Source organism: Maribacter luteocoastalis (assembly GCF_048890225.1).
In the GTDB taxonomy this organism is placed as follows: Bacteria; Bacteroidota; Bacteroidia; order Flavobacteriales; family Flavobacteriaceae; genus Maribacter; species Maribacter luteocoastalis.
In genome coordinates this window covers 1-56,916 of sequence record NZ_JBMFZG010000007.1, presented here as the reverse complement: position 1 = coordinate 56,916, position 56,916 = coordinate 1, and the positions used below count along the sequence as shown (strand labels likewise).

The following is a 56,916-nucleotide window of genomic DNA, read 5'->3' as shown; positions in this document are numbered from 1 at the left end:
AGGTACGCATTACAGATTCAATATTCATATTGGCCAAAAGCTCAAATACCGTTCTTTTAATACCGGTAACAGAGGCATAAGTCTCCAAGCAACCTATTGATCCACAGTTACAATAACGTCCGTTTGGATCTACATTTACATGACCTAATTCCCCTGCCACCCCATGTTCACCAATTAGAAGTTTGCCATTGACTATAATACCACTACCCAGTCCAGTGCCTAGCGTAAGAACAACAAAATTTTTCATTCCTTTCCCGATTCCAAAAGTCATTTCACCTAAGGCTGCTGCATTGGCATCGTTGGCAATAGTTACCGGTAGTTTAAAAATGGCTTCAAAAGCCTTTACCAGAGGAATGCTTTTTCCCCACTTAAGGTTGGGCGGATTTTCCATATTTCCCGTGAGTGGATTGGCATTTGGTGCACCTACCCCTAGATGTAAAACCTTGGTATTGGGTTCCAATTTGGACCTTAACAAATCTACCTCCTTTTTTAACCTTTTTTTAAAGTTGGAAAACGGTAAATGGGACTCTGTGCGGATTATTTTTTTATAAAGTATTTTACCATCTCTGGTAACCGCCCCAATTTTAGTTAAACTGCCCCCAATATCTATTCCTATTACAATTTCTATTGACATATCATTAGTTTGAAACTCTTTTTACAAAGGAAAATAACTTTATTTTATTACTAACTGACCTTTATCATTTTAAAAGACCAGATCATCTTATACTTTACAAAAAAATAAAACGATGAAAAAACTTGCAACCCTTAAAAATGTTGAATCTATCAAAAACAAGAATATTATTATTCGTAACCTAAGTCGTATAATGGATATTCGTATTATGGATATTGATATGGATAATGGTATCATTTGTTTTATATATGAAAATCCCAAAACTTTTGAGCAAGTGAAAAAGGAATTATCAAGAATTGGACTTCCGATACAAAATTATACGATTAAGCACCTAAACCAATTGCATACCACAAAACGTGGCAACACTACTATTTCCTTTGTTAAATCAAGGTCCAGTCAACCTTATGTGCACATTAATCAATTAAGGGAAAAATAAGAAACGGTACCTCTGTATAAAAGGCCAATCGTTTAATAACATTTTCCTTCGTTAATTTCTCAAAAAAGCTATGCCAGTAATTTATCATAGCTATCAATTCAATATTTTCATTTTTGGATGTATAGGTCATTATAGCTTCAGAAATTCTTGATGCACCATTAACCTCCTCGAATCTATGTTTTAAACCGTAAAGTCTATTATCTAGTAATTTTCTGCAATTTTCTTGTTCAGTGCTTAAGCCAGTTCCCCGATCTACATGGGCAATGATAATTTCAGAATTCCATAGCTGGGCAATTGTAATTAGTGGAATAAGTTCTACAGCTGTATACGTATGTTCAAAATTAGTGGCAAAAACCATTTTCCTTGGTATTTTTAAGTTGTAGGAAGCCGGTACGGCAATGATAGGGCAATAATTGAAATACTTGATGACCTTAATGGTACTACTGCCCATAAACACTTCTTTAACAGCAGAAGAACCCTTAGTTCCCATAAACACATAATCTATGTTATTTTTAATGGCAAAACGACCAATGCCGTTCACCAAAGAATCTGCAATGCTATGCCCTTGTATGAGGTGGAGAGGGTTGTTGGATTTGGATTTAAGATCTTTGACTATGCCGGTTACCTTTCGTTCAGATTCCTCTTTTACAGCTAGGAAAAGTCGTGTTTCCTTAACTTTTCCCATAGTACTGCTTAAAGCCGATGCACCTACTTCATAGGCATTTAAGACATGAAATTCACAGGCTATATCTTTCAATAAAAAAAAGGCATATTCAATGGCATTGCGTGCATTAGCCGAAAAATCTGTAGGCAGTAAAATTTGTTTTTTTTTCATATTCCTGTTTTTTCCATGTAACTTTGGAAGTCTATATCTCAGTTTTCAGGCAACATAAGTATTGGTACGGTAGTATGGAATGCCATTTTTTTTATAACAGGTTCTCCAATAATTTTATCCCAAAAGGTATGATGATATCTTATCAAGCCCATTAAGTCCGCTTCATTGTCTTTTAGATAATTTTGGACACTTTTAGAAATATTACTGGTAAAAGGTACATTATGATGTGAATATTCTAGGCCTGTTAGGCGTTCTTCGAGTATTTTTTTATTCGTTTTTTGGGTTTCGTTTAAAACGTATTCTACGGACACGTGCAATATATTAATCTTAGATTTCCAAAGTGTGGCCAATTCTATCAGGGGCAATAATTCGAATTTTTCATAGAATTTTGTAAAATCGGTGGGAAACACCATAGTTTTGAGTTGTTGAAAATTAAATTCCATTGGTACTACAAGAATAGGCTTGGCCTTTGTTTTTTTAAGAACTTTTACAGTGTTACTACCCAAAAAAACTTCTTTTGCACCAGTAGCTCCTTGTGTACCCATTATCACCAAATCTATATCTTGTGAGGTAATTATATCATTGACCGCTTCCTCCAGGGTTTCCGCTTTTGAAACTGTCTCGAATATGTGTTTTGGATTAGAATGATGTTCCTTTAAATAAGCTTCCACCTTATCCAATTCCTGCGCAGAATATTGCGATAAGGAATCATAAATGACGCCTAATCTATGTTGGCTTTTTCTACCGAGTAGATTTAATGAATTTGGTTCATAGGCATGTAGAAGATAAAAATGACAATCTACATCTTTATAAAGTTTAACTGCTGTAAATATCGCATTCCAGGCATTGTCTGAAAAATCTGTTGGTAATACTATTTTTTTCATCTTTATAGGTTATCATTATTATCTATGTAGATTTTGTAGTACTAAAAAAGGCACTTTAATTTTTAAACCAATTTGGTCTACAGTGGAGCGGTATAGCATATCCTCTAAAAAAGAATGTCTGGAATTTACCATGACCAAAAAATCAATATTCTTCATGATAATATATTCCATTATCGCCTCAGCTTTATTTTTAACGGGTGTTCTTTCAAAAAAGAGTTCTGCATGGGGGAGTAATTCTTTAATAAAACCTTGATTGTCTATTTGTCTTTGGCATAAATCCTCAAAATCAGAGATATAAAGAAGATGTACTTCTGAAGTAAACATTGAGGCAAGGGAGTCTAAAAGTTTTAATTCCCTTTTTTTATAAGGAAGCAAATAATCTGTAGGGAAAACTATTTTTTTTGGCTTCTTAAATTGAAAGCTTTCTGGAACAGCAAGTACCGGACATTTTACATATTTAAATACTTGAACGGTATGGCTACCAAATGTGATGTTTTTATCTTTGGTCTTGCCCTGTGTCCCCATAATTACGAGATCAACATTTTTTTCGTTCACAAGATCATTTACGGCATCAACCAAAGAGTCAAAAACAGATAATGTGTTAAAGCTGTGTTTGGGATTGCTAGTGTTTTCCTTTAATGTGTGTATCAGTTCTTGTAATAAATTATCAGAACTGGTTTTAACCTTTTCTTTTAGTTGTTCAATAGAGTAACCTTTTTGATTAATGCTAGGACCATAGACTTCATCCGCATAGGCATGTAGAAAATAAAAACTGATTTTTTCACTGTCGAACAGCTTCAACGCATAATTTATAGCATGTACTGCATTGGCCGAAAAATCTGTAGGGATCAATACGGTTCTCATATAGCTTCATTTTGGTGTCTACCAAATGTATCTTACCACCATTTGAAAAACTATGATAAATATCATTACCAAAAATGGAAAATGCCCTGATTTATAAATTATCCTTGAATGGATAGTAGGGGTATTTCGGTATCAAAACTTACTTCTTCAACAGTGGTATCAAACAACTGTTTATGCAGAAACCCATAGTTTTTAGAAACCATGACAATTAGTTCTGCATTAATACTTTCCGAATAATTTAGTACCGTTTGCTCTACATTAGTATTTACCAAAGAATGAAAACTAATTGGGTTAGGAAAGGTGTTTTTAAGTAACTGAAGTATTTCACTTTTAATAGATAACTCATTCTTTGATAATTCTGTGTTTACTTTAGAAACATGAAGTACTCTAATCTGTGCTGTATCTGACTGGATAAGATTCCTCAAATCCATTAAGACATCATTTGAATATACAAAAGAAAGGTCTGTTGGGAACACAATTTGTTTAAATTCTTGAAAGACAGCATTAGATGGAACCACTAAAACATTACAGTCTATTTTGGTTATGACATTGCCGGTATTACTGCCCATAAAAAACTCTTTTATTTCAGATGCTCCTTTAGTGCCCATAATAATAAGTTCTAAATGTTTTTCTTGAATTAGTTTTCTAATGGATTCCAAAAAGTACCCTATGGTATGAATAGCGGTAAACGTGTGAGATTTTTTGCTAAAGGACTCTGAGAAATGTTTCCACTCTTTTAACTTTTTTTCAATGGATATCGGTTCCTTTTCAACCAAAATATTGGTCCCTAGTTGAGGTATTGTTTTTTGAACATGATCAAAGCCTTCAACATTAACATAGACCAAATAGAAATTACAAGGTACCTTTTGAAATAAGCCAATGGCATAACGTATTGCATTTTTGGAAATATCCGAAAAATCTATTGGTATTAAAATATTTTTCATTTTATGGCCATTTGCAAGTATTATTAAAAATACAAGTGTATGGAGTATTTAGCTATGATAATTATCAGTAGAGTGCTGTAAACTTATCTAGGTTTATTATTCATGAAGTACTAAAATAGGTACTGTTGTATGGAAGCTAAGTTTTTCTATTGTTGTGTCAAACAGAAGGTATTGTAAAAAATTGAGGTTCTTGGCTACCATCACTAGCATATCTATATCTTCACATTTTACAAACTTTTCAATTGCAGTTTTTACATTTTTATTTTTCAAAGATTGAAAACTGTGTGATGTAGGGAAAAGTTCTTTGAGGTATTCTTGCAAATAGCTTTTATTTTTTTGCTGAACTATATTGTCTTTTGTTTTCAAGTTCACAATATTGATTACTCCGAAATTTGCACTGGTTATCTGTAATATTTCCGTAATTGCCTCAAGAATTTCATGTGAATAGAATATGTTGTAATCTGTGGGAAAGGCAATTTTTTCAGGTAAATAAAAAGTAGCATTTTCAGGTATTATCATTAGGTTACAAGGCACTTTTGTAATTACATCCCCCGTATTACTGCCAAGGACGGTTTCCTTTAACCCATTGGCACCCTTGGTTCCCATTACTATCAGATCTATTTTTTTGTCATCAACGAAATTTCTTATAACATTGGTCATGTTACCATATTCTTGTACGGCAATAAATTGATGACCATTGTTAGGTGTTATTTTTTCTATTTTGGCAAATAGCTTTAAGAATTTTTCTTGAATTGATATATCCAAATTCTTGTTGTGAAAGTTAAATGGGGAATTTTGTACTACGGAATCCGCTAAATCTCCAACATGAAGTACGTAAAAATTACAAGAAATATTTTTGAATATCTTGACAGCATAGGATAGCGCGTTCCAAGAGTTCTTAGAAAAATCTGTAGGGATAAGGATTGTTTTCATTAAAATTTGCTGCTTATTAAAAATAGCAGCACATAATATGCCAAAATATGATAATTATCATAAAACAAGGTTGTGTAAAAGTATTTGATAGCCTTGATTTAATTGATAAACTGTAGTGCTTTTAGCTCTTTAATTCTAATGTTTCTACCTTCAATGTCTATTAACCCTTCTTTTTTAAATCCTGAGAGCGTTCGAATCAAACTTTCAGTAGCAATACCCGCCACGCTGGCCAGGTCGTTTCTAGATATTTTAATGGGCTCATCCGTTCTTTTGTTCATTATTTCTGCAAACTGTATTAAAGTTTGGGCTGTCTTTTTACGAACAGAACTATAGGCCATTTGTAGTAATTGTGCCTTAATTTCAGAAATATCATTAGTTAGGAGCTCCATGAGTTCTAATGAGATCGTATGGTTTTTTTCTAAAATTTGTTTTAGATTATTTTTGGAAATTCCGGCTAAGGTGACATTTTCCATTGCCGTTGCCGATTCTTGATAAGGAATATTGTTCATGAAAGAAGTAAAGCCCAAAAAGTCATCTGCACGGTAAAGTGAGGTTATAAGTTCTTTGCCATCCTCATCCATAATATGGCATTTTACCACACCTTTTAAAATGAGATAAATAGTATTGGAACGCGAGCCTTCATGATAAATGGTTTTCCCTTGTTCAAAACTGTAAAATTCACCATTGTCATCAAAAAAATTCTTGAGCTCGTTCAAGGTTCGCATTTCCTTACCTGATATATGCTGCCCAGAATCGCCTTTATTCATCATACGCCCTAAAAGTTGTGCCTTGGCCAAACGGCTTTCAATAGCACTCATTAGGTCATCCTCTTCAAAAGGTTTGGTGAGATAATCATCGGCCCCCATATCCATACCTCTTCGTATTTCTTTGTGCTCTGTTTTTGCGGATAGGAAAATGAAAGGAATATGTTTGGTGGACTCATCTGATGAGAGGTCTTCCAATACACCATACCCATCTACCTCAGGCATCATAATGTCACAAATAACAAGGTCGGGTAAGCTTTCTTTAGCAAGCTTTATTCCTATTTTGCCATTAGGTGCAGAAATAACGGAGTAGCCGGAAAGTTCCAATAACTCCTCGGTGTTTTCTCGCAATGCACGATCATCTTCAATTAACAAAATGTTTTTCATTCACTGTCCATTTTATGTTCCTTAGGGATAAATACACTAAATGTGGAGCCATTATTTTCTTCACTTTTAAATGCTAGTTTGCCTCCTAGATTTTCTAGATGTTGTTTGGCAATGTTAAGCCCAATACCAGTACCTTGGGTCAATAAAGCGTTCTTGGCCCTAAAATAACGGTCAAAAATATGTCTCTGATCACTATCGGGTATACCTATTCCTTTGTCAACGACTTGAATTTCAATAGTTTCGTTATAATTTTTCACCAAAAGATCTATAATACAGTCTTCGGGGGAATATTTAATGGCATTATGCACCAAATTTGACAATACCAATTCAAAGGTTTTTTCATCAAATTGAACACAAATGTCATCGGCATTGGATGGATAGTTTATTCTTTGACCTGATTTTAATAAGAAATTTGAATCATAAATGACTTTATTAATGAGCTTGCTTAACGGAAACTCCTCAATCTTGTAATTCACTTTCCCAGACTCCAATTTTTCGACCGATAAAAAATCATTTAGAATAGTATCTAGATATTTTACTTTGTTTCGTATGGTGTTTACATGTTTTTCCCGTTTATCTTGTTGTGCTGTTTCGGTATATTTACCCAGTAAGGTTACAGAGGTTAAAATACTGCTTAAAGGAGTTTTGAATTCGTGGGATACCAATGACAAAAACCTCGTTTTAAGCTCATTAAGTTCTTTTTCCTTTGCTAATGCCTCCATGAGTTGCTTGGTACGTTCTTGTACTGTTTTTTCTAAGTTTTGGGTATATTCCTTTCGTTCGGTTATATCAAGAATGAAAGCAACAAAAACTGTGTTAGCACCCATTTTGGATATTTGTAAGTGTACCTCCGAGGGATATAGTGTGCCATCTCGTCTAGCATGTGTGGTCTCAAATTCTATTTTGGATTCACCGCCATCTACCAATGGCTTGACCAACTTTCTAAATTTAGGTAAATCATAATCAGGTTTTATGTCCAAAGGACTCATTTTTTTGAGTTCTTCCAATGAATACCCTAGATTGCGTTGTGCTTCCTTATTTACATTTAAGAAAAGCAAGGTAGTAGTATCAAAAACGTAGATTTCATTTAACGATTCGTCAAAAATCCGCGCCCAATGACTAAGCTCTTTTTCTTTGATCTTTCTTTCGGTGATATCTATGGTAAGAGCCATTACATACGTATTTCCATATAGTTCAAAAGGATTTAATCCCGCCTCTAAAGGAAATTCCTCACCGTTTTTTTTAATGCCGAACAACTCTAGACCTTGACCCATTGTTCGCTTCTCACTTTTATTAATAAACTCCTGTACATGATGATCATGCTTGTTATGAAATCTATTAGGTATTAGTTGTTCTAAAGATTGCCCAATAAGTTCATCTTTTTCATATCCAAACATTTCTTCGGCAGACGAATTGGTGGCCACAATGGTCTGATCAATGTTCACAACAATAATTCCTTCGGAGATGCCTTCTGATAGAAGATTAAAAATATTACTGTTTTTTTGGAAGACGTGCATAAACCAAAGTTAAAGCTTTAAACTGATTATTATCATATGTTGCTAATAAGCTTAGCATTAGTTTTATTTTGATAATTACTAAATGTACAAAAATGTTGAATTCACAAAAAGTGGGTATTGAGCTCTATGAAAATATTGGGAGACTATTTTTTGCCGTGGCCATGGCCGATGGCAAAGTGCATCCTAAAGAATTGAAAAAACTAAGGCAAATAGTTAGGGAAAGGTGGCTTAATGTTGATGATATTGAGGATATGTACCACGCTGATGCAGCTTACCAAATAGAAACTGTATTTGAGTGGCTAATGGAAACGGACAATGATGTGGATGAGGTTTTTAATGAATTTAAGCAGTTTTATAAGGAGCATACAGCTTTATTTTCCCATAAAATAAATGGGTTAATGGTAGACACGGCAAATGATATTGCCAATGTTTTTTCAGGTAAAAATAAATCTGAATTAATTATTATAGGTAAATTGTGCTTATTGCTAAACAAGTAGTTCACAGCTTAAAAGTAATCACAGGTAAATTAGCATGGTTGGCTACATCTTCGCCAATACTTCCAAGGAAAAAATGTGATAGTCCTTTTCTACCATGGGTAGGAATGGCCAAAACATCTATTTCTTCTTTTTTACTATAATTGAACAGTCCAAGTTCAACACTATAATCATTATAGATGTATACGTCTTTATTGGGTTCACCAGCCTTGAACATAAATTTGGATATGCGCTCATCTATCTCTTTTGTGCTCATGAAATCATTATAAGGTGTATTTATATAGATGGGTAGCAGTTTTGCTGAAAACTTATGGGCAAAATCCAATGCCTTTTTAAACGCTAAAATGGAATCATCTTTAAAGCTGCAGGCAAATACAATTTTTTTTATTTTAAAAGTTGGGTTTTGTTCCTTAATTACCAATACGGGAACATCTGATGTACGAACCACTTTTTCTGTATTGGACCCCACAAAAAGCTCGCTTACGCCCTTGGTGCCATGGGAACCCATAACAATTAAATCAATATTATGTTCATGGCATACATTGTTTAGCTCACTAAAAATTTTATAGTTCTGTACAATTTGTTTTATAGCTAGACCTTTTAAATATGGTTGGTCAAGAAAACTAGTAAAACGTTTTTTGGCAAGTTCCATGTAATACTTTGCCTCGTGGTATTCCTGAGTTTCGTCTTTTGTAAATATAGCTTCGGATAACCCCAGCATGTGAAGAACGGTAATATGCGCATTTTGCTCTTTGGCTATTTTTGCTGCAACTTCTAACGCATAGGAAGATGTTTCAGAAAAATCTATTGGTACTAGAATATTGTCCATAATTAATGGGCTTTTTTATTTTTACTGAACTTTTCCTTACGTTTTCTAAGTTGTCTGTCTAAATCGTTAATCGTATTTACTACAGCTTTCTCAAAATTCTCTTCGCTAGACTTAGCAAAAATTCTTGGGCCTGGAACGCTTAACTCTATCTCACACACCTTGCCATTGCCTGTTTGGTCGTTTTCCATTTTAACAGTAACATCGGCCCTAATTATAAATGGAAACTTGTTGTAAAGTTTAGTAAGGTCCCCATCTATAAAATCATTTAGCGATTTACTGGTTGGTATATGAATATACTGAATGTTTATGGTCATCTTTTGTAGTATTAATTTTCTATGTCAAAGCTAAATTCAACTTAGTACTTAGAAAATGATATATATCATTTCCCTTTATCCTGAAAAGTTTAAAATTTAACCCATAAACAAAAACCCAAATAGTATGTCACTTAATTTTAATAAATACGCTTCGGAAGGAAATGCCTTTATAAAAGATTATGCCAAGCAAATGAATCTAGGAGAGGATACCGCAAAGGCCGGTAGAATATTTACTGCAATAATGCATTCACTCAGGGATATAATTCCACCAGCAGAATCCTTACAGTTTATTTCGCAATTACCAATGTTTTTAAAAGCGGTCTATGTAAACGGATGGAATATTAAAAAAGAAAAACCAAAGGTGAAGAATATGGCTGAATTTTTGGATTTGGTCCGCGAACATGATTATCCAGCAGCAGTGAATGACTTTGAATATAGTGATGATATTGCGGAACAATATGTAGACACTACGTTTATTTATTTAAGAAAATATATCTCGTTGGGAGAAATGGAAGATATACGGGACTCACTACCAAAAGACCTTAAAAGTATGATTTATACCAATTTGATGTTTTAAGGCTAGTTGGTATATACTGAATTAATAGGTAAATAGTATTCTGGCTGTTTCGAGTGGTTTTTAAAGGTTATATTTTTTTGGGCATGGAACTTTTAATCATGGTAAACATTCTATTTCCCAACTGATTAACATCATTTTATACAGATGTGCGAACACAACTTTAATATACATAATAATCGAGGACAAATGAAAAATATAGTTATAGTTATTGCAGCATTTATGGTATTACCGGTATTGGCCCTATCACAAACACTGAGCAGTATCAATACCCCAATTATAGAGGGTCTAAATCAATATACCCCTTTTCATGAGGGTCTTGCTGCAGTTAGAAAGGGAAACCAGTGGGGTTTTATTAATGAAGAGGGTACTATGGTAATTGATTTTAGGGATGATGTTGCTTGGAACGCAGAAAAAAAAATAGGTTATAACGGTATTGGCGCTCTTAATTATCCTCAATTTACAGAAGGTTTTTGTATGGTAATGGAAATGACAGAAGAGGGAATTCCGCTGTATGGATTTATGGATAAGACAGGTAAAATAGTTATAAAACCAGAGTATGTAAACCTTACGCCATTTAAGGATGGCCATGCCATAGGTATTTTTACCAAAAAAACGTTTAGGGGAGAAAATGAATTTCAACTGAAAATTTATGATTACGCTTTTACAGAAGTCCTGATAGATACCCAAGGGGAAATAGTCTGGCCTGTTGCGGAAAGAGACCATATCATTATGTCCAAAAGGAGATTTGAACTGCCAAATTTATGGACTGAATTACTTGGTAATAATCTTATTGCAGTTAAAATGGCCAGTCAAGAATATGAGATTAGGAAAATAAACCTTTGATTAAAAAAATAGAACATGGGTCGATTAACAGGTAAAGTAGCTATTATTACAGGTGGTGGTGGAGGTATTGGATTTGCCACGGCAAAACTATTTTTACAAGAAGGTGCTAAAGTGGTTATCGTGGACCTAAACAGGGAAGTATTGGAAAATGCGAGCCAGAAATTGGACCATGAAAATCTTTCATATAGTATAGCAGATGTCTCAAAGGCAAAAGACACTAGGGAGTTTGTAAAACACACTTTGGATGTTTATGGTAAAATTGATATTTTTTTCGCCAATGCTGGAATTGAAGGCTCCTCAGAACCTATTAGAGACTATAAAGAAGATACTTTTGACAAGGTTATTAATGTGAATCTAAAAGGGGTGTGGTTAGGCTGTAAATGCGTTATTCCCAAAATGAAAGATTCTGGCAGTGTAATTATAACCTCATCGGTAGCTGGCTTAAAAGGGTTTGCTGGTCTAGGCGCCTATGTTGCCAGTAAACATGCGGTTATTGGCCTTATGAAAGTTGCTGCAATAGAAAATGCTGAACGTAAAATAAGGGTAAATACAATTCATCCCGGCCCTGTGAACAATGAAATGATGCGACGGATTGAAAAGGATATAGACCCCAAAAACCCAACAGCGGTGATAAAGGAATTTGAATCTTCCACACTTTTTGGCAGGTATGCAGAAAGTATGGAAATAGCTCAAATGGCCTTGTTTTTGGCTTCAGATGACAGTATGTATATCACTGGTTGTACACACGTGGTTGACGGCGGAATGTTGGCCAAATAAATTAATATATATGAAACTAACTAAAGTTCTTTACATAGTTATAATTTTTCTACTTTTTAATTGTAAGGAGAAACCAGCATCGGTTAAACCTAAACCAGCGGTAGAGGAAATACAGGAAAAGATAGCAGCAATTAAATTTCCCGAGGAACTTCTATCCTTGGCTGCCTTTGCTGAACCTAACCAAACAGATACTATTTCTATTGAACAAAAAATCACGTACAAGGAAATAAACGATAGTGGTTTGGTTAAGACAATATCTAGGGAAAAGGCATTAGCACTATATAAATCATTAAAGAAACCCAAAGCTATTGTTTCTTATCCCATTTTTGAAATCAATAATACGGAGACCGCCATTTTACCAATAAAAGGAATAGGGTTTGGTGGGGCTATTTGGGCAAATGTTTTGGTAGACAGACATAGTCTTGAAATAAAAAAAATAGAATTTGACCATGCTGCAGAATCTTCTGATTATGGAGCTCCTTTTACCCAAAACAGCTTTGAAAATCAGTTTGTTGGAAAGAGAATTAATTTTTCTGATAATATGTTCTTCTTAAGAAAACAAATAGAAATTATTGAAGATGATGGTCATGTAATAGATGGGTTGGCAGCTGCAACAATGACTAGTTCTGCTGCCGTTAAAATGGTAAATGAAGGGTTGCAAAGGTATCGCAACTATTTAGAAACGAAATGAATTTTACCAAATACCCATAATTTTTTATATTAACTTTTAAATTATTGAACTTTGAGTAACAAAAAAGAAGATAGGAGTGTTTGGGCTATTGGTGGGATGACTATGGTAGGTGTTGGGGTGGGTATCATATTTGTTAAGGTATCCGCATTAATAATGGTGGGCTCTATTATAATTGGAATAGGTTTGGGATTGGTAATAACAGCTGTTATTTCTAGAAAAAATAATTAAGGTTATAAAAGCCAAATCAAAAACCATTTAAATTAAACGGTGATAGTATTCTTTTTTCCCTTGTTCATAGTTTGATTATTTTTTCTTGGAGGTATGTTTTTCTCTATTTTTTCTTCTAATGAAATGCCATGGTCTACAAATATTCCGTTTACATAGCAGTTATGGCAATAATCCGTATTAATTGTTCCATCCTGGTTTGAACCAAAATCAATTAATTCATAAATGGGTTTGCCACATCTATGGCATATATTGTTTTCCATAATTTCATTTTTTAATACTTCGGTACAATTTAATATACTTTATAGGAGTGGACCATGATTAAAATCATTAACAACTTTTTTCACTTTTTTATAAATAATAATGTTTAAGTACATAAACCATACAATGAACATAAGAAAGGTGATTTTTTGAATTATGGGAAGCCCCACAATAAAAACACCACTTTCATAGATATAATAATTTAATAAGAACACTAAAAGGCATAGTATACCATAAAATAGTACGCTGAAATGGCCTACCCTAAATAATTCTATAAAGCAAGTAATAAAGGCAATTACGCCAAAAAAACCGGCAATTCTTACAATAATATCGTGGGTGCCAGCTGCTAGAAATAAAATTGTAAATAATGATAAATACCCAGATAGCAACATTATTTTTAAATTGATGCCTTTATGATCAAAAAGCTTAGGCAAATGGTACCAAAGTGTCATTAGACCAGCACATAGGACAGCTAGTGAAATCCGCGCAAAATATTTTGCCCGGTTGAGCTCTCCATTTATGGAAATATCGTCTAATAAGTCACACAAATAATTATTCCAAATACTAAAACCTTCGTAGGTTGGTGATAACCAAGAACCTCCTGGATATAGCATGGCGGCAATACTGTAAAATATTAAAAACAGGGCTATTCCCAATAACGGAAAGAAAATCATCTGCTGTCCCAATCTATCAACAAATGATTTTATGATGTTTTTTTTACCCTGTTTTTTCATCATTTATATTTATTTTTTAATTGGATGAAAAATCATACCTAAATAGATTCCTAATCCATCATAACTAGGATTGATCGGATGTTTATATCCTTGGCCATTGGAGAGGTGAAATCGGTTTGCCCCTATAAGTAATTGTAAAGATTTGTTGACGGTTATGGCTATACCAGCACCTGGGCGCGCTGTAAAGTTTAATTTAGTGCCGGTTGGCGGAAAGCTCTTTAAACTATATAAAAATCCTGCCGTGGCGTCTAAAAATATAGATATACGACCTAGGGTTAACACATACCATCGCAATTGCATAGCAGTGCCTATTCCAAAAGTGTCAGCATTAAAAATATTTTGTTTAGAATTTAATTGTATCATATAGTCACCTTTAAAAGTCACTAAATCTATCAATCCAATCAAGGTCAATTTTTTTAGAATATAGGCGCCATAACCAATTTTAATGGTGTAGACCGATACGTCTTTATCATTATCTAAGGTGGAAACATACTCCAGTTGTGAACTAAAAATTTCTGCTCCTTTATGGTTATGATCAGAAAATGATTTTGTCTGTGAACAACAATTGGTTGCGGCAAAACAATGGAGTAAAAAAAGAAAGCAAATGCGATAGAAATTTGTCTTAAAATTGGAATTTTGGTAAGGGAATAAATGATTACTCAATTTTATTAACATAATTATTTTTGCCATCTTTTTAATGTGGGTAGGATTGTAGTTGCCAAATTATGGGCCTTTCTTTCTGGCATTCCTCTTTTTATTGCTATTTGTATGTTTTTAGCAATTTTGTCTTCCAAAGAAATTCCAGCGTCTGTGAATTTTCCATCCTTAAAACAGAAATGACAATAATTACTGTTATAACTACCGTCTTCATAGGTTCCGAAATCAGTTACTTTTTTAATGGGCATGCCACAACTCTGACATATATCATGGTCCAGTGTTTTCATGGTAAATGGTTATTTATATAAAAAGAGCAATATAGAATCAATTAGATTTGGAGAAAATGATTAGTGTCAGTCTATCCCAAACCATTTAGATCTTCATTAATGTTCATGACCTATATCATTGCCAAATGAGGTGATTCATACTTTATTTATATAAAATTGAAATCGTGACTTGGATTATTCTAGGTAGTGTAATGCTCGTATTTATATGTGTTTTACTAATTCCAATTAATATCTATGTAAATACGGTTACAGAGGACTATGTTTTTCAATTAAAAGGTTTTATAAAGATAAATATAGCAGGTGACCAGGATGAATTGATATGTATAAGGATTCGCCTGTTCTTTATGAATTTCATGTTTTATCCATTGCAGTTTGTTGGTGTAAAACCAAAGGAAAGTCATATGAAGAAAAAGCCTGTAAAGCGTAAAAAAGGAATTGGCCTTAAGTATATTTTAAGAATGCTCAGGTCTTTTAAAGTCAAAGAGTTTTTACTTTTCCTAGATACGGGGAATTATATGTTGAATGCCCAACTTTATCCGATTTTCTTTGTATTGAATCAACATTATGGCGTATTCAATATCAATTTTGAAGGAAAAAATCAATTGGTACTTCAATTACATAATAGGCCAATATATATACTAAAATCACTTATTAATTTTTAAAAAAGATAGTTATGGAATTACATTTCGAAGAATTATTGGATAAGGTGACTGAATTTATTAAAACTGAAGCATCTACAGAAACTGTGATCGGCAATCAATTTGAACTAGGGGAATTCAAATGTGTACCTGTGATTAAGGTAGGCATGGGCTTTGGATCAGGAGGGGGAGAAGGTATGGAGCCTAAAAAGGGTAAAGGACAAGGTGGAGGTACGGCTGCCGGAGTAGGGATTGCCCCTATAGGTTTTCTGGTAACAAGAGGAGAGGAAATTTCTTTTTTGTCTGCTACTAAAGCTAACGGACTATCTGCAGTATTTGAAAAAGTTCCAGATTTGATAGAACGATTTGCCAAAGCTAAAGGCATGGAAAAGGTTTAATATTCTGTTTGTTAGTGGGTTTTAAATTACTTTCCTTTAAAAGCAATTATATAATGGCTAAGCAAATACTTGGGTTGATCGTTTACCTGGGCTATGAATTATTTACCCATTATTAAGTTGGGCAATTACATTTTTGAGTTTTTCCCTAACTGTTTCTGCGATCGTAATTAAGTCATCATTTTTAATAGCTTGCATAGATGCGGTAGGATCTACAGCTGCAACTTCTATGGTGCCCGGTTCCTTTTCCTGTACTATTACGTTGCAGGGTAACATGGTGCCAATCTTATCCTCAGCTTGTAATGCTTTATAGGCAAAAGAGGGATTGCATGCCCCTAATATTTTATAATTTTGAAAGTCAACATTAAGTTTATTTTTTAAAGTTGCTTTGATATCTATTTCAGTTAAAACACCAAATCCTTCTTTTTTTAAAGCTTCTGTTGTGCGTTCTATCGCATTTTCAAATGTGTGATTTTTGAGCGATGTTGAAAAGTAATACTCCATTTTGTTTTTTTAATTTGTGATGTTTGGCAAATCCATTTTAAACCATCTAATTCTCTTTAAAAAGTAAAATAATTTATCGCAAGGTAGAAACCATAGATATGGGATAAACTGATATTGGTCATAACGTTCAACATACCTGTATTTTAATTTTTAAAATAGGTGGTAATACCCACTTACGTTCAAGTAGTTTTTTTGCTATACATTTACTTCCCCGAATCGGTTTCATACAATATTATTTTCGATAATACTATTTTTCAACATGTGTTCCAAAGCTTTGATATCATCCAATAAATGACGTATAAATTTTGCCCTTAATTCTGCGTCAATTTTTTTAACGTCATGTGCTCCCATTCTTTATTTGTTCTGCTGGTTTTTATCGTTTATCACTAGGTCAAGGTATTGGATAAAATCCATTTATATAATTTGTCCACATCTTTCTTTTTACATAATTGGGTGCCTTCTGTCATGGTTGCTGCAGTCCCACAGGCAATACCAAACTGGGCCATTTCTGTAAATGATTTTTCTTGGGATAGTCCAAATACCATACCTGCCACCATACTATCCCCTGCACCAATAGTACTCTTTTGGTGTACTACGGGTGCGGGTATTTTGGCAAATATATCTTTGGTCACTAGCAAAGCCCCTTGGGCACCTAACGACACGATTAATATCTCACAAGAATTATTTTTTAAAAATTCTTTGGCATAGGTTTCCAATTCCAAATAAGTAATCGATGTAACATTACACAATGTAGCTAGTTCGTTTAGATTTGGTTTTAATAGATACACCTTTGCCTTTGCCCCTTCTATTAAGGCCTCACCAGAGGTGTCAAGTATAAGTTTTCCTTTTTTTTTAGCTACGACATGAGCAACCTTGGCGTAAAAATCTATTGGCATTCCTGGGCATAAGCTGCCACTGGCAACCACAAAGTCACCCGCTGACAATTCAGACTCTAAATCCCTTAACGTATTTTTCCATTCATTTTCGGTTATGGATGGTCCAGGCATCCCAAACCTGTATTGCTGGTTATTGGAAGTATCTGTAACGGCAAGATTTTCACGTACCCAGCCTTTTATAGGAATGATGTGTTGGGCAATCGCTGTACTATCAATTAATTCCTTAAGATGGATTCCTGTTGGTCCTCCTGCCATATACATGCAAAGAGAGCTACTACCTAATTCCTTTAATACTTTTGAAACATTTATCCCACCACCGCCAGCTTCATAGACAGGTGCTGTACAACGTAGTTTGCTATGAGGTTTAATACTGGCTACCGTAGTGCTCTTATCAATTGCCGGATTTACGGTAAGTGTAATTATTCGTTTCATTTTTAATGGCCCTATTAGCATGTATACCTCAAATATAATGGCTAACAACAATGATACATATGACAAATATCATGGGCTATAGATTTGGTTTTAGGCCTAGTTTCCAAATAATTTGGTTATGCTGATTTACATCATTTTAAGGACAGATATCGGGTTTTACATTTGGCTAAGTATAAATTTCAAAATTTGAAAAAGATGAAAAATGCATTTTTAATAAGCACATTTTTAATTATGGGCATAACTTTCTTAAATGCCCAAGACAAAGACCAAGATCAAATACGTGACAGAGATCAAGATCGCGTAATGATGGTGGATGGAGAGGTACTCCAAATACGTGATCGGGATCAAATACGATTACAAGATCCCATAACCTTAAATGATGGAACAGTGGTAAACCCCGATGGTTCCTACGTTACAAAGGATCAAGAGAGATTACGTTTAAGGGATGGAGAATGTTTAGATAACGACGGTATTAAATATCGTAACGAGTATCAATATCGGTATAAAATACAGCAAGAAAATAAAGGCTTAACCGAAGCCCAAGTTCAGGAACGTAACCAAAATAGGTTTCAAGTAATGTTAATAGATGGTGAAGCATTTCAAATTAGAAACCAAGAACAAAATAGACTTCAGCAACAGTTGGAATTTGGTGATGGTGTGGTGGTAAACCCTGATGGTAGTTACCAAACAGCGCAACGAAAGCAAATGCGATTAAAAAATGGTGAATGCATTAATATGGATGGTGCACTTATGAAAAATATGTACCAACAACGTAAAATGATGGTGCAACAGAATATGATGAAGAACAAGATGAATGTAAAATCAGGTGTTCAAAAAAAGAAAAAAGGCACTAACAAATAATACAACAAACTAACTGCTATGAAGACTACTATACTATCCTTCATAGCAGTTCACATTGTTTTGGAAAGAGATTTATTCTTGTATTTAGAATTCCACCTACAACCAAAGTTTAAACTACTTATTGATTCGTTTAAAAAGTTATGATAAAGCAAATAGATACCCATGAAAACAAAATACAAAATGGTTCTGCTAATATTCTTATTCTTTCAAGGGTATCTTTTTTCGCAGAACAGTAAAAGATCGGCAAAAGAAATTTCAACAAAGAACGAATCCTATTTTTTGACGGATATTAGCTATATCAATGATGCTGTGTTTATGGGTAGAAGGGATTCTGTTAAGGCCCCTTATATTTTACCTTCTGTTGGGTATTATGATAAATCAGGTTTTTTCTTGGATGCCTCAGCATCTTATTTAACCAGTTCAGAAGAAAATCGTGTTGATCTCTTTTTGCTAAGTGCAGGATATTTGTTCAATGACAGTTCATTAAGTGGTGGAATTTCAGGTACTGGTTATTTTTTTAATGGAGATAGCTATAATGTAAGATCGGAAACGGTTGGTGATATATCTGGATTTCTAACATTGGATTTAAAATCCATTGAGATTTCCCTTCTCGCAAGTACTTTTTTTAATGATGGTAGTTCCGCAGATATTTTTGCGGGATTAATGTTAGGCCATACCTTCTCAACTACCGACAATACGTTTTTTATAAGTCCAACAATAGCCGTTTACGCCGGCTCACAAAATTTTTATGAAGCGTATTACAATAGCAGTAGATTGGGCAATAGAAAAGGAAAGGGCCAAGGGCAAAACACTACGTCAGGTTCCACTGTTATAACGGAGGTTATCATTGAGGAAGCCTCTAAATTCAATATGCTTGACCTTGAGGTAAGTTTACCTTTACAGTACTATTATAATCACTTTATCTTTTCATTTTCCCCTGTTTTGGCAATGCCCCAATCTAGTGCCACAATTACAACAGAAGATGCGGTAATAGAGGAGGATTTAGATAGTGTATTTTATTTTTCGGCAGGTATTAGTTATTGGTTCAATCCTTAGCTAATTCCTTTCAATTCAATGTAGCTTTAACCTACTTGCTATTTGGTGCTTGAATCCCTCATGTAACACATGTTACTGTCCCACTCATTTTACCATCCTACTTTTGCTATATATTAATTATGTAATTAGTAAGATTTAGATGAAAAAAATAGTGATTATAGTAACCGCATTAATAGGTTTAAAAGCTTTTGCGCAGGAATACGTTTCCATTTCAAAGGATGAGATACTAACCAGGGTAAAAGATAGGAACCATACTATTAAGATGTCTCAACAAGATGTGTTAATGGCCAAAGGAGATCTAAATCAGGCCAATGCCGTACTATTGCCAAATATTGGAGTTTCCCATACAGGTATTGCAACGACTAATCCCTTAATGGCTTTTGGTTCTAAATTAAATCAAGGCATACTTGTTCAGCAAGACTTTAATCCGGACTTGTTGAACAATCCTTCACAAATTGAGGATTATGCAACGCGTATAGAAGTACAACAACCACTTTTAAATTTTGATGGTTTCTATCAAAGAAAGGCTGCAAAGGCTAAATGGAAAGCAACCGAATATCAATCTGAACGCACCCAAGATTATATGCTTTTAGAGGTAGATAGGGCCTATATGCAATTACAACTTTCATATAAAATGGTAGAGGTGCTGGAAAAGGCAAAAACTGCGGCACTGGAAAACAAACGGATTGCACAGAATAATTTTGAACAAGGATATCTGCAAAAATCAGATATTTTGGCAGTAGAAGTGCGGGTTACAGAAATTGCTAATCAGCTTCAATATGCTAAAAGCAATATTGATAATGCTTCCAATTACATTTCGGTTTTAATGGATGATTTAAAAAATGACATCTTAAGACCAACAGATTCACTAGGTATTAGGACAGAAACTGCCATACCAGATATTTTGCCAGAATTTAGGGCAGATATACAAGCAATGCTATTGGCGAACGATGCATATAAACAAATGTATAAAGCGGATCAAATGAGCTTTTTGCCAAGACTTAATGCCTTTGGCACCTACGAACTTCATGATGATGAAATATTCCAAGGGGATACTGATGGTTATTTATTTGGCGCTGAACTTAAATGGAATCTTTTTGAAGGGAACAGACGGTTTGGTAAAGCCATGAAAAGTAAGGCGGAATTTGAAAAATCCAAATTAGAACTTACCAAATACAAAAGTGAAAGTCAAATGGAGCTGAACAAGGCAATACGCATGTTAAATGACGCAAAGAATAATTTAGAACTTTCAACACTGGCTTTGCAACAATCAAAAGAATCATTACGTATTAGAACAAATAGGTTTAAGCAGGGTTTGGAAAAGACTTCGGATCTGTTGTTTGCGGAAACCCAGTATTCACAAAAACAATTGGAATATTATACCACCATTTTCAATCATAACTATGCCTTGGCATATGTTCAATTTTTAACCAAGGAATAATGAATAAGACCCATAAAATAAAAGCATCAAGCATGAAAAGAAAATACATACTAGTGTTAGCGCTATTGGCAATCTTTATTTCTAGTTGTGGAAGTAAGGAAAAACAGGAAATAGCAGATAATTCGTCTGCAATTAAGGTTAACGTAAATGACGTTAGAGAAATAAATAGCAAGCCAAGATTAAATATAAGTGGTAAGATCGAAGCGGTAAATAGCGCCAACATCAGTACACGTATCATGGGTTATATTGATAGGATTAATGTACAAGTAGGGGATAAGGTTCAAAAAGGACAACTACTGTTAAGTATTAATAATACCGATATCTCAGCAAAGTTGGGTCAAGTAAATGCGGGAATTACAGAGGCAACAGCCGCTTATTCTATTGCAGAGAAAGATTTTAACAGGTACAAGGCATTGTTTGAGGAAAATAGTGCGACCCAAAAGGAATTGGATGATATCACGGCGAACCATAATATGGCCAAGGCCAGGTTAGAATCTGCCAAACAAATGAGGAAGGAAGTAGACGCACAATTGTCATACGCTAACATTAGGGCACCCTTTTCTGGCGTAGTAACCAATACGTTTATAAAGGAAGGTGATATGGCTAACCCTGGTATGCCTTTGCTAGAGGTTGAGGCACCTGGAAATTTTCAGGTTATGGCAATGGTACCAGAATCAGAAATTCAGCAGATTAAAAACGATGTTGAAGTAGACGTTCATATTAATGCTATCAACTCGGTTATTAAAGGTAAAGTGTCCGAAGTAAGTACCTCTGCAAAAAATACTGGCGGGCAATATATGGTTAAGGTGGTCTTAGATAAGACTAATGAAAAGTTGCTTTCTGGCATGTATGCTACGGTGCAGTTCCCCTTGGATATGGATACGGAAAGAAGCATGGTCCTCCTTCCAAAAGAAGCCATTGTTAACAGGGGTGAGTTATCTGGGGTGTATACGGTAAGTCAAAATAATACAGCTCTTCTGAGGTGGTTAAGGTTGGGTCGTACATATGGGGATTCAGTAGAGGTTTTAGCAGGACTTTCTGCAGATGAAAAATACATTTTGAGTGCAGAAGGTAAATTGTACAATGGCGCAAAAATAGCAATTCAATAAGCCATAACCAGTCCTATAGCTTTGAACCTTACTATTTGTTTTCACTTTAATTAGATTGAGTACTAGGTGTATAGACCTAACTAAATACCAAAAAATATATAAATAATGAAAGAAGGATTAGCCGGTAAAATTGCCAAAGCATTTATAAGCTCCAAATTAACGGTGCTCTTAATGATTGTTTTTATGGTCATAGGTGTATATACCTCATTCTTGATTCCACGAGAGGAAGAACCACAGATTGATGTGCCCATGGCCGATATTTTTGTGGGCTATCCAGGGGCCAGTCCCACAGAGGTAGAAAGCCGGGTGGTAAAACCCTTGGAAAAATTAATTTCAAACATTAAAGGAGTGGAATATGTCTATGCCACTGCTATGGAAGAAAAGGCAATGGTTATAGTTCAGTTTTATGTAGGTGAGGATATAGAAAGATCATTCGTTAAACTGTATAATGAGATCAATAAGCATATGGATATTATGCCGCAAGGTGTTACATTTCCATTGGTTAAGACCCGTGCCATTGATGATGTGCCTATGTTGGGCCTAACCTTATGGAGCGATAGTTACGATGATTATCAATTAAAACAGATAGCCCAAGAACTTACCAATGAAATAGAAAAGGTTAACGATGTCTCTGCTACTAAACAAATAGGTGGGAGAAATAGGCAATTACGCGTGGTTCTTGACAAAGATAAAATGGCTGAGAGTGGATTGGATTTTCTGTCAGTAGCAGAAATGATACGAGCAAACAACCAGCAATTGAGTAGTGGTAGTTTTGATAAAAACGATACGGAATTTTTGGTTTCAACAGGTAATTTTCTGAAAACAACAGAAGATGTTGAGCAACTTGTGGTGGGAGTACAGAAAGAACGCCCTATTTATTTAAACCAAATTGCTGAAATCAAAAATGGACCGGAATTGCCCAAAAATTATGTTTCCTTAGGTTTTGGGAATGCAAGTGAAAAAGGGGCATCGTATACATCTGAATACCCCGCGGTTACCATTTCCATAGCCAAAAGAAAAGGTGCTGATGCCATGAAGATTTCCGATATAATTTTGGAGAAGATATCACATCTTCAAAAAACCCTGATACCAGATGATGTGCATGTTGAGGTAACCAGAAATTACGGGGAAACAGCTTCCCACAAGGTCTCTGAATTATTAATGCACCTTATTGGGGCTATTATTGCCGTAACCTTAGTGGTGATGTTGGCCATGGGCTGGCGTGGTGGTCTAGTGGTTTTTCTTTCTGTACCAATTACGTTTGCACTTACCCTGTTAAGTTATTATATGTTGGACTATACCCTTAACCGGATTACATTATTTGCCTTGGTGTTTGTTACGGGTATAGTTGTAGATGATTCAATAATCATTGCTGAGAATATGCATCGGCATTTTAAAATGAAACGCTTGCCCTTTAAACAGGCTGCCCTATATGCCATTAATGAAGTAGGCAACCCTACTATTTTGGCAACATTTACCGTAATAGCCTCAGTACTTCCCATGGCTTTTGTGTCTGGTCTAATGGGGCCTTATATGTCCCCTATGCCAATTGGGGCATCAATTGCCATGATCTTGTCTCTTTTTGTAGCCTTGACCATTACCCCATATTTAGGGTACATCTTTCTTCGGGAAAAAGATAAAAAAGGAACTCAAAAACAGGAAAAACCTTTAGAAGATACTTTTATCTATAAAGTTTATAAAAAGTATGAAAGCCCATTGATCGAGAATAAAAAGAAGCGTTGGGTATTTTTAGGAGTCACCTTTTTATTACTGTTGGGCTCAATGGGTCTCTTTTTTACAAAATCGGTTGCAGTGAAAATGTTGCCTTTTGATAATAAAAATGAATTTCAGGTAGTAATAGATATGCCAGAAGGTACTACGTTGGAACGTACTGGTGTAGTGGCCAAGGAAATAGCCCAGTATCTTTCTACCCGTCCAGAAGTAGTCAATTACCAGAGTTATGTGGGTACATCGGCCCCAATAACATTCAATGGACTGGTACGGCATTATGATATTAGGGGGGGCAGTAATATGGCAGATATCCAGGTGAACCTTATCGATAAAAAGGAACGTAGCGCCCAAAGTCATGGTATAGCCAGTTCAATGAGACAAGAAATTCAGGCAATTGGTGAAAAATTCAATGCCAATATTAAAATAGTAGAGGTGCCGCCAGGACCGCCCGTGCTTTCCACCATAGTGGGTGAAATATATGGTCCTGATTACGATACACAAATGTATGTTGCCAATGAAGTGCAAAATATCCTTAAGGAAACTAATGATGTGGTAGATGTAGACTGGATGGTTGAGGCCGATCAAACGGAGTATAAATTTGTGATAGATAAGAAAAAAGCAATGCTTTATGGTATTGCTCCACAACAGATTGTACATACTATGAATATGGCGCTTTCAGAAAGGGCGATAACTACATTATATGATGAGGATGCCTCTGAACAGGTTGGGTTGATCTTGTCACTTGATGAAAAGGCTAAATCTACCTTAACCGATATTTCACAGTTAAAGGTAAAATCCAATCAAGGAAATATGGTGACGATTGGTGATTTAACCGATGTTCAAAATACGACCAAAGCAAAGAGTATTTACAGGAAGAACCAAAAGCGTGTTGTCTATGTACTTGCCGATATGGCTGGGAAATTGGAGAGTCCCGTATACGCTATTTTAGGTATGACCGATAAACTAATGGAAATTAAGCTTCCAACAGGGTATCGTATGGATGAACTTTATATTAAACAGCCAGATTTTGAAGACAATTATACGGTTAAATGGGACGGGGAGTGGCAAATTACCTTAGAGGTTTTCCGTGACCTGGGGCTGGCATTTTTAGGCGTAATAATCATTATTTATATTCTCATAGTAGGATGGTTCCAAAATTTTAAGGCACCCATTGTCATGATGGTAGCGATACCATTATCGTTAATTGGGATTGTACTGGGACATTGGATGTTAGGGGCATTTTTTACGGCCACTTCATTTATTGGCATGATCGCTTTGGCTGGTATAATGGTCCGAAATTCGGTATTGCTCATTGATTTTATCAATTTGAGACTGGCAGAAGGCATACCTTTAAAATTGGCCGTAATAGAAGCGGGAGCGGTGCGTACCACACCAATTTTATTAACCGCAGGTACTGTGGTAATTGGAGCCTTTGTGATACTCTTTGACCCTATTTTTCAAGGATTGGCCATTTCGTTAATGGGCGGTACCATTGTATCCACGGTTTTAACCCTATTGGTGGTACCATTGGTTTATTATATGATAGAACGGAAAAAGTACACTGATGAAGAATTAGGGGATTTGACTGAAGAGCGTATAGAGTAAGGGGAGCTTAAATTAAAATCAGTTTACAAATACCTGTATAACGTAAATATTTGATATGATGAAATTACTTATAGTCACAGTTGTTGAGCAATTTGAAAAAGATATTATCCGTCTCTTTAAAATGGCTAAAATTGAGAGCTATAGCGGCTCTGATATTGATGGATATAAAAACCCAACTTCCATTTTAAAAACCTCTAGTTGGTTTCCTAGTGAAAAGGGAGGAGTGGAATCTAGTTTATTCTTTTCTTTTACCGAGGAAGAGAATATTGATTTGCTTTTTGGGTTGATTAAGGATTTTAATTCAAAATTGGAAACCAACAATCCAATAAAGGCAGTGGTCGTACCCATAGAAAAACAAATTTAAAAATAGAATAACATGAAAAATAGGATCGTAAGGGCAGTAGCAGGCTCATTTATACTCATAAGTTTGGTATTGGCCATTTATGTAAATATCCATTGGCTATGGTTTACAGCGTTTGTGGGCGTCAATCTTTTACAGTCAGCCTTTACCAAATGGTGTTTAATGGAAGATATTTTAAGCAAATTTGGAATCAAGGATTAAGTAATTATCCTTATTTTTAAAATAAATGAAAACTAATGACGGTTCATGACTTTAGTGAAGGGAATTCAATAGTAAATCAATTTATTGCGGAGATCAGGGATGTTGAAATCCAAAAGGATCCCATGAGGTTTCGTAGAAATATTGAACGTATTGGTGAAGTGTTGAGTTATGAATTGAGCAAATCCTTGAATTACAAAAATACTCAAGTAAAAACCCCGTTCGGGACTAAAGAAATGTCTTTACCAAATGATCAAATGGTATTATGTTCTGTATTGCGTGCAGGTTTACCATTGCACCAAGGCATGTTGAATTATTTTGATGGTGCGGAGAATGCATTTATTTCTGCCTACCGTCACCATCGGGGCGATGAAGATGCTTTCGAGGTTGTTGTGAAATATTTTGCCGCGCCATCTTTAGAAGGTAAAACCTTAGTACTTACGGATCCCATGTTGGCAACAGGAAAAACTTTGGAGAATGTACTCAGTTCATTAAAGGAGCACGGAACACCTAAACAAATTCATATTATTTCTGTTATTGGCTCTAAGACGGGTATGGAACATATTAAAAAAGTATTCCCCAAAAACACCCATCTCTGGATAGCGGCAATCGATTCTGAATTAAATAATAAGGGATATATACTACCAGGAATAGGGGATGCAGGGGATTTGGCATTTGGTGTGAAACTATAGGCCTTGTTTAACAATTAGTGGACGTTTATTTAGTTATCCCTTCCTACTTTTCTGCTATACCCTTATTTATTCTTTTTCTCCATTTTACCAATTCATACCAGAGCACCGAAACACTTCCAGCTAGTAAGGAAGTAAATACCTGTTTTATAGATAATAATTCAAATTGTAAAAATTTTGTAAATGGTGGTACCACCAAAAGTAAAGTTGTCAAAATCAGTGTGACACCTATTATTAAGGGTACCAATCTATTTTTATATTTCATGGTGGTCCAAATAGAATAATAAAAGGAACGGTTTACCAAGGTTAAAAAAATATTTGAAAATATCAATGTTAAAAAAACCATGGTTCGCACCACTTCTTCATTATAATTTTGATTTACGGCATATTGGTAAATAGTTAAAGTGCCTATAGTAATTAGGATACCTTGTATGATACTTGTCCATAATTCCTTAAAATTAAAAAAAGTAGTTGTAAAGGGTCTTGGCCGCTGAATCATAGTATTCTTTTCCATAGGTTCGTTTTCATAAATAATGGAACAAGTGGGCCCCATAATCAACTCTAAAAGGATAACATGAGAAGGAGAAAAAATAGTTGGGTACAACCAACCAAGGGCTAATGGAGTGAATACGGTAAGGATTATAGGAATGTGGATTGATATGATATATTGTATGGCTTTTTTAAGATTCGTATAAATTTTCCTTCCAAAACCTACTGCTTCCACTAATTTAGAAAGATCATCCTCTACTAAGATTAGCGATGCGGCATCCTTGGCTATTTCAGTACCTTTTTTACCCATGGCAATTCCAAAATGTGACGCTTTTAATGCAGGACCGTCATTTACGCCATCACCAATCATGGCTACTACTTCATTATTTGCTTTTAATGCATTTATGATGCGTAATTTGGCATCAGGGAACATTCTGGTAAATACTTGGGTTTCCTTCACTTTTTCTTGCAATTCAGAATCTTGTAATTGCATTAATTCACTTCCGGTCATAGCCCTGTTATATCCCTTAAATTCAATTTGCTTGGCTATGGCAGAAGCTGTTTCGGCATAGTCGCCAGTTACTAGTTTTACGTTTATTCCGGCATCATCAAATTTTTTGAGTACACCTTTTATATTTTCCTTTGGTGGGTCATAAAATGCAACAATCCCTAAAAATTCAAATTCAAGTTCTTGTTGTTTTTTTGGATAATGCTCCCCTTCAAAATTAGTTATGCCAACACCTAATAATCGGTACCCTTTCTTACCTAAGGTATATATAGTTTCTGCTATTTTACTTTTTTCTTGTTTTGTTAATTTGGAAATTTCTAAAAACGCTTCGGGTGCTCCTTTTGCAGCAACTTTCTTTTGTCCTTTCCCATTTTCAAAAAAATGCGTCATCATTGGTGGTTTCCCGCCTAAGGGGTATTCATGAACCATAGAATAATTTGGTCTTTCATCAACATCCACAACGTTTTGATACGCTTCATGAAGGGCCTGCTCCATCGGGTCAAAGGGGATAGGTTCACTCGCCCACATAGCCGATGTGATTAGTTCTTTTTCGGCCGGGCCCATTTTTTCATTTAAAGTAGAAACCTTACCTGTTTTTATAGAAAAGAGCTGAACTAAACTCATTTTGTTTTCGGTTATAGTACCCGTTTTGTCAACACAGATTACTGTAGCGCTGCCCAAGGTTTCCACGGTTTTAATATGTTTTACTACGACACCCATTTTCATTAATCGCCAAGCTCCTAAGGCCATGAAGGTGGTAAAAGCTACGGGAATTTCTTCGGGCAAAATGCTCATGGCAAGCGTAAGTGCCTTTAATAAGCTGTCTAATATATCGTTGGATTTAAAAAAGTTTATGCCCCAGACCATTAAAAACATTACTCCGCCCCAGATGGACATATTTTTTACAAAATTTGATATTTGGCGTTCTAAAGGTGTTTTTTCCTCTTTTATATCAGATAGGCTTTGCCCTATATTACCAAGTTGTGTATGATTACCTATCTCAGTGATTTGGACAATAGCTAAGCCCGTTGTTACGGTAGTCCCACTAAATATCTTATTATCTTGTTTTGTGGCATCTTTAAAGATGGCAAAAGATTCACCTGTTAAAAGTGATTCATCAACAGAGAAATCATTTGAATGTGTTATAACACCATCTGCCGGAATCATATTTCCTTCCTCAACCATAAGGTTGTCGCCCACAACCAAATCCTCAATAGGGACCTCCAGCAAATTACCATTGCGTATTACTTTACTATTGGGCTGGGTCAATTTCTTAAGTTTTTCCAATGCACCACGACTTCGGGAATCTTGATATAAAGAAATAGAACCAACTAGTATTATTGCTGAAGCCAAAAAGATGCCATCACCAACATTGCCACTAATAAAATATATACTAGAGGCCACTGCCAATAGAATGACCATAGGTTCCAAAATAATAGCTTTAAGGGCTATAAAAAGTGGATTTTCCTTTTTAAACTCTAAACTGTTCTTGCCATGTAAGGCCCTAGATTTAATTACTTCTTCGCTGGTAAGTCCTTTGATTCCAAAGTCGGCGGGGTTAAACATCTAATTTAATTTACGATACTCTAAAGTAATTAAAATTAGATAACCCTTAAATGTTTACTGACTGATCTACATCATTTTATGCGAGGGTCCTTGGACGTATTTTCGAAGTATTAAATACAAAATGTTAAACCTTAAAACAATTAATTATGTCACTAGTAAAATTTAAAAGAAGACCATTTGGTAATTTAATTACTCAAGATTTCTTCGATATGGATGATTTTTTTGATAATAGAAGATGGGTAAGGGATATGCTACCAGATCGTTTTTGGAACGGAAAAAGAACGGAACCTGCCTTAAATATCAAAGAGACAGAGGACCATTTTGAAATTGAGTTGGCAGCACCTGGTTTTACAAAAAAGGATTTTGAAGTTACCATTGATGATGGTTGTCTAAACATAGCTGCGGAAAAATCAACCTCAGAAGAGGAAAAAGAAGAAAATTACACACGTAAGGAGTTTAGCTATCAGGCATTTGAACGTTCATTACAGTTGCCAGATAGTGTAAAAGAAGAAGCCATAAAAGCATCTTATAAAGATGGTATCCTGAGCTTTAATCTTGCAAAAAAGGAAGAAGCTAAAAAACTACCTCCCAAAAAAGTTCAGATTGCATAATGAAACAATAAATTAAGCTTTTCTTTTTATGCAACGCCCTTCTGTCTAAACCTAAATGCGTCCATTTATAAAAGGTTAGCTAGAAGGGTTTTTTTGTTTTATTTCAAATGAAGCGTTTTAAAAAACCTACTGAATTTTAGCTTTATCCTTTTTGCATGCAACAAGATTATCCGTTTACTTTAAAACCTTTGGATATTGCGTCCAGTTTGGGCAGCGACTTAGATAAAGGACTTAGCTTGGACAAGGCCAGGGAAAATTTAATGAAATATGGTGAAAATCAAGTACCAGAGCATAGACCCAAAAAAAGAGGACGCATACTAATAGATCAGTTAGCAGACCCAATAATTTACATATTGATAGTTGCTGCAATCATGGCACTTTTTTTTCGTAACTGGTTAGAGGGTTTTGCCATTTTCGTAGTAATACTCATCTCCATTTCCATTGGTTTTATAATGGAATTTAAGGCTGTACGTTCGCTAGAGGCATTGCGTAAAATGGGGCAAGCCGTAACTACGGTTATACGGTCAGGACAAATAGTACATAGTAAAGCTTCTGAATTAGTTCCTGGTGATATTGTCCTTTTAGAAAGTGGTGATGTTATTTCTGCCGATGCAAGATTGGTTACCGCGGATAACCTAAGTGTGAAAGAATCTGCCCTTACTGGGGAAAGTATAGCCGTATCTAAAAACACAGAAATCATTGTTCCTTTAGATACGCCAGTTACACATCAGCACAACATGGTCTTTAAGGGCACTACAGTTATGACTGGATTTGGAAAAGCCATTGTTACTGCCACTGGAATACACAGTCAATTAGGAGGGATTCAACAAATGGGCATAGATGCCCAAAAACATGTTGCCCCATTAGAAAAAAAACTAAATCAATTGAGCAAATGGCTTATTTGGCTTACTATCATACTAGCTACTATGGTCGTGGTTTTTGGCTATCTAAGGGGTGAGGATTTAGTAAGAATGATTGATACAGGGGTGGCTCTTGCAGTGGCGGCAATTCCTGAAGGCCTGCCAATCGTGGCTACCATTGCATTGGCAAAAGGTATGTTACGCCTGTCTAAAAAGCAGGTCATTATTAAAAAGATGGAAGCAGTAGAAACGCTGGGTGCCACGGATATCATCTGTACAGATAAGACAGGAACGCTTACCGAAGATAAAATGAAAGTACATTCCTTGATACTAGCTGACAGGATAGTTGATGTTTTAGATAAAGATAAAAACGAACTGGATTTTGTAAAGAACTCGCAGGATTTTGAAATTATTGTTTTAGCCAGTATACTTTGTAATAATGTTAAACATAGTTCTTCATTTGCCCATAGGGATGCCTTAGAAATAGCACTATTGGAATTTGCCGAACAAATGGGTTATGAACCAGACAACATCAGAAAGAAGTTTCCGGAAATAATGGAATTGCCATTTAATGCCAAAAGGAAGCTAATGGCAACGGCTCATAAAACGGAAAAAGGCTATCTAGTTTTTGTCAAGGGAGCCTACGAAAATATAGTAGGGCTTTGCAATACTACATATAAACAGGGTAATAAAGTTTCGTTGGATAATCATGAAAAATGGGATGCACAAGTTGATACATTGGCCTATACCGGGTTGCGTACATTGGCGTTTGCATTTAAAAATATGGACCAAGTACCCACTATTGAAACAATGTTGCAAGAACTTTCATTTATTGGGGTTATTGGGTGTTTAGACCCTGCCAGAAATGATGTGAAGGAAACTATAGAAGTATACAGGAATGCGGGGATAAAAGTAGTTATGGTAACGGGTGATCACCCTGGCACTTCTAAGAAAATAGCTGAGGAAATTGGGTTGCTACCTAAAAATGCCGCATTGGATAAAGTGGTTACGGGAGAAAATTTAAAAAAGTTAGGCTTTAATGGCAATAAGTTAAACCATAATTTACTTGATGTAGTGGTATTTGCAAGAACATCACCTGAACAGAAATTAGACCTTATAAAATTTTATCAGGAAAATAACCATGTAGTGGGTATGATCGGTGATGGAATAAATGATGTTCCCGCATTAAGAAAAGCGGATATTGGTATTACTATGGGCATCAGGGGCACTGGAGCGGCAAGGGAGGTAGCAGATGTTATTTTAAAAAATGACAAGTTTACTGCTATAGAACTGGCCATTCACCAAGGTAGGGTAGTATTTCAAAATATAAGGCAATTTGTGGTGTATTTACTATCCTGTAATTTGGCTGAGATTCTATCCGTAGGTTTGGCGGCACTACTAAGTTTGCCATCGCCCTTATTGCCCTTGCAAATATTATTTTTAAACTTGGTTACCGATACTTTTCCAGCATTGGCATTGGGTATGGGAAAAGGTCAAAAAGATATCATGAAAAAACCACCTAGAAGCTCAAAGGAGCCTATTATGACTACTTATGATTGGAAAACAACCATCTTGTATGGTATCACTATAACAATGGCCGTATTGGGTATTGTAATGTATTCAGATAGGGTTTTAGAGCTTAGGCCAATTACTATTAACAATATGGCTTTTTTTACCTTGGTCTTCGCCCAATTACTTAATGTGTTTAATATGCCCGGGCCATCCCAAAATTTTATTAAAAACGAGGTAACTACCAACAAATGGGTTTGGGGTGCCATCATATTGTCTGTTTTTATAACATTAAGTGCATACGCGATACCAAAAGTGGCCATGGTACTTTCATTGGAGTATTTAACCGTTAGTCAATTGGGATTAGCTGTGATTTTTGCTTTTGCCTCCTTAATAGTTGCGCAGTTATTGGTTAGAATTGGAGTTTTTTTTAAAGGGTATTTTTAAGTTAATGTCAAAATTGGGCCAAAGTTTCGATATTTTGTCGGCTCCCATATGCAATTCATAGCATTCTCTATTTAAACTACTAATAGCATTATCCCCACTCCAGTTGGTGAGGTCTATAGTTGTGTTGATTAAAAGTGTGTCCTCTTTTTTAGAATACATGTAGTCTACGGTATCTTTAATTTTATTGAGTTCTAAAGTCAAATGTCCCTTTCCACCCGCTGCATCTAAAATTTCGCCCCATATAGTATCCGTATTCATGACATTAAAGAAATGGGTACGTATTTTATCATCCCTAATTTCATTGCCACTATTTACCGATTTGGTGTTAATAACAATTTTATCACCTATCAAAAATTTTTCCAAGGATGAAGTTTCATTATTCAGCAGTAGTTCAAAATTGTTAAAAGTGCCACTAACACCAACTTTATCTGTAAACTTATATGCTGTCCATACTAATTTTGCTTTGTTCTCAACAGCAGAATAAGTTGTATCTGCCATCACCATTGGAGTGGCATCACTATTTTCTTTCTCTTCTTTTTTAGATTTCTTACAGGAAAAAAGTAGGGTGCAAAAAAAGAGTATGGTGATATACCTTAACTTCGAATTCATTATGTCTTTTTTAATTGTGATTATTCTTTTAAAACGGCTTCTAAAACTTTGTTCTTTGGTAATTTTTGAGTGCAGAAGAACCAATCGGAACATTCCATATCCGAATTTTTTGTTTCCACACGTTCTGAGGCCGTACCACATGATCCCGCTGGTGGTACAATGACGTCATCACCTGGTTGCCAATCTGCGGGTGTAGCCACTGAAAATTTATCTGCAGTCTGCATAGCTATCAAGGCCCTGTATATTTCATCAAAATTTCTTCCTAAACTTAATGGGTAATAGATAATGGCCCTAATAATGGCACTTGGATCTATGAAAAAAACAGCCCGCACGGCTTGTGTCTTGCTCTCGCCAGGTTGTATCATCCCATATTTTTTAGCAATTTCCATAGAAATATCCTCTATTAGTGGAAACTTGACCTCTACATTTTTATAATCCTTAAACTTTATTTTTTCCTTAATGGCCCTTAACCATGCTATATGGCTGTAAAGCCCATCGATAGACAGACCAACAAGTTTACAATTGGCCTTTGCAAACGTATCTTCCAAACTGGCAAACCTTATGAATTCTGTTGTACATACAGGCGTGAAGTCTGCTGGATGACTAAAAAGAATGACCCACTTTCCTTTATATTCCATTGGAAAATTAATTTCCCCTTGGGTAGTCACAGCTGAAAATTTTGGCGCGATATCGCCAATTCTTGGCATGGGGATAACCTGTTCTTTAGATGCAAATAAAGTTTCCATAGCTTCAAGTTTTAAATTTTATTAAAATTAGTTTAGAAACCGAAGTCATGGAATGACGTACATCAGGCATAAATTTTTTGCAATAGTGGCATCGTTATCCCTTAATGGGCTGATTAGGTGTATACGATTTAAGTGCTTGCTTCGCAGCTGCATACCCTATATCAAAAATGGTATCTATCTTGTTTAAAGAGAATAAACCGAAATTTCCAATATTCTCAGGTCGTATAAGAATATCACAATCATCGAACTTTACCCTATTATCACTGGTCATCATTATATGATAGGCACGTTCCATTACATTGTGCGCATGTTTTAGGTCCTCTTTTTTAATAACCCCAAAAGGGTTTACAAAAACACCTATAATTTGTTCGCAATACATTTTTATTAAGTCTACAGGGAAATTGTTAAGTGTACCTCCATCACTATAATAACCATTTTTTATCTGTATGGGCACAAAAATACCCGGTACTGCTGCAGAGGCCAAAATAGGTTTTATGAGCTCACCACTATGAAATACCTTTAAAGTACCATCTAGCAGATTGGTAGCCGTAATATAAAGTGGTATATGAAGGGATTCAAAGCTATCACTAGGGAAATAAGATTTAAAATGATCATAGAATTTGCTGGTATCCACTATACCTGGTTGGCTTCGCGCATATTTCTTAACACTGAAAATTTGTGTAGATTTAAAAAAATCCAACATTTCATTCCAAGGGCAGCCTGCTGCATAAAGTGCACCAACAATGGCACCAGCGCTAGTGCCTGCAATATGGGTCGGCTGTATGCCTTTTTCCTCTAATGCCCTAATCACGCCAACATGGGCAATTCCACGTGCACCACCTCCGGAGAGTACCAAACCGGTATTCATTTTCAAATACATTATTGTTCGTGTCAAAAATAGTCGTGTAGGCTTCAGCTTAAAATGATTATTGTCATATGCCATGCCACACATATATGACCAATATCATTTTTGGCCGTTTGTCACATTGATATATTTACATAACTGCGTATTTGTAACGCGTAGTGGTTCCCCCCGCCTTGTTATTTGAATTCATATGCTAAAATACTATGCAGTTAGAAAAGGAAGTTGACAATCAGTATTTTATTAAATATCTAGATGCTGCCTCTTGTATTTATATAGTGTTAAATCCAGACCATACATTGGCAATGGTTAATAGGAAGGCGTGCGAAATTCTAGGTTTTGATCGGGATGAGATTATTGGTAAGAACTGGTTTGAAAAATTTATTCCCAAATCGGATAGGAAAGAATTGATAAGGTTATTTGACCTAATTATATCCGGTGAAATAGAACCGCCAAAGATGTACGAGAATTGGGTTTTGACCAATGGTAACCAAAGGAAACTAATCAGATGGAACAATACTTTACTAAGGGATAGGAAGAATAATGTATTAGGACTTATAAGTTCTGGCGCAGATTTCACCCAATATAGAGACATTCTGGAGACATTGAACATTCGTGACAAGGCCTTGGAAACTGCAGGTAATGGTATTGTTATTGCAGATGGTACACACCCAGATTTGCCAGTTATATATTGTAATACGGCTTTTTTAAAATTAACGGGTTATGAAAAAAATGAAGTTATAGGTAAGAATTGCAGATTCTTACAGAATGATGACCGAGATCAACAAGAAATAAATAAAGTATCACAGGCAATTCTAAAAAAAACTTCATGTAGAGTGGTCCTACGCAATTACCGAAAAAATGGCGATATGTTCTGGAATGAATTAAGCATTACCCCATTATTTGATGATAACCAAAAGCTCACGCATTTTATTGGTGTTCAGAACGATGTTACAAAGATGTTACAATCACAAAAAAAACTAGAGGAGTATACAGAGACATTGGAACTAAAAGTTGAAAATAGAACTAGTGAACTAAGAGACACTATAAAGAAACTTGAGGTAACCAATATAAGTTTAGGGAAACAAATTATTTTTAGAAGAAAGGCAGAGGATAAACTACGAACCAGTCATGCCATGTTCGTGGCAATTGCGAAAAACTTCCCCAAAGGTGTAATAATTGTATTTAATAAAGATTTTGAACTGGTTTATTTAGAAGGAAAAGAACTGGAGCGAATAGACTTTAAAAAAGAAGATTTTGAAGGCCTAACAATTCATGAAATTTCCATTATTACCGAGGCACAGAAAAGTGTGTTAATACAGGAAATAACCAAGACATTAAAAGGAAATTCCATTTCTTCCGAAATTGAATTTCAAAATCAAACATATACAGTAAACTCCACACCTCTTTATTCTGATGATAAAGAAACCGTATGGGCCCTGTTTGTATATAACAACGTTACCGAACAGAAACAGGTACAGCATCAATTGGAAAATGCCTTGAAATCTGAACAGGAACTTAACGAATTAAAATCGCGTTTTATATCTATGGCATCACACGAGTTTAGAACGCCATTAAGTGCCATTTTATCATCTGCGATTCTTATTGGTAAACAAAATGAAATTGGAAAGGAGGACTCTAGGTTAAAGCACGTGGCACGAATCAGAAACAATGTAAAAAATCTTGTGGTAATCCTAAACGATTTTCTCTCATTAAGCAAATTGGAAGAGGGTAGGGTAAAGGCCAACCCACAATATTTTGAATTGGTGCAATTCTGTAGAATAGTTATAGATGAAATGGAGTCTGTAAAAAAAGAAGGTCAAACCATACAATTAAGGTCAAGATATAACAATGTAATTGTTTATCTAGATCCTAAATTAGTGAGCCACATATTAATAAACTTACTTTCTAATGCCACTAAATATTCTTCTGAAGGTCAAATAATAATAATGGAAGTTATTCCGGGAAATAAATTTTTACAATTAACCGTAACCGATAACGGTATAGGAATACCAAAAAATGAACAGAAGCATCTTTTTGAGCGCTTTTTTAGAGCTAATAATGCTGGCTATATACAGGGCACAGGATTAGGGCTACATATAGTTAAACAATATTCACAGCTAATGGGGGGCGACATAAGTTTTACCAGTGAACCTGGTGAACCAACAGTTTTTAAATTGGAATTGCCATTAAAAATGAAGTGATGGATCATGCTTTTATAAACATAACAGTAGACTAAAAATGAAAAAAATATTATTAATAGAGGATAACCAGGACGTACGCGAAAATACAGCGGATATCCTTGAATTGGAAAACTATAAAGTACTTACTGCTGAAGATGGCAAAATAGGAGTTGTGAGGGCCAAACAATTTAAACCAGATATAGTGGTTTGCGACATAATGCTACCAGAATTGGATGGGTATGGTGTGTTACAAAAATTATCAGAGGATCCTAGTACTTCTAGCATACCATTTATATTTCTGACGGCCAAAACAGATAAGGCAGATATAAGACTTGGAATGAATTTAGGTGCAGATGATTATTTGACCAAGCCCTTTGAAGAAAAGGAATTATTAGATGCCATAGCCATACGCTTAAAGAAGAACGAATTCTTAAAAAAAGAGATAACCAGAAACGTACAGGGACTCACCTCATTTTTAGAAGAAGCATCGGATTATATGGATTTGGAAAGCCTTTCCAAAAATCATGAATTAAGGGAATATGAAAAAAAGGAAATTATATTTTGGGAAGGAGATAACGCACACTCCCTTTATTTTGTAGAAAGTGGTACTATTAAAACGTACAAAAGCACTGAGGCAGGTAAGGAATTTGTGACCGGATTGTATAGTTCGGGAGATTTTATTGGGCAATTGTCTTTATTGAACACAAACGGGAAATATGTAGAAAATGCGATGGTTTTAGAAGATGCTAAGTTAAGTGTAATCCCCAAAAAGAGTTTTACCAAGTTATTACACGGAAACCCCGTTGTATCTAAAAAGTTTATTAGTATGATATCCAATAATCTTATAGATGTTCAAAAGCAATTGGTGGCAATGGCTTTTGCGCCTGTAAGACAAAGGGCCGCAAAAGCACTTTTGGAATTATACAATAAAGGTATCATTAAGGAAAAGCCCAATGGCGGAATGGGTATAGCACGTGAGGATTTCGCAGGTATGATTGGTACGGCCACGGAAACAGCCATAAGAACCTTGTCTGATTTTAAAGATGAGGGATTGATCACTACCGATCATGGCCGAAGAATCATTGTTTTGGATATTCAGGAATTAAAAGAGATTGCAGATTTTGGGTAGGTAAGTATAAATTGCAATAATTCTGTCTATGTAATGTTGTTGCCAAAACTGATATTTGACTCCTACATCTATTTAATGTGACCTTCTAAAAATCCTTGAAAGTTTTTGAATGGCAAAAGTTAATATCATTTGTTGAATAGATCCTTTAAAATTGCCAAGCAGATTGGTAGGATACATGTCTGTTTTAACCCTATTCAATTTAAACTTAAGATTTTCAATATGAATTTCCCTGCTAAGTTTTATTATTCTTAGACGCTCATCTATTTCCTCAAAAGTGTGGTATTGTTTCATAATTTCTCAAAATAATAGGTTGAGAATTTAGCCAATAATGGTCGGTTTAACTGTTTTCTAAAAATATATATTATGGCACTTATAATTAGATAAAAACCTGCAACTATCACAAAGCCTAAATAGTAACTATCATATACTTCACATAAGGCCAAAGAAGCTCCTATGGATAGAAAAAGAAGTACAAAAAGTATCCCTAGACTTAATAGTGCAGATTTTATGGTAGACGTAAGAAAGCGCATAAAGACCTTAAAAATTTTAAGCTCTATATATTCCTCACTTAATTCAACATAAGACCTTATATCGGCATCAGCCTCTATAAGGTCATTTTTTAGTTCTTTGAACACCATGCCGTTTTATTTTTTTTGTAGTTGGGCATTTTTCTTTTTAAGGTCTTCAAGTTTACGTTCTAAGGTAGCAATGATATCATCAGCCTTATAACTCATGGTTGATATGGCTTCATCCAATTTACGATCTATCGCATCCTTTTTTTCATTGGCTGTTTTTGTAAGCTCTTCTTTGGCATGTGTAACACGTTCCGCAAGATCGTGCCCAGTGTCTTCTACCTTTCTTTTAATCCTATTTCTAGTATCAACACCTTTTTCAGGTGCATATAAAATTCCAAATCCTGCACCTATGGCAGCACCTGTCAATAGGGCCAAAAGTACATTTCCATTATCGTTTGTCATGGTTTATAATTTAATTATTAGTAATTCATTTACTGTTTAAATGTAACTCGACTTGGAAATAATTGAAATGATTTATATCATGTTTCCTTACTCCTGTTCCTTCACCAAAGAAATCTTATTTTAATAATTCAATTAGTTTCAGCCTTTATACTGATTTAGGATTAACCACAGAAAATCAAAATTAGGTTGGACGATACGTTGCTTTTCACGCAAATTCTGGGTAGGCTTGTATTATTATATCATTTTGTACTTTTTTAACCCCTGGGGCTAAATATGCTGTTTTTTCCGCTTTTTCCTTTTCCCATAAAGAATGTACCCTTCCCTTTAATTGCACGGTGGATCCGTCTACCTGTACCCTAATGCCCTTATCCCGTAAAAAAACAGACCTTTCTAAAGCGTTGCTAATTTGTTCTTCTATGTTTAAGGACTTCTTTTCTGGTATAATATTAATATTGTTTACTACTTCCTTGACACCTAGGAGATTTTGGAGTTCCCAGCTGGCTGCATCTTTTTGGTATTCCCATTGTACAATACCGGACAAATAAATATAGCCGTCCTCTACAAATATGGTTATGGAATCTTGTGGTACGGTAGTATTCCATTCTAAGGCCTTAACCGCGGCCTTTGCAATTTCCTTATCTGTTTTTTTGTAGTCATCACCATATTTTACTTCTATATCCTCAGCTACAGCTTTTACCCCAAACACTCTTTTTGCTGCTTTATTAGCGGCCACTTTTTTCTGGTAGTCATCTACTTGACCGCTTAACGTTACTACACCATCTTCTACAATAACACCTATTTGGGTTTCGTCTAAGTTAGGCTCCCACTTCAATTCTGCTAAAACATCATTCCTTATTTCCAAGTCGCTTCTCATGATTGAATAATTTGTATTTCATAAAAATAATAGGATCCCATTTTTATTAAAATGACATGTGTCAGTATTTCCGTCTTTAATCACGAGGCACAAATATGTGATCACTGACCTACATCATTTTATTCTTGACCATTAGTTTTCATTTTTGAATTAGACATAACTAATACGCATATTCTAATGAAAGTTATTGTGAAAAATAAGGAGACAAGTACGTTCCATACATTCGTGTCTGATGAATTTGTAAAATTGGAACAACTAAAGAAAGAAGAGAATAAAGTAGCCTTTAATGAACATTTATTAAAGGTAATGCCAGAGGTAGAGCGTTATATAGAAAATAGGTTAAAACGGGAGGTTGCCAACCATAAATTAGATAGGGGGAAATACAAAAAGGATGATTTCATAGACCAATTATATTTACTTGTATATGATAATTTTGATGAAGTTTCCATAGCCAAAGAACTGCATACCTGGTTATTTAAAAAAGCAGATGAACTATTGGAAGATGCTCTAGTGGAAGAGGAGTTCGATACGCTTTTTTTTGATAATATCGATGATTATACCCAATTGGAATGGGAAGGTATGGAAGAGGAATTTAGTGCGGATGGGGATGGTGATTTGATTATGATGGATGAATTGGACGACATCTCATACCAGAAAAAAGAGAATATCCTCAAAAATATTTTTTTGGAAGACAGCGAAGGCGATAGCATCGCAAAAATTAATCAAGAAATTGGTGCTTCTGAACTTCAAAAACATATCAATATGGTCTTATATAAATTACCTACACCGATACAAACCGTGTATGAACTGTTTACGGTTCATCAATTTGATGTATCTGAGATTGCCAAGATTCGAAACAAAACAGAGGAAGAGATTATGGCATTGTTGGAAGCAGCACTTGAAAATTTACAGCTAAGTATTTTAAGCAGGTTTAAGAAATAGAACAAGATTTTAAATAGTATTATGAAAACAAAAACAATCAACCCTAAAACTGAGTTTTTACTTGGTGCAGGCTTAGACGTACTACACGAAGAGAGTAGGGAATGGCAGGATACTGTGGAATTCTGGAAAGATGAAACTAAATTTTTTGCCGATGTATTGGCAAAAAAAGAAGCAACTACGTCAGAATACGGAAAAATGCTAAATGATTTGGACCAAATACATGAAAATCTTTTTGACTATTTGGCCCAGGATATTATTGATCACGAAAAATTACTCTCGCGTTTGGTAAAAGGAGAGAAAGGTTTGGCCGATGGAAGTTATAGGGAACAACATCGAAAATTAAAATCAAGGATAGAACTATTCACAAAGGATTTTAAGAATTTCAAGCATATGGTCTTTGGATACGTGAAAAAGCTTTAATGGCAAATTCTTCATTTCGTAATAGGGCACTAAAAATACTGATATGGAAATTACGCTTTTTACAAAGGATTTTAGGCATTCTGATAGTATTGCCCATTTTATGGATTTCTATTATAGCTTACAATTAAGATATTTGGCTAGCGATCTACTTAATGAGGGTCTGACCCCCAATCAAATTAATGACGCTGTGGTAAAGGCCATGGGTGTTGGTAAATCATCGGGCATGAACCTTTGTCAACACTTTAGACCGGTATTTAGCGGTGTAGATAAAGAAATTATAATTGATTGCAAGTTATCCCATTTAGCTTATGGTCTGGTGGTCTTAAATGCAGATGTTGAGCTTTCCCTTGTAGGTAATTTTCAAGTGAGTGTCCTTGAGGAATTTTTAAGGAGCCAATAGAAAAGCGCGCTACATTACTAACTCAAGACTTATTGGACAATGGTCAGAGCCATAATAATTGGACAGTATTTTAACAGATTTTATTTTATCCTTTAGTTGAGGACTTATCAAAAAATAATCAATGCGCCAACCGGTATTTCGTTCCCTGGACTTAAAACGATAGCTCCAGTAGGTATAGGCCACTTCATTTGGGTGTACATGTCTAAACGTGTCCACAAATCCGGCATTGATAAAGTTATCCATTCCATCAATTTCAATTTGTGTATAACCTGCGGTCTTATTATAGTTTGCCTTGTCGTTTTTTAGATCTATGGCCCTATGTGCAACATTAAAATCCCCACAAGCAATGACCGGCTTAGTTTTTTCTAGGTTTTGTAGGTACTTTAGGAAATCTGCGTCCCATTGTTTTCTATAATCTAAACGGTCTAATTGTTGCCCAGAATTGGGTACATAAACGTTTACCAAATAAAAATTTTCGAACTCTGCGCATACCACACGACCTTCTTCATCATGTTCAATGACACCCATGTCATAAGTAATTTTTAATGGTGGTTTTTTAGTGAGTAGGGCAGTTCCTGAATAGCCTTTTTTATCTGCGGAATTGCAGTGTATTTCATAACCGTTCAAAGGTGCCAAGGCCTTTACCACTTCATCATCTTGTGCTTTTGTCTCCTGTAGACAAAGAATATCGGCCCCTATTTCTTTTATGGATTTAAAAAAATCTTTCTTCACTACGGCCCGTATACCGTTTACGTTCCAAGAAACAATATGCATGAGTTCTCTTTTTAATAATAAAATAAAATTGCCCTGTTGAAATTAATCAAATAAGGGCAATTTTAAAGAAAATCTAGTTTATTATTGTTTGTAATGGACCATTTATCAGGCATATTCTGAATAGTACTGTACTCTTAAATTATTTTTCACCTCAAAAACACCAGGAGCGTTAAAGGCTGCTTTGGCCGCATCTTCTTTTTCTTTAATAGAGTGTACTTTACCACTAAGGGTAATGGTATGGCCATCTACAGAAATATCAATATTGTTGGCATCTATCTCTGCAGCCCGTTCAAACGCCCTTTTTATATTGTTCTTTACCTCAAAGGGCTTCACGTCATTTTGAACTAGTATACTGTTACTTACACCCCTAACCCCAGTTAAGTCTTTTACTGCGTTTTTGGCGGAATCCTTTTGATAGGACCAATTTACCTTACCGGAAAGATAGACCCAGCCATTTTCAACCTTTACCATTACGGTATCATTGGGTACCGATGAATGCCATTGTAATGCATCTATGGCTGCTTTTGCAATCTCAGTATCGGTCTTTTCTAAACTGGAGGCATATTTCACTACGATATCTTCCGCAACGGCTTTTACACCTTGTACTCGCTTGGCGGCTTTTTCCGCTGCCATTTTTTTTGTGTAACTATCTACCTCACCGCTTAGCGTTACCACGCCATTGTCTACGGCAACTCCAATTTTTGTTTCATCTATACTAGGCTCCCATGCCAGTTCGTCTTGCACATCTAACTTAATTTTTGAATCTGTCTTCATGACTTATTGTTTTTTAATTAAAGTTTATGTAGACAAAAGTAGCTTGGTCATAGTACCATGAAAATGATGTACATCAGTGATGTACAGTTTTAACACCTTTGAAGTGAGATATATACAGGTTTAATTTACTAACAGGTATTTGTTCTAAGGATATTTACGAAGTTAGTAGACCATACGCTTGTTTCGCAATTTCCAATTCCTCATTGGTAGGTGTCACCAAAATTTTAACCTTGGATTGTGCTGAATGTATTTGTCGAATTTTACTTGACTTGGACTCATTTTTTTCCATATCAATTACTATCCCGAGATATTCCATTTCGGAACAAACCAGTTTTCTGATCAATGATGAATTTTCACCGATCCCAGCTGTAAATACAATGGCATCAAGTCCGTTCATGGCAGCGGTATATGCCCCTATATATTTTTTAATACGATAGGCGTTCATTTCCAAAGCCAAAATACATTGTGTATTTCCTTTTTCTGCTTCGTTCTGAATATCCCTTAAGTCACTATATCCGGTAAGGCCATACATGCCACTTTTTTTGTCAAGCATTTCTTTTACTTCAGATAACTGATAGCCAAGATTATTTACCAGATAGAAAATTAAAGCATGATCTATGTCCCCACTTCTAGACCCCATAATAAGTCCGTTGGAAGGTGCAAAACCCATACTATGGTCAATACTCTTTCCATTTTTAATTGCGGTAATGCTACACCCGTTACCTAAGTGTATGGTTATTAGCCTTGATTTATTTTGTTTTAGGAATTGAACAGTTTTTTCCGAAACATATTTGTGACTGGTACCATGAAAGCCATACACCTGTATGTCATTTTCCGTGTACAATTTATTGGGAATAGCATATTGTTTGGCAATTTGGGGTATGGTTTGATGAAAAGCGGTATCAAAAATGGCAATTTGCTTTGCCTCTGGAAACATTTTCTCAGATAATTCAATACCTACGAGGTTTACGGGGTTATGTAAAGGGGCAAGAACGGCAAGTTCCTTTATTTTTTGTTTTACGCTATCATTGATCAATGTTGTCTTTGAAAATGAATTGCCACCATGAACTACCCGGTGTGCTACCGCATAAATTTCATTGGTATTTTTAATCACCCCTTTTTCTGGGTCAAGTATTAATTGCGCTATCTTTTGTAGGCCTACTTTATGGTTTGGAATATTTTCAATTTTAGAAATATCAACCTGCTTTGACTTATATCTCAAATTGGCTTTTTCATTTCCGATACGTTCTGCCATACCCTCACAAATTATATTTTCATTGGGCATGGCCAATAATTGATATTTTATTGAGGAGCTACCTACATTAATTATGAGTATGTTCATGCTTTGGTTTAATCTTTTGTTTTTCCAAATGAACTTGTTTAAAGTCCTTGGGCTTGGATGGCAGTTATAATTACGGTATTAAAAATGTCATCTACGGTACAGCCTCTACTTAAATCGTTAACCGGTTTGTTCAATCCCTGTAACATTGGCCCTATGGCCAAAGCACCTGTTTCTCTCTGAACAGCCTTATAGGTATTATTACCAGTGTTAAGGTCGGGAAAAATAAACACGCTAGCCTTACCCGCCACTTCCGAGTCTGGCAGTTTGCTAGATCCTACTTTACTATCTACAGCAGCATCATATTGTATAGGACCTTCAACTTTTAAGTCTGGTCTTTTCTTTTTGATCAATTCAGTGGCTTTGCGTACACGGTCTACATCTTCACCGACGCCTGAGGTACCGGAGGAATAGGACAGCATTGCAATTTTTGGCTCAATACCAAAAGCCTCGCTAGTAGCTGCGGATGAGATAGCTATTTCAGATAACTGTTCTGCCGTAGGATTCGGATTTATTGCACAATCGCCAAATATGGTAACTCTATTTGGCAAACACATAAAGAAAACCGAAGAAACAACAGAAACACCTGGCTTGGTTTTAATAAACTGTAAAGCGGGTCTTATAGTATGTTGTGTAGTGTGCACCGCACCAGAAACCATACCATCTGCATGTCCTTTATAGACCATCATTGTTCCAAAATAGGAGACATCTACCATCAGGTCTTTTGCCATGGCAAGGTTTACATTCTTATGTTTTCGTAACTCAAAAAGAGTAGTGGCATAATCTAAAAAATTTCTGGATCTGATGGGCTCTATTATGTCTATGTCTTTTAGGTCCAGGTCAATATCCAATTCAGATAACTTTGTTTTTATCTGTTTTTTATTTCCTAGTAGGGTGATTTTTACAGCATCGGCATCTATTAATTTTTTAGTGGCCAAAAGGATGCGATCGTCAGTCCCTTCTGGAAGAACAATATGCTTTTTAGAGGATTTGGCCCTTTTCAATAAATTATATTGAAACATACGGGGAGTAATACCTTCTGCCTTAAACGTAATCAGATTTTTCTCCAATTCATTGGTAGGTATATTTTTTTCAAATTCTTGTATTGAAGTAGTTATCTTTTCGGTATTTTCCGCATAAACCCTTGGCTGTATTGCCCCAATGCGATTGGCAACGGAAAACGTGCCACCCTCTACCGTTAGTATGGGGATAATGTCTGATAAGCCTTTGATAAGTTTTATAATGGGTTCTTCGGGTACTAATCCACCAGTTAGAACTATGCCGGCAAGATTGGGATAATTTGCGGAGATATTTGCCTGTAATGCCCCTAAGATTATATCTGCCCTATCCCCTGGGGTAATTACTAAACTATCTTTTTTTAAATGCGTAAGATAATTGCGCAGCTGCATAGCCCCAACACTAAAGCCGTCTACTCGGTTATTAAGAAAATCATTTCCAAACAATACTTCAGCATCTAATGCATTGGCAATTTCTTTAATGGTGGGGCTTCCAAGTACAGGATTTAATGGTATTACACCTACAAGGACATTTGCGGGGAGTTTCTTTTTAAGTCCGTCTTCAACAGCGGAAGTATCTTTTGGAACAACTTTGTTCGCTACACTCAACAATACTTGTACTTCTTTTTCTTTAAAGGAATCATAGGCCAAATATAGATTACCGACAATTTCCGTGACCGATTTATTTTGCCCGCTGGCTATGATAACCGCTGGTATTCCTAAATTTTTGGCAATGATGACGTTTATGTCCCATTCTATAATCGCCCCTTCGCCTGAAAAATCCGTACCCTCTACCAAAACAAAATCAAATTGATCTTCCAATGCCTTGAATTTATGAATGATATGACCAATAATTTCATCATCCTTATCTTGGTTTTTCAGTTGAACAACTTGACTTCGGGTAAAAGCAAAGGCATCTTGTGGTTTTAGATCAATCTCAAAATATGTAAGGATCGTATGGATGTGATTATCTACCTTATTGTTTTCAAGGTCATCTATAATGGGTCTAAAATAACCGACTTTGGCAGTCTTACCCAATAGTAGCTGCATTAGCCCCAAAGAAACAATAGATTTACCGCTATTGGGTTCTGTTGTAGCAATATATATGGCTTTGCTCATGAAAGTTAGGGTTTTGTTCAAAGTAAAAATAAATGATTCTTATACGGATTCCGACTTAATGCTAGAAAACATAGTAAAAGACCATAGGTGGTGCCTATATATTTATTTTAGAATGTTTTTAGCTGTGGGTATTTTTTCTACGTTATAGTTTATTTCTTTAATTTTTAATTTTAACCAAGTCCATTTTCCATTGTCCAAATCCCAATCAGCTTTTAATTCTACTGGAATTTTAATTCCATTTCTTTCCTCTGTTCTTATTGTGGTAACGGTCCATAATTTGGGGCTTTTGTCTTTCAAGTCTTTATAACGCATAGCCGTAAATTTTTGAAAATTACCAATAGTGTCGAAATGGAATATGCCAGAACCTTTGGTTCCGTTAACTTTCATAGTTGCCTTCGCTGAATAGGCATCAATTGGTTCCCAGGAAATTTGAGGGCTTAGGCAAGCGGTTGGAAACCAAACTATTTCTGCTAAATATCGCTGTAGGCTGGCTTGGTTCACTTTTTCGCTGTTTTTTATATCTGCAACCGAAATAAGTGATAAGAGTTTAATTATCATTTCTCCATTACCATTTTCAAATTTATCTCTACCAGTTACATTAAGTATCGAATTTATATGGGCATCAATATTCCAGATAAATGCAGGTGGCTTAACGGTAAAGTACTGTTCAGCCTTTCCAATTTTCCAATGCTTTTGCCCGGTATTCATTTTTAGTTGTATTTCTTGTATTACATGTACACTTGAAATGGGTTTCTTGCCTATTATCCCACTTATGGTTAGCCATTTTTGAACAACCGTTGGTAAGTTTGAAATAGACTGTTTGGAAATGATATTTTGGCTTACGGGTTGTGAATTTTGAAGTATTGTTTTTCTTTCTGACGTAATTTTATTTTGAAAACTATATGCTGAATAGCCTACTATAATCGCCACAAAAATTATAAGGTTCGCTATTGAACCAAATTTGGCTTCAGACCAAAAATTAAAAAGCAAAATCTGTGAAATAATCACAGACAATAGTCCGCACAACCACCAATACCTAGAATTAAGAATAATTAAAATTGAGGTAAGAACAAAAAGAAGAGATGTCAATGCCCAAATTATTCCGTAAAATTTGGAAATAGGTTGGCTAATTGCATTACATTCTGATATGCCAAATGCTTTAAGAAATCCGAATAAATGGATGATACTATGAATTCCGATGAGTATATTTAAAGCTATTCGCATTGTTACAATTGCATGTGGTTCACATGTGAATATTCAGAGATCTTTAAACAAGGGTAAATGATGGGAAGAAGTTTATCGTTCTTATCGAATGGGCTGGATTTGTTTCCCGAGACCAGACCCATTCTCAAAGAACTTGATATAATTACTCTTGGTGTGTCTAAACTATCAAAAGATATTAATTGGAAAAATGATGTAGATCAGTTCAATACACCTCTTTGGTAACCGTGTTTTTTTCCATCCAACGGTAGATCGTTGTTACATCATCTTTACAACATAATTGTGAACTGGGTCTCATTGTTGTTGCACTGCCACATGCAACACCAAATTGCGTCATTTCTATATCTGTCTTATCACTCATTAAACTACTGATCATACCTGCCACCATACTATCTCCTGCACCAATGATACTTGCTTGTGGTACTACAGGAGCCTCAATATATTTTGACAAGTTGGGTGTTACCAAAAGGGCACCCTTTGATCCTAATGAAACCACAATTTTTTTAATAGGATAGGTCTTTATTAGCTTTCGTGTAAGGGGTTCTATGGTTGATGCCGAAATAGAATCTACCTTACATAAGTAAGCCAATTCTGCCAGATTTGGTTTTAGAATTAAAATTGGTGCTTTTATGGCATGTATCAAAGCTGGACCTTTGGTATCTAAAATAAACTTGCCTTTTTTTTCAGCAACTAATTTGCCCACTAGATAATAGAAATTTTCTGGTATACCCGGTGGTAGTTTACCACTTGCTACCAAAAAATCACCTTCATTTAATTGCGCACCAATACGATCTAAGACAAGTTTCCATTCTATTGTATTTACAAAAGGCCCAGGAAGTCCAAACCTGTATTGTAATTGCGTATAGGTGTCGGTAACCGTTAGATTTTCCCTTGTGTTATTTTCTAAACCTATAGGATACTTGCGTATCCTTTCTATGTTCAAAAGCTGATTTAAATGATCACCTATTCTCCCTCCCGAAAGATATATTGCCGTTGAATTAACACCCAAATTAGAAAGGGCACGTGAAACATTGATTCCACCTCCACCAGCGTAATAAAGAGGGGGGGAGCATGGTATTTTTTGATTGGGAACAAAGGTAGGGACATTACATTTTTTATCTACTACCGGGTTGAGTGTAAGTGTAATTATTTTATTTCCCATGTGTAAGAAAGTAATATAGCTCTAGGCCTTAGTAGCTGTTTTATTTTGAATTATGGACGACAATTCGTTAAGAAAACCTTTTTGACCTTCAAGTATTTTCTCTTTTGCTTCCTTTATTTTGAACCATGCTGCCTTATCTATTTCCGGGAATGATTTTTTCCTCCCAGAGTTTGGAGGCCATACCATTTCAAAAGTATTGCTCTTTATTTTTTTTACATCGATGGCTTGATGTAAAGCCCAGGCATGAATTATTTTACCGTTTTTTTGTTTTTGCTTGCTTAATTTTAAAAAATCGCCTTTGGGTTTTATACCTAGTTCTTCTATAGTTTCTCTAATCGCAGCTTGTAACAAGCCTTCATTATGCTCTATTTCACCTTTAGGAATACTCCAAGCACCTTTATCTTTATTGGTCCAAAATGGCCCTCCGGGGTGTACTAAAAGTATTTCCAACGTATTATTATGGAATTTGTAGAACAAAATACCAGCACTTGTTTTTGGCATTTTTAATAGTATTAATTACTGCTTTCAGCACTGCCAACGGTTACAAAGCTCATCTCGGCCTTGTTAATATTTTCAATTCCCTGTAAAATGGCATCAGGATTAAAAGAGATACTATCTATACCTTCCCTAACCAAAAATTTGGCAAATTCCGGAAAATCACTTGGCGCTTGCCCGCAAAGGCCAATTTTAGTATTAGTTTCTTTGGCAGACTTTATGGCCATGGCTATAATCCGTTTGGAAGCCTCATCATTCTCATCATATAATTTTCCCATAATTTCAGAATCACGGTCAATTCCTAAAGTGAGTTGGGTCAGGTCATTGGAACCAATGGAGAAACCATCGAATATTTCAGCAAATTCCCTTGCCATTATGACATTGCTTGGAATTTCTATCATGGTGTATATTTCAAGTCCGTTCTCACCTTGTACAAGCTCATTTAACTTCATTATTTCAATTACCTTTTTGCCTTCGGCAACCGTTCTACAAAATGGCACCATCACTTTTAAATTTTTAAGTCCCATAACATCACGAACTTTTTTTATTGCAGCGCACTCCAAGGCAAACCCATCTTTATAAAGATCGCTGTAGTACCTAGAAGCGCCCCTAAAACCTAACATGGGGTTTTCTTCATGGGGCTCAAATGCCTTACCACCAATAAGATTTGCATATTCATTGGTTTTAAAATCACTTAATCTAACAATGACTTCTTTTGGGTAAAATGCTGCGGCTATCATAGCAATACCTTCTGCAAGCTTATCTATAAAATAGGATTTTTTGTTGGTATATGTTTTGGTGATTTCCTCTATTTGTGCTTTTAATGCAGTATCTTTTAGATAGTTATAGTTGACCAAGGCCATTGGATGAATTTTAACCCAATGGGTTATAATAAACTCCATGCGGAGCAGGCCTACACCATTATTGGGATAATAGGAAAGTTGAAAGGCATTTTCTGGATCGGCGAGTATGAGTTTCACTTCGGTATTGGGCATACGCAAATCACTAAAATCTATTTGTTGTTCTTTAAAGGGAATCTCACCGGCATAAATATATCCAGTTTTACCTTGGGCGCAGGACAAGGTTATTAGGTCATCATTTTTTATTTTATGGGTAGCACCGCCACAACCCACAACAGCTGGTACACCTAGCTCCCGGGCAACTATGGCTGCATGACTAGTTCTACCACCTTTGTTGGTTACAATTCCACCTGCTTTTTTTAATAAGGGATCCCAGTCCGGGGTAATGGTATCGGTTACTATTATGGTATCGTCATTTAAATCCAATGCCTCTTTTGGACTATTTAAGACCTTAGCCTTACCCACTTTTATTTTGGAACCAACTGCATTGCCCTCCACCAAAACAGTACCTTTTTTAGTAATGGTATAAGCAGTGAATATATTTTTATTTTTTATCTGATGCACTGTTTCAGGTCTTGCCTGTATAATGAAAAGCGCATTGGTATTACCATCCTTGGCCCATTCAATATCCATTGGTTTTTGGTAATGTTCCTCAATAAGTACGGCCCACTTACTTAATAAGATGATTTCTTCATCGGATAAAATAAATTTTTGCTGCTGCTCTAAGGGTGTAGCTTGGTTAATAGTCCTGTTTTCATCTTCGATGGAACCATATACCATGGTCAATTTCTTATCGCCCAATTTTTTTTGAAGAATGGGAAAGTGACCATTTTGTAAGCTGGGTTTAAATACATAGAACTCATCTGGATTAACTACACCTTGAACAATATTTTCCCCTAAACCCCATACACCAGATAAAAGCAATACATTTTCAAAACCAGATTCAGGTTCAATAGTAAAACCAACACCAGAGCAACCTTTATCTGCCCTTACCATCAACTGTATGCCTACGGAAAGTGCAATATTGGAATGTTTAAAACCTTTATCTTCCCTATATTTAATTGCCCTATCGGTATAAAGAGAAGCAAAACATTTTTTCACGGCCTCTAGAACCGCATTTTTACCCTTAATGTTTAAAAAAGTATCATGTTGGCCTGCAAAACTGGCATCTGGAAGGTCTTCTGCAGTAGCACTACTACGTACCGCTACATTTGCTTCTGCACCCTCTTGTAAATTTTCATATGAAGTTAGAATTGCTTTTTCTAAAGATGGGGATAGGTTAGCATTAAGAATTAGACTTCTTGCACGTTCTCCAATAAGATTTAAGTTTGAATATTCTAATCTATCCAATCCAGAAATTATATTTTCCAATGGCTGCTGAATGTTGTTTTCTTTTAAAAACTTCCAAAAGGCGGTAGATGTAGTGGCAAAACCGTCTGGAATGCGAATTCCCTTAGAAGTTAATTGGGTAAACATTTCGCCTAATGAGGCATTTTTACCGCCCACAATAGAGATATCCTGGATACCTATTTCATTAAATTTTTTAACCAACATAATATCCGTTTAGTGTAATACTAAAAGTAAATGTTGATTAAAATAAAGCCTATGATATAGATCAGTTACCTTTCTAAACGCTATTTCCGCTGTTTTCCTTTAATCTCAGAAATATTAATGCGGTAAACGATAGGGGTAGTATCCGTATTCAACTTGCTAGAAAATTCACTTATGAATTGTGGACTAAGGTACTCTTTTTTTTGAATTATTTTTTTAACACCTTCAGAAAATTCGTGCAGTAAATGTTTGGCATCTATACCACTCATTTCTTCATAGTCACCATAGAGTAAAACTGATTTCCATTTGTCTAACGATATAATTTCATCTACCTGAAATGATACGGAACCATTTTGACGCATGGCTTTAATTTTACCTCCATCACCAGAATAGGTTATTATGCTATTCTTTTTTTTGTCATAATAATAGGTGATAGGTAAGATTTCAGGATGGCCAGCTGATATAAACGCCAAGCGTCCAATATAATTGTTCTCTAAAAGTTGCAAGCAATCTTTTTTGGTCAAGTCTGTCATGGTAAAAAAATTAATATTGGTATTAGACTAATAATGTATTGTTGAAAGTAATAAATAGCATTCATTGAACACTTATAATACTCAAATTAATTCTTCACTGTTTATCAAAATATGATAATGGTCAGTTCTGTAGATGTAGTGTTTTCTAGAAGGGACACAACTGATCTAGGTCATTGTAACGACTGGTTAATCAAGATAATTTAGTATTCAAATACTATATAGTGTTTTCTAAAAAACGCATTAATTAATTTAAATATTGAGACATGAAAAAAGTAATATTTGGTTTATTTTTTCTTGGACTGACCATCCAAACGTATGCCCAGATAATAAAGACCGAAGAACTTTCTGAAGTAACTGTGGTAGCAACAAATTATAAGTATCTGAATGATGTTAACAGTGAAGAAGTAGCTTCTTTACCTGTTGAATTGTTAGAGCGCAAAGTGGCTGGATATGATGTTAAAAGTTCAGATTTTTATCAAGATGATTATGATTTATATAACATCACATTTTATATACCCCAGGGTAAGATTCTTGCTGCATATGATAAGGATGGAAAATTGATCCGCACTGCAGAAAGGTTTAAGGATATCAATTTACCAATGGCTGTTAAAAAAGCAGTTTTGGATAAATACCCAAATTGGACCATTACCAAAGATATTTATTTGGTAAATTATAAGGATAACAGAGGTTCCAAAAAAACGTATAAGTTGAAACTGGAAAACGGGGATGAAGTTATCCGTGTTAAACTAGATGAAACTGGAGAATTTATGTAAGGTGAAGAAAACAATTATCTGTAGTAGCCCCACAACATATTGGGTTAAATAGGATTTTGAGTTGAAGGATTATTTAGCTTGAAAAAGGGTATCGCAGAATTTGGGTAAGCTCAGGTTTGGTGATATCCTTTTTTATCAATATAAAAACAAACAAGTATAATGGAAAATCATACCAAACCTAGAAAAATAAGCTGGAAACCCCGATCTGGAATTAATAAATCGAATACTGTTGCTGTAAAAAATAAGGAGATTATTGGTAGTACTTTCCAAAATTTATTTGAAAAGTCACTTAAACAAATGAGTAAAATATTGAAACCGGGTGCATGCGATGAATTACGTCATTCAAATTGTGTTATGGAGGTTACGGTCAATGGGGATACTCCAGAGGAATTAATGGTAAATTTCCTTAATAGAATACTGAAATGGACCTATTTGCACCAAACCATTTTCTGTTACATGAATGTAAAGGAACTTACCGATAGTACCCTTGTGGCCCAAGTTTTTGGTGTTTGGTACCATGCTCTTGATCAAAAAATAAAACATATTAAAAATTATGGTTTTACGAGATATCGGAATGTAAACGGAATATGGAAAAGTACTATTGTTTTAGAATTTGAAATGGATTAATCCCTTTCCCTAAATTGTCATTTCGTACCATTTGTATTCATAAAAAGTAATCAATATTCGCATTAATATACTTCCAATAAGCGTTTCCAAACAGGTTAGGTAACCTTAACTTTTCTGATTAGTTTTCCTTTGAATAAAGTATAAGCTACCAAACCGTACCCTAGTGCAATAACCGATATGGTAATTAGGGCTCCCAAAAATGGTATAAAAGTCAATAAACGAATTCCGGCAGCTATTAAAAGAGCAAACAATGAAATTTTCCAGTAACCCCATTTTTTACCAGGTGTTTGTGCTAAATAATGGCTTAACAATAGACTGGTTACTAAATGGCCAAAAAGAAGGCTAAAAATATAAATGGAGCCCAAAAATAGTCCAACAGGAATACCAATAATCATTAAAAACGTAATGATAATCACAATAGGTATTCCAAAAATATAGATTAATCCATAGCCAAGACTTTTAAAGAATTGTGTATTTAAATTACTGGCTGCCGTTGCGAAAAAATGCTGAAATGCCCAATTCAATAATAAGAGGGCCAATAAGGCAGAAAAAAGATAAAAGACCCAAACCCCAAATGCTAGAACGCCAAAACCCTTCCAGGTAAAATCATCACGTTCTGCCATCAATGATTTGTCAAGGGTAGCAGAAGCATTGATCAAGGAGTTTCCAAAATCTACCTCACCATTGTTAGACCAATAGGTGACATCATCATAAAATTTGGCAGTTTCACCAATATGGATATCCTCTCCCACAATTTTAGATGAGCCATTAATAATTCCATTTATAGTGATATCCTCTCCATAAAGCTCAGTTTCCTTATTAATGTTACCGTTGATCTCTATATTGCCGGCGTATGATTTTACCATACCTTTTACGGTACCATTCATCCTAATATCACCAGAAAAATTAATAAGGTTTCCGTTAATTACTGTGTTGTCTGTAATATATACTTCACCACCTGCAATAATAACGTCATCACCCACTTCTGTATCTATCGTCAAGGTACCACCTGCAGCACGTATATCATCAGAAACATAACCAGTAATGATTATTTCACCACCAGCAACCAGAAGGTCTTGATAAACCGTATCCCTTACACTAACGTTACCGCCTGCTATAACCATGTCACCATTGATAGGTGCTTCCGATCTTACGTTTTCACCAGCTAAATAAGTATCATCGTCCTGCCTATCCGTTAATGTGACGTTTGTTTTGTCTTTTTGCTGGGCAAAAGAAACTATGGACAGTAATAGACAGAAATAAAGTAGATGTGCTTTCATTTTCGTTTGTTTTATTGACTAATTCCGTAAAGGAATTAATTATCAGTATGTTACGAAATGATTTACATCAGCATAGTGAATACCATAGTATTCAACCTATATGATTTTTCTCATATGATGTAGGCACCTAGTTTGTTTAATTTGTGAAGTAGTGATAAACTAAATTTAATTGCAAAAGTCTTGATCAATTGGAAAGTAATATTGAACATTGCTAAAACGCATTTGCTTACTAAGCTAAAGAGCACGGTAACTGCATCCTTGGGTGTTACTTTTGGTATTGGTGCCTATATTACTTTGGTAAGTTTTATGACGGGTTTAAATGAAATGTTAGATGACCTTGTATTGAACCAAACTCCCCATGTCCATATTTATAATGAAATAGAACCTTCTAAAAATCAGCCTATTAAATTATTTCCTGAATTTACCAATGCTTTTAATGTAGTACATTCCATAAAACCAAAACGAAGTCAAAAAAAAATTCATAATGCCCTACCCATATTAAATTATTTAAAAAAACACGAAAATGTTAGAGGCGCGGTACCCCAATTACGAGCCCAGATTTTTTACATTTCTGGTTCTATAGAGCTTGGAGGCAACCTAGTGGGGGTTGATATAATGGAAGAGGTGAGACTTTCAAATATAAAGGACAATATTATAGAGGGTTCACCAGAGGATTTAAATAATAATGATAACGGTATTTTATTAGGTTCTGGCCTTGCAAAAAAAATGTCTTTGTCCATTGTTGATCGTGTACAGATTAGTACAGTTAAAGGGGGCATTTTTCCATTAAAGATTGTTGGAATCTATCAGAGTGGTATTGCAGAAATAGATAATATCCAAAGTTTTGCTAATCTTAAAACGGTGCAACGTATTTTGGGAGAAGTCCAAAACTACATTACAGATATTAATGTTAAACTTTATGATATTGAGAAAGCCGTAGCTATGGCTGCAGTATTGGAAAAACAATTTGATGTTAAAGCTACTGATATCAAAGAGGCCAATGCCCAATTTGAAACAGGTTCCAATATTCGAAATTTAATTACCTATGCCGTTTCCATTACCTTGCTGATTGTGGCAGGCTTTGGTATCTATAATATTTTGAATATGCTTATCTATGAAAAAATGAAAGATATAGCTATTTTAAAAGCAACGGGATTTTCCGGTACCGATGTACAACTTATTTTTATGAGCCAAGCTGTGATAATTGGCCTCGTAGGTGGATTTCTGGGATTGATTATTGGTTATGGTCTTTCAGTATTAATTGATAATACTCCTTTTGAAACTGATGCCCTGCCAACCATTACCACGTATCCCGTTAATTATAACCCGTTATATTATCTCATGACCCGTCCTGAAATAAGGCTACATAATTTTAAACATTATGTATAGAAATGACAAAGTGATCAGACGGTATTCAGAACCTTTTAAACTGAAAATTTTAGACGAAATTACAACGGGCA

At 35.3% G+C, this 56,916-nt stretch carries 63 protein-coding genes (1 of these 63 only partly in view); 28 read left to right on the top strand and 35 right to left on the bottom strand.

What is annotated here, in order from left to right:
- A protein-coding gene (locus ACOCEA_RS14005; RefSeq protein ID WP_420756885.1) for an ROK family protein crosses the window boundary here: on the bottom strand, positions 1-634 show its 5' portion. The gene continues 329 nt to the left of window position 1, outside the view; 634 of the gene's 963 nt are visible here — the first part of the coding sequence; its start codon is at positions 632-634; the stop codon falls past the left edge of the window.
- A 112-nt stretch (positions 635-746) separates the two neighbouring features.
- Here ACOCEA_RS14005 and ACOCEA_RS14000 point away from each other — a divergent pair, with 112 nt between their 5' ends.
- Positions 747-1,067: a hypothetical protein gene (locus tag ACOCEA_RS14000; protein WP_420756884.1), complete on the top strand. Its 321-nt coding sequence runs from the start codon at positions 747-749 to the stop codon at positions 1,065-1,067.
- On the opposite strand, the gene ACOCEA_RS13995 is transcribed toward ACOCEA_RS14000, so the two are convergent.
- The 7 genes from ACOCEA_RS13995 to ACOCEA_RS13965 all read right to left on the bottom strand — a co-directional run bounded on the left by ACOCEA_RS13995 (position 1,045) and on the right by ACOCEA_RS13965 (position 8,195).
- The gene (locus ACOCEA_RS13995; protein WP_420756883.1) at positions 1,045-1,902 is read right to left on the bottom strand and encodes a universal stress protein; all 858 of its coding nucleotides are present in this window, start codon (positions 1,900-1,902) and stop codon (positions 1,045-1,047) included. The two genes, ACOCEA_RS14000 and ACOCEA_RS13995, sit on opposite strands and share 23 nt — an antisense overlap.
- A 38-nt stretch (positions 1,903-1,940) precedes the next feature.
- Positions 1,941-2,786 (bottom strand): universal stress protein, encoded by an 846-nt coding sequence (locus ACOCEA_RS13990; protein ID WP_420756882.1) that lies wholly within the window; start codon positions 2,784-2,786, stop codon positions 1,941-1,943.
- 18 nt (positions 2,787-2,804) lie between these two features.
- Positions 2,805-3,650, bottom strand: a complete 846-nt coding sequence (locus tag ACOCEA_RS13985; protein WP_420756881.1) for a universal stress protein — start codon at positions 3,648-3,650, stop codon at positions 2,805-2,807.
- A gap of 98 nt (positions 3,651-3,748) precedes the next feature.
- Positions 3,749-4,594, bottom strand: a complete 846-nt coding sequence (locus ACOCEA_RS13980; RefSeq protein WP_420756880.1) for a universal stress protein — start codon at positions 4,592-4,594, stop codon at positions 3,749-3,751.
- A 96-nt stretch (positions 4,595-4,690) separates the two neighbouring features.
- Positions 4,691-5,527, bottom strand: a complete 837-nt coding sequence (locus ACOCEA_RS13975) for a universal stress protein (protein ID WP_420756879.1) — start codon at positions 5,525-5,527, stop codon at positions 4,691-4,693.
- Positions 5,528-5,625: 98 nt separating this feature from the next.
- On the bottom strand, positions 5,626-6,678 hold the full coding sequence (locus ACOCEA_RS13970; RefSeq protein ID WP_420756878.1) for a response regulator: 1,053 nt from the start codon (positions 6,676-6,678) through the stop codon (positions 5,626-5,628).
- Complete coding sequence (locus ACOCEA_RS13965) at positions 6,675-8,195, bottom strand: sensor histidine kinase (protein ID WP_420756877.1); 1,521 nt, start codon at positions 8,193-8,195, stop codon at positions 6,675-6,677. The genes ACOCEA_RS13970 and ACOCEA_RS13965 overlap by 4 nt, the downstream gene beginning before the upstream one ends.
- Before the next feature lie 92 nt (positions 8,196-8,287).
- Between ACOCEA_RS13965 and ACOCEA_RS13960 the strand changes: the two genes are divergently transcribed.
- Positions 8,288-8,692: a tellurite resistance TerB family protein gene (locus ACOCEA_RS13960; RefSeq protein WP_420756876.1), complete on the top strand. Its 405-nt coding sequence runs from the start codon at positions 8,288-8,290 to the stop codon at positions 8,690-8,692.
- 1 nt (position 8,693) lies between these two features.
- On the opposite strand, the gene ACOCEA_RS13955 is transcribed toward ACOCEA_RS13960, so the two are convergent.
- Entirely contained in the window at positions 8,694-9,518 is an 825-nt protein-coding gene (locus tag ACOCEA_RS13955; protein ID WP_420756875.1) for a universal stress protein, read from the bottom strand.
- 2 nt (positions 9,519-9,520) lie between these two features.
- Positions 9,521-9,832, bottom strand: a complete 312-nt coding sequence (gene hpf / locus ACOCEA_RS13950) for a ribosome hibernation-promoting factor, HPF/YfiA family (protein WP_420756874.1) — start codon at positions 9,830-9,832, stop codon at positions 9,521-9,523.
- 124 nt (positions 9,833-9,956) lie between these two features.
- Here hpf and ACOCEA_RS13945 point away from each other — a divergent pair, with 124 nt between their 5' ends.
- The 5 genes from ACOCEA_RS13945 to ACOCEA_RS13925 all read left to right on the top strand — a co-directional run bounded on the left by ACOCEA_RS13945 (position 9,957) and on the right by ACOCEA_RS13925 (position 12,948).
- Positions 9,957-10,409 carry a DUF2267 domain-containing protein gene (locus ACOCEA_RS13945; protein WP_420756873.1) on the top strand — a complete coding sequence of 151 codons (453 nt, stop codon included), beginning with the start codon at positions 9,957-9,959 and terminating at the stop codon, positions 10,407-10,409.
- Positions 10,410-10,595: 186 nt separating this feature from the next.
- Positions 10,596-11,252: a WG repeat-containing protein gene (locus ACOCEA_RS13940; RefSeq protein ID WP_420756872.1), complete on the top strand. Its 657-nt coding sequence runs from the start codon at positions 10,596-10,598 to the stop codon at positions 11,250-11,252.
- Between the two features lie 15 nt (positions 11,253-11,267).
- Positions 11,268-12,029, top strand: coding sequence for an SDR family NAD(P)-dependent oxidoreductase (locus ACOCEA_RS13935; protein ID WP_420756871.1), 762 nt, complete (start codon positions 11,268-11,270; stop codon positions 12,027-12,029).
- A 10-nt stretch (positions 12,030-12,039) separates the two neighbouring features.
- On the top strand, positions 12,040-12,720 hold the full coding sequence (locus ACOCEA_RS13930; RefSeq protein WP_420756870.1) for an FMN-binding protein: 681 nt from the start codon (positions 12,040-12,042) through the stop codon (positions 12,718-12,720).
- Between the two features lie 51 nt (positions 12,721-12,771).
- Entirely contained in the window at positions 12,772-12,948 is a 177-nt protein-coding gene (locus tag ACOCEA_RS13925; RefSeq protein WP_420756869.1) for a hypothetical protein, read from the top strand.
- Positions 12,949-12,980: 32 nt separating this feature from the next.
- Here the strand turns inward: ACOCEA_RS13925 and ACOCEA_RS13920 are convergent, their stop codons facing one another.
- The 4 genes from ACOCEA_RS13920 to ACOCEA_RS13905 are packed head-to-tail and all read right to left on the bottom strand — an operon-like array spanning position 12,981 to position 14,884.
- Positions 12,981-13,208 (bottom strand): zinc ribbon domain-containing protein, encoded by a 228-nt coding sequence (locus ACOCEA_RS13920; protein WP_420756868.1) that lies wholly within the window; start codon positions 13,206-13,208, stop codon positions 12,981-12,983.
- 39 nt (positions 13,209-13,247) lie between these two features.
- Complete coding sequence (locus ACOCEA_RS13915) at positions 13,248-13,943, bottom strand: hypothetical protein (RefSeq protein WP_420756867.1); 696 nt, start codon at positions 13,941-13,943, stop codon at positions 13,248-13,250.
- A 6-nt stretch (positions 13,944-13,949) separates the two neighbouring features.
- Positions 13,950-14,630, bottom strand: a complete 681-nt coding sequence (locus ACOCEA_RS13910; protein ID WP_420756866.1) for an acyloxyacyl hydrolase — start codon at positions 14,628-14,630, stop codon at positions 13,950-13,952.
- A complete protein-coding gene (locus ACOCEA_RS13905; RefSeq protein WP_420756865.1) occupies positions 14,618-14,884 on the bottom strand; it encodes a zinc ribbon domain-containing protein in 267 nt (88 codons plus the stop codon). Before ACOCEA_RS13905 ends, ACOCEA_RS13910 begins: the two co-directional genes overlap by 13 nt.
- A gap of 164 nt (positions 14,885-15,048) precedes the next feature.
- Between ACOCEA_RS13905 and ACOCEA_RS13900 the strand changes: the two genes are divergently transcribed.
- Positions 15,049-15,546 carry a hypothetical protein gene (locus ACOCEA_RS13900; protein WP_420756864.1) on the top strand — a complete coding sequence of 166 codons (498 nt, stop codon included), beginning with the start codon at positions 15,049-15,051 and terminating at the stop codon, positions 15,544-15,546.
- Positions 15,547-15,557: 11 nt separating this feature from the next.
- Positions 15,558-15,920: a GerW family sporulation protein gene (locus ACOCEA_RS13895; protein WP_420756863.1), complete on the top strand. Its 363-nt coding sequence runs from the start codon at positions 15,558-15,560 to the stop codon at positions 15,918-15,920.
- 102 nt (positions 15,921-16,022) lie between these two features.
- Here ACOCEA_RS13895 and ACOCEA_RS13890 read toward each other — a convergent pair whose 3' ends face one another.
- The 3 genes from ACOCEA_RS13890 to ACOCEA_RS13880 all read right to left on the bottom strand — a co-directional run bounded on the left by ACOCEA_RS13890 (position 16,023) and on the right by ACOCEA_RS13880 (position 17,749).
- The gene (locus tag ACOCEA_RS13890; RefSeq protein WP_420756862.1) at positions 16,023-16,421 is read right to left on the bottom strand and encodes a DUF302 domain-containing protein; all 399 of its coding nucleotides are present in this window, start codon (positions 16,419-16,421) and stop codon (positions 16,023-16,025) included.
- A 222-nt stretch (positions 16,422-16,643) separates the two neighbouring features.
- Complete coding sequence (locus tag ACOCEA_RS13885; RefSeq protein WP_420756861.1) at positions 16,644-16,772, bottom strand: hypothetical protein; 129 nt, start codon at positions 16,770-16,772, stop codon at positions 16,644-16,646.
- Between the two features lie 35 nt (positions 16,773-16,807).
- Positions 16,808-17,749, bottom strand: coding sequence for a 1-phosphofructokinase family hexose kinase (locus ACOCEA_RS13880; protein ID WP_420756860.1), 942 nt, complete (start codon positions 17,747-17,749; stop codon positions 16,808-16,810).
- Positions 17,750-17,944: 195 nt separating this feature from the next.
- Here ACOCEA_RS13880 and ACOCEA_RS13875 point away from each other — a divergent pair, with 195 nt between their 5' ends.
- The 8 genes from ACOCEA_RS13875 to upp all read left to right on the top strand — a co-directional run bounded on the left by ACOCEA_RS13875 (position 17,945) and on the right by upp (position 26,803).
- Positions 17,945-18,610, top strand: coding sequence for a DUF6799 domain-containing protein (locus ACOCEA_RS13875; protein WP_420756859.1), 666 nt, complete (start codon positions 17,945-17,947; stop codon positions 18,608-18,610).
- 162 nt (positions 18,611-18,772) lie between these two features.
- A complete protein-coding gene (locus tag ACOCEA_RS13870) occupies positions 18,773-19,666 on the top strand; it encodes a hypothetical protein (RefSeq protein WP_420756858.1) in 894 nt (297 codons plus the stop codon).
- Positions 19,667-19,805: 139 nt separating this feature from the next.
- Entirely contained in the window at positions 19,806-21,107 is a 1,302-nt protein-coding gene (locus ACOCEA_RS13865) for a TolC family protein (RefSeq protein ID WP_420756857.1), read from the top strand.
- A 32-nt stretch (positions 21,108-21,139) separates the two neighbouring features.
- Positions 21,140-22,216, top strand: coding sequence for an efflux RND transporter periplasmic adaptor subunit (locus ACOCEA_RS13860; RefSeq protein ID WP_420756856.1), 1,077 nt, complete (start codon positions 21,140-21,142; stop codon positions 22,214-22,216).
- A gap of 105 nt (positions 22,217-22,321) precedes the next feature.
- Positions 22,322-25,552, top strand: a complete 3,231-nt coding sequence (locus ACOCEA_RS13855; protein ID WP_420756855.1) for an efflux RND transporter permease subunit — start codon at positions 22,322-22,324, stop codon at positions 25,550-25,552.
- Positions 25,553-25,610: 58 nt separating this feature from the next.
- On the top strand, positions 25,611-25,916 hold the full coding sequence (locus ACOCEA_RS13850) for a hypothetical protein (protein ID WP_420757057.1): 306 nt from the start codon (positions 25,611-25,613) through the stop codon (positions 25,914-25,916).
- 12 nt (positions 25,917-25,928) lie between these two features.
- Positions 25,929-26,114 (top strand): YgaP family membrane protein, encoded by a 186-nt coding sequence (locus tag ACOCEA_RS13845; protein ID WP_420756854.1) that lies wholly within the window; start codon positions 25,929-25,931, stop codon positions 26,112-26,114.
- Positions 26,115-26,149: 35 nt separating this feature from the next.
- Positions 26,150-26,803 carry a uracil phosphoribosyltransferase gene (gene upp, locus ACOCEA_RS13840; RefSeq protein WP_420756853.1) on the top strand — a complete coding sequence of 218 codons (654 nt, stop codon included), beginning with the start codon at positions 26,150-26,152 and terminating at the stop codon, positions 26,801-26,803.
- A 43-nt stretch (positions 26,804-26,846) separates the two neighbouring features.
- Here upp and ACOCEA_RS13835 read toward each other — a convergent pair whose 3' ends face one another.
- Entirely contained in the window at positions 26,847-29,363 is a 2,517-nt protein-coding gene (locus ACOCEA_RS13835; RefSeq protein ID WP_420756852.1) for a cation-translocating P-type ATPase, read from the bottom strand.
- 146 nt (positions 29,364-29,509) lie between these two features.
- Here ACOCEA_RS13835 and ACOCEA_RS13830 point away from each other — a divergent pair, with 146 nt between their 5' ends.
- Positions 29,510-29,974, top strand: coding sequence for an Hsp20/alpha crystallin family protein (locus tag ACOCEA_RS13830; RefSeq protein WP_420756851.1), 465 nt, complete (start codon positions 29,510-29,512; stop codon positions 29,972-29,974).
- 155 nt (positions 29,975-30,129) lie between these two features.
- Positions 30,130-32,790 (top strand): cation-translocating P-type ATPase, encoded by a 2,661-nt coding sequence (locus tag ACOCEA_RS13825; protein ID WP_420756850.1) that lies wholly within the window; start codon positions 30,130-30,132, stop codon positions 32,788-32,790.
- Here ACOCEA_RS13825 and ACOCEA_RS13820 read toward each other — a convergent pair.
- The 3 genes from ACOCEA_RS13820 to ACOCEA_RS13810 form a co-directional block, all read right to left on the bottom strand.
- Positions 32,749-33,399, bottom strand: a complete 651-nt coding sequence (locus tag ACOCEA_RS13820) for a YceI family protein (RefSeq protein ID WP_420756849.1) — start codon at positions 33,397-33,399, stop codon at positions 32,749-32,751. The genes ACOCEA_RS13825 and ACOCEA_RS13820 overlap by 42 nt on opposite strands.
- Positions 33,400-33,419: 20 nt before the next feature.
- Positions 33,420-34,145: a peroxiredoxin gene (locus tag ACOCEA_RS13815; RefSeq protein WP_420756848.1), complete on the bottom strand. Its 726-nt coding sequence runs from the start codon at positions 34,143-34,145 to the stop codon at positions 33,420-33,422.
- A 94-nt stretch (positions 34,146-34,239) separates the two neighbouring features.
- The gene (locus ACOCEA_RS13810; protein ID WP_420756847.1) at positions 34,240-35,040 is read right to left on the bottom strand and encodes a patatin-like phospholipase family protein; all 801 of its coding nucleotides are present in this window, start codon (positions 35,038-35,040) and stop codon (positions 34,240-34,242) included.
- A gap of 173 nt (positions 35,041-35,213) precedes the next feature.
- On the opposite strand from ACOCEA_RS13810, the gene ACOCEA_RS13805 reads away from it, so the two are divergent.
- On the top strand, positions 35,214-37,211 hold the full coding sequence (locus tag ACOCEA_RS13805) for a PAS domain-containing protein (RefSeq protein ID WP_420756846.1): 1,998 nt from the start codon (positions 35,214-35,216) through the stop codon (positions 37,209-37,211).
- A 37-nt stretch (positions 37,212-37,248) separates the two neighbouring features.
- A complete protein-coding gene (locus tag ACOCEA_RS13800; RefSeq protein WP_420756845.1) occupies positions 37,249-38,319 on the top strand; it encodes a response regulator in 1,071 nt (356 codons plus the stop codon).
- A gap of 72 nt (positions 38,320-38,391) precedes the next feature.
- On the opposite strand, the gene ACOCEA_RS13795 is transcribed toward ACOCEA_RS13800, so the two are convergent.
- The 4 genes from ACOCEA_RS13795 to ACOCEA_RS13780 all read right to left on the bottom strand — a co-directional run bounded on the left by ACOCEA_RS13795 (position 38,392) and on the right by ACOCEA_RS13780 (position 40,170).
- On the bottom strand, positions 38,392-38,610 hold the full coding sequence (locus ACOCEA_RS13795) for a DUF6327 family protein (protein WP_420756844.1): 219 nt from the start codon (positions 38,608-38,610) through the stop codon (positions 38,392-38,394).
- Positions 38,607-38,957 (bottom strand): hypothetical protein, encoded by a 351-nt coding sequence (locus ACOCEA_RS13790; protein ID WP_420756843.1) that lies wholly within the window; start codon positions 38,955-38,957, stop codon positions 38,607-38,609. Before ACOCEA_RS13790 ends, ACOCEA_RS13795 begins: the two co-directional genes overlap by 4 nt.
- Positions 38,958-38,963: 6 nt before the next feature.
- Positions 38,964-39,296: a YtxH domain-containing protein gene (locus ACOCEA_RS13785; protein WP_420756842.1), complete on the bottom strand. Its 333-nt coding sequence runs from the start codon at positions 39,294-39,296 to the stop codon at positions 38,964-38,966.
- Between the two features lie 205 nt (positions 39,297-39,501).
- Positions 39,502-40,170 (bottom strand): BON domain-containing protein, encoded by a 669-nt coding sequence (locus tag ACOCEA_RS13780; protein WP_420756841.1) that lies wholly within the window; start codon positions 40,168-40,170, stop codon positions 39,502-39,504.
- Between the two features lie 177 nt (positions 40,171-40,347).
- Between ACOCEA_RS13780 and ACOCEA_RS13775 the strand changes: the two genes are divergently transcribed.
- The 3 genes from ACOCEA_RS13775 to ACOCEA_RS13765 are packed head-to-tail and all read left to right on the top strand — an operon-like array spanning position 40,348 to position 41,932.
- On the top strand, positions 40,348-41,112 hold the full coding sequence (locus tag ACOCEA_RS13775; protein WP_420756840.1) for a sigma-70 RNA polymerase sigma factor region 4 domain-containing protein: 765 nt from the start codon (positions 40,348-40,350) through the stop codon (positions 41,110-41,112).
- 21 nt (positions 41,113-41,133) lie between these two features.
- The gene (locus ACOCEA_RS13770; RefSeq protein ID WP_420756839.1) at positions 41,134-41,532 is read left to right on the top strand and encodes a hypothetical protein; all 399 of its coding nucleotides are present in this window, start codon (positions 41,134-41,136) and stop codon (positions 41,530-41,532) included.
- 43 nt (positions 41,533-41,575) lie between these two features.
- Positions 41,576-41,932, top strand: coding sequence for a hypothetical protein (locus ACOCEA_RS13765; protein WP_420756838.1), 357 nt, complete (start codon positions 41,576-41,578; stop codon positions 41,930-41,932).
- Between the two features lie 9 nt (positions 41,933-41,941).
- Here ACOCEA_RS13765 and ACOCEA_RS13760 read toward each other — a convergent pair whose 3' ends face one another.
- From ACOCEA_RS13760 to ACOCEA_RS13740, 5 genes are all read right to left on the bottom strand, one after another.
- A complete protein-coding gene (locus ACOCEA_RS13760) occupies positions 41,942-42,706 on the bottom strand; it encodes an exodeoxyribonuclease III (RefSeq protein ID WP_420756837.1) in 765 nt (254 codons plus the stop codon).
- Between the two features lie 105 nt (positions 42,707-42,811).
- Complete coding sequence (locus ACOCEA_RS13755; RefSeq protein ID WP_420756836.1) at positions 42,812-43,480, bottom strand: BON domain-containing protein; 669 nt, start codon at positions 43,478-43,480, stop codon at positions 42,812-42,814.
- Positions 43,481-43,634: 154 nt separating this feature from the next.
- A complete protein-coding gene (locus ACOCEA_RS13750) occupies positions 43,635-44,822 on the bottom strand; it encodes an acetate/propionate family kinase (RefSeq protein ID WP_420756835.1) in 1,188 nt (395 codons plus the stop codon).
- Between the two features lie 38 nt (positions 44,823-44,860).
- On the bottom strand, positions 44,861-46,954 hold the full coding sequence (gene pta / locus ACOCEA_RS13745; RefSeq protein ID WP_420756834.1) for a phosphate acetyltransferase: 2,094 nt from the start codon (positions 46,952-46,954) through the stop codon (positions 44,861-44,863).
- A gap of 102 nt (positions 46,955-47,056) precedes the next feature.
- On the bottom strand, positions 47,057-48,178 hold the full coding sequence (locus tag ACOCEA_RS13740) for a DUF6920 family protein (protein WP_420756833.1): 1,122 nt from the start codon (positions 48,176-48,178) through the stop codon (positions 47,057-47,059).
- A gap of 57 nt (positions 48,179-48,235) precedes the next feature.
- Here ACOCEA_RS13740 and ACOCEA_RS13735 point away from each other — a divergent pair, with 57 nt between their 5' ends.
- Entirely contained in the window at positions 48,236-48,400 is a 165-nt protein-coding gene (locus ACOCEA_RS13735; RefSeq protein ID WP_420756832.1) for a hypothetical protein, read from the top strand.
- Here the strand turns inward: ACOCEA_RS13735 and ACOCEA_RS13730 are convergent.
- The 4 genes from ACOCEA_RS13730 to ACOCEA_RS13715 all read right to left on the bottom strand — a co-directional run bounded on the left by ACOCEA_RS13730 (position 48,381) and on the right by ACOCEA_RS13715 (position 52,776).
- Entirely contained in the window at positions 48,381-49,337 is a 957-nt protein-coding gene (locus ACOCEA_RS13730; protein ID WP_420756831.1) for a 1-phosphofructokinase family hexose kinase, read from the bottom strand. The genes ACOCEA_RS13735 and ACOCEA_RS13730 overlap by 20 nt on opposite strands.
- Before the next feature lie 21 nt (positions 49,338-49,358).
- Entirely contained in the window at positions 49,359-49,838 is a 480-nt protein-coding gene (locus tag ACOCEA_RS13725) for an NUDIX hydrolase (protein WP_420756830.1), read from the bottom strand.
- Positions 49,839-49,849: 11 nt separating this feature from the next.
- A complete protein-coding gene (gene ppsA, locus ACOCEA_RS13720; protein ID WP_420756829.1) occupies positions 49,850-52,246 on the bottom strand; it encodes a phosphoenolpyruvate synthase in 2,397 nt (798 codons plus the stop codon).
- Positions 52,247-52,326: 80 nt separating this feature from the next.
- Positions 52,327-52,776 carry a pyridoxamine 5'-phosphate oxidase family protein gene (locus tag ACOCEA_RS13715; RefSeq protein WP_420756828.1) on the bottom strand — a complete coding sequence of 150 codons (450 nt, stop codon included), beginning with the start codon at positions 52,774-52,776 and terminating at the stop codon, positions 52,327-52,329.
- A 263-nt stretch (positions 52,777-53,039) separates the two neighbouring features.
- Here ACOCEA_RS13715 and ACOCEA_RS13710 point away from each other — a divergent pair, with 263 nt between their 5' ends.
- Together ACOCEA_RS13710 and ACOCEA_RS13705 are read left to right on the top strand one after the other, a co-directional pair.
- Complete coding sequence (locus ACOCEA_RS13710; protein WP_420756827.1) at positions 53,040-53,549, top strand: nicotinate-nucleotide adenylyltransferase; 510 nt, start codon at positions 53,040-53,042, stop codon at positions 53,547-53,549.
- Positions 53,550-53,708: 159 nt separating this feature from the next.
- Entirely contained in the window at positions 53,709-54,176 is a 468-nt protein-coding gene (locus tag ACOCEA_RS13705) for an archease (RefSeq protein WP_420756826.1), read from the top strand.
- 95 nt (positions 54,177-54,271) lie between these two features.
- Here ACOCEA_RS13705 and ACOCEA_RS13700 read toward each other — a convergent pair whose 3' ends face one another.
- Positions 54,272-55,456: a DUF8173 domain-containing protein gene (locus ACOCEA_RS13700; protein WP_420756825.1), complete on the bottom strand. Its 1,185-nt coding sequence runs from the start codon at positions 55,454-55,456 to the stop codon at positions 54,272-54,274.
- Between the two features lie 180 nt (positions 55,457-55,636).
- On the opposite strand from ACOCEA_RS13700, the gene ACOCEA_RS13695 reads away from it, so the two are divergent.
- Positions 55,637-56,845 carry an ABC transporter permease gene (locus ACOCEA_RS13695; protein WP_420756824.1) on the top strand — a complete coding sequence of 403 codons (1,209 nt, stop codon included), beginning with the start codon at positions 55,637-55,639 and terminating at the stop codon, positions 56,843-56,845.
- Positions 56,846-56,916 lie beyond the last annotated feature (71 nt).

Bases quoted from the DNA above. Each gene is read 5' to 3' on its own strand.
- ACOCEA_RS13790 (WP_420756843.1), bottom strand. From the start codon at position 38,957: ATGGTGTTCAAAGAACTAAAAAATGACCTTATAGAGGCTGATGCCGAT.
- ACOCEA_RS13730 (WP_420756831.1), bottom strand. From the start codon at position 49,337: ATGGGAAATAAAATAATTACACTTACACTCAACCCGGTAGTAGATAAA.
- ACOCEA_RS13915 (WP_420756867.1), bottom strand. From the start codon at position 13,943: ATGATGAAAAAACAGGGTAAAAAAAACATCATAAAATCATTTGTTGAT.
- ACOCEA_RS13755 (WP_420756836.1), bottom strand. From the start codon at position 43,480: ATGAAGACAGATTCAAAAATTAAGTTAGATGTGCAAGACGAACTGGCA.
- ACOCEA_RS13990 (WP_420756882.1), bottom strand. From the start codon at position 2,786: ATGAAAAAAATAGTATTACCAACAGATTTTTCAGACAATGCCTGGAAT.
- ACOCEA_RS13945 (WP_420756873.1), top strand. From the start codon at position 9,957: ATGTCACTTAATTTTAATAAATACGCTTCGGAAGGAAATGCCTTTATA.
- ACOCEA_RS13780 (WP_420756841.1), bottom strand. From the start codon at position 40,170: ATGAGAAGCGACTTGGAAATAAGGAATGATGTTTTAGCAGAATTGAAG.
- ACOCEA_RS13890 (WP_420756862.1), bottom strand. From the start codon at position 16,421: ATGGAGTATTACTTTTCAACATCGCTCAAAAATCACACATTTGAAAAT.
- ACOCEA_RS13985 (WP_420756881.1), bottom strand. From the start codon at position 3,650: ATGAGAACCGTATTGATCCCTACAGATTTTTCGGCCAATGCAGTACAT.
- ACOCEA_RS13910 (WP_420756866.1), bottom strand. From the start codon at position 14,630: ATGGCAAAAATAATTATGTTAATAAAATTGAGTAATCATTTATTCCCT.
- ACOCEA_RS13880 (WP_420756860.1), bottom strand. From the start codon at position 17,749: ATGAAACGAATAATTACACTTACCGTAAATCCGGCAATTGATAAGAGC.
- ACOCEA_RS13825 (WP_420756850.1), top strand. From the start codon at position 30,130: ATGCAACAAGATTATCCGTTTACTTTAAAACCTTTGGATATTGCGTCC.
- ACOCEA_RS13765 (WP_420756838.1), top strand. From the start codon at position 41,576: ATGGAAATTACGCTTTTTACAAAGGATTTTAGGCATTCTGATAGTATT.
- ACOCEA_RS13940 (WP_420756872.1), top strand. From the start codon at position 10,596: ATGAAAAATATAGTTATAGTTATTGCAGCATTTATGGTATTACCGGTA.
- ACOCEA_RS13885 (WP_420756861.1), bottom strand. From the start codon at position 16,772: ATGGGAGCACATGACGTTAAAAAAATTGACGCAGAATTAAGGGCAAAA.
- ACOCEA_RS13835 (WP_420756852.1), bottom strand. From the start codon at position 29,363: ATGTTTAACCCCGCCGACTTTGGAATCAAAGGACTTACCAGCGAAGAA.
- ACOCEA_RS13855 (WP_420756855.1), top strand. From the start codon at position 22,322: ATGAAAGAAGGATTAGCCGGTAAAATTGCCAAAGCATTTATAAGCTCC.
- ACOCEA_RS13750 (WP_420756835.1), bottom strand. From the start codon at position 44,822: ATGAACATACTCATAATTAATGTAGGTAGCTCCTCAATAAAATATCAA.
- ACOCEA_RS13875 (WP_420756859.1), top strand. From the start codon at position 17,945: ATGAAAAATGCATTTTTAATAAGCACATTTTTAATTATGGGCATAACT.
- ACOCEA_RS13995 (WP_420756883.1), bottom strand. From the start codon at position 1,902: ATGAAAAAAAAACAAATTTTACTGCCTACAGATTTTTCGGCTAATGCA.
- ACOCEA_RS13700 (WP_420756825.1), bottom strand. From the start codon at position 55,456: ATGAAAGCACATCTACTTTATTTCTGTCTATTACTGTCCATAGTTTCT.
- ACOCEA_RS14000 (WP_420756884.1), top strand. From the start codon at position 747: ATGAAAAAACTTGCAACCCTTAAAAATGTTGAATCTATCAAAAACAAG.
- ACOCEA_RS13865 (WP_420756857.1), top strand. From the start codon at position 19,806: ATGAAAAAAATAGTGATTATAGTAACCGCATTAATAGGTTTAAAAGCT.
- ppsA (WP_420756829.1), bottom strand. From the start codon at position 52,246: ATGTTGGTTAAAAAATTTAATGAAATAGGTATCCAGGATATCTCTATT.
- ACOCEA_RS13705 (WP_420756826.1), top strand. From the start codon at position 53,709: ATGGAAAATCATACCAAACCTAGAAAAATAAGCTGGAAACCCCGATCT.
- ACOCEA_RS13980 (WP_420756880.1), bottom strand. From the start codon at position 4,594: ATGAAAAATATTTTAATACCAATAGATTTTTCGGATATTTCCAAAAAT.
- ACOCEA_RS13850 (WP_420757057.1), top strand. From the start codon at position 25,611: ATGAAATTACTTATAGTCACAGTTGTTGAGCAATTTGAAAAAGATATT.
- ACOCEA_RS13710 (WP_420756827.1), top strand. From the start codon at position 53,040: ATGAAAAAAGTAATATTTGGTTTATTTTTTCTTGGACTGACCATCCAA.
- ACOCEA_RS13815 (WP_420756848.1), bottom strand. From the start codon at position 34,145: ATGGAAACTTTATTTGCATCTAAAGAACAGGTTATCCCCATGCCAAGA.
- ACOCEA_RS13905 (WP_420756865.1), bottom strand. From the start codon at position 14,884: ATGAAAACACTGGACCATGATATATGTCAGAGTTGTGGCATGCCCATT.
- ACOCEA_RS13800 (WP_420756845.1), top strand. From the start codon at position 37,249: ATGAAAAAAATATTATTAATAGAGGATAACCAGGACGTACGCGAAAAT.
- upp (WP_420756853.1), top strand. From the start codon at position 26,150: ATGACGGTTCATGACTTTAGTGAAGGGAATTCAATAGTAAATCAATTT.
- ACOCEA_RS13955 (WP_420756875.1), bottom strand. From the start codon at position 9,518: ATGGACAATATTCTAGTACCAATAGATTTTTCTGAAACATCTTCCTAT.
- ACOCEA_RS13960 (WP_420756876.1), top strand. From the start codon at position 8,288: ATGTTGAATTCACAAAAAGTGGGTATTGAGCTCTATGAAAATATTGGG.
- ACOCEA_RS13785 (WP_420756842.1), bottom strand. From the start codon at position 39,296: ATGACAAACGATAATGGAAATGTACTTTTGGCCCTATTGACAGGTGCT.
- ACOCEA_RS13895 (WP_420756863.1), top strand. From the start codon at position 15,558: ATGGAATTACATTTCGAAGAATTATTGGATAAGGTGACTGAATTTATT.
- ACOCEA_RS13795 (WP_420756844.1), bottom strand. From the start codon at position 38,610: ATGAAACAATACCACACTTTTGAGGAAATAGATGAGCGTCTAAGAATA.
- pta (WP_420756834.1), bottom strand. From the start codon at position 46,954: ATGAGCAAAGCCATATATATTGCTACAACAGAACCCAATAGCGGTAAA.
- ACOCEA_RS13760 (WP_420756837.1), bottom strand. From the start codon at position 42,706: ATGCATATTGTTTCTTGGAACGTAAACGGTATACGGGCCGTAGTGAAG.
- ACOCEA_RS13775 (WP_420756840.1), top strand. From the start codon at position 40,348: ATGAAAGTTATTGTGAAAAATAAGGAGACAAGTACGTTCCATACATTC.
- ACOCEA_RS13870 (WP_420756858.1), top strand. From the start codon at position 18,773: ATGAAAACAAAATACAAAATGGTTCTGCTAATATTCTTATTCTTTCAA.
- ACOCEA_RS13975 (WP_420756879.1), bottom strand. From the start codon at position 5,527: ATGAAAACAATCCTTATCCCTACAGATTTTTCTAAGAACTCTTGGAAC.
- ACOCEA_RS13715 (WP_420756828.1), bottom strand. From the start codon at position 52,776: ATGACAGACTTGACCAAAAAAGATTGCTTGCAACTTTTAGAGAACAAT.
- ACOCEA_RS13740 (WP_420756833.1), bottom strand. From the start codon at position 48,178: ATGCGAATAGCTTTAAATATACTCATCGGAATTCATAGTATCATCCAT.
- ACOCEA_RS13725 (WP_420756830.1), bottom strand. From the start codon at position 49,838: ATGCCAAAAACAAGTGCTGGTATTTTGTTCTACAAATTCCATAATAAT.
- ACOCEA_RS13820 (WP_420756849.1), bottom strand. From the start codon at position 33,399: ATGAATTCGAAGTTAAGGTATATCACCATACTCTTTTTTTGCACCCTA.
- ACOCEA_RS13935 (WP_420756871.1), top strand. From the start codon at position 11,268: ATGGGTCGATTAACAGGTAAAGTAGCTATTATTACAGGTGGTGGTGGA.
- ACOCEA_RS13805 (WP_420756846.1), top strand. From the start codon at position 35,214: ATGCAGTTAGAAAAGGAAGTTGACAATCAGTATTTTATTAAATATCTA.
- ACOCEA_RS13770 (WP_420756839.1), top strand. From the start codon at position 41,134: ATGAAAACAAAAACAATCAACCCTAAAACTGAGTTTTTACTTGGTGCA.
- ACOCEA_RS13920 (WP_420756868.1), bottom strand. From the start codon at position 13,208: ATGGAAAACAATATATGCCATAGATGTGGCAAACCCATTTATGAATTA.
- hpf (WP_420756874.1), bottom strand. From the start codon at position 9,832: ATGACCATAAACATTCAGTATATTCATATACCAACCAGTAAATCGCTA.
- ACOCEA_RS13965 (WP_420756877.1), bottom strand. From the start codon at position 8,195: ATGCACGTCTTCCAAAAAAACAGTAATATTTTTAATCTTCTATCAGAA.
- ACOCEA_RS13830 (WP_420756851.1), top strand. From the start codon at position 29,510: ATGTCACTAGTAAAATTTAAAAGAAGACCATTTGGTAATTTAATTACT.
- ACOCEA_RS13970 (WP_420756878.1), bottom strand. From the start codon at position 6,678: ATGAAAAACATTTTGTTAATTGAAGATGATCGTGCATTGCGAGAAAAC.
- ACOCEA_RS13845 (WP_420756854.1), top strand. From the start codon at position 25,929: ATGAAAAATAGGATCGTAAGGGCAGTAGCAGGCTCATTTATACTCATA.
- ACOCEA_RS13735 (WP_420756832.1), top strand. From the start codon at position 48,236: ATGATGGGAAGAAGTTTATCGTTCTTATCGAATGGGCTGGATTTGTTT.
- ACOCEA_RS13860 (WP_420756856.1), top strand. From the start codon at position 21,140: ATGAAAAGAAAATACATACTAGTGTTAGCGCTATTGGCAATCTTTATT.
- ACOCEA_RS13930 (WP_420756870.1), top strand. From the start codon at position 12,040: ATGAAACTAACTAAAGTTCTTTACATAGTTATAATTTTTCTACTTTTT.